The organism is Streptomyces sp. NPDC059861 (assembly GCF_042731435.1).
Lineage (GTDB): Bacteria > Actinomycetota > Actinomycetes > Streptomycetales > Streptomycetaceae > Streptomyces.
In genome coordinates this window covers 112,951-169,247 of record NZ_JBHWJQ010000002.1, presented here as the reverse complement: position 1 = coordinate 169,247, position 56,297 = coordinate 112,951, and the positions used below count along the sequence as shown (strand labels likewise).

Genomic DNA, 56,297 nt, shown 5'->3' with positions numbered 1-56,297 from the left:
CGGCTCCTCCGGCGGAAGGCCGAATCCGAATGGGGTGTCACTCACGGGATTCCTCGGCTGGTAAGGCCGCCGGTCTCCGCCGGCGGCGCGACTGCCCGACAACACCACCCAGCCTAGACACCCCGGGCGGATCGGGCCTCGGTGCTTCGCCGACTCACGGGCTGCGGCAGGATGGATGCCACCTGGTACGTACGCGTCACTCGCGCTCGTATGTGAAGACAACCGCTGGAGACACCCGGTGAGTTCCCCAGATCCGCAGGTTCGCGCAGCGCGAAACCACTCAACCCCCTCCGCCCTGCGCGGACCCGTCGTCGCGGTCACCGGCGCCGCGTCCGGCGTGGGCGCGCTGCTCACCGCGCGGCTGGCCGCGTCGGAGGAGATCAAGCAGGTCATCGCCATCGACGAGCGGCGCGGGGAGTGCGCGGAGGCGCAGTGGCACATCCTCGACGTGCGGGATCCCGCGATCGCCGAGAAGCTGCGGGGCGCGGACGTCGTGGTGCATCTGGCCCTCGACCTGGACCTGGAGACGGACGCGGCCGCCCGGACGGCGTACAACGTCCGCGGTACGCAGACCGTGCTGACCGCCGCCGCGGCGGTCGGGGTGCACCGGGTGGTGCTGTGCACGTCGGCGATGGTCTACGGGGCGCTGCCGGACAACGAGCTGCCGCTGTCGGAGGACGCCGAGCTGCGGGCGACGGCGGAGGCCACCGGGGTCGGGGACCTGCTGGAGATCGAGCGCCTGGCGCGGCGGGCGCCCCGGGCGCATCCGGGACTGAACGTCACGGTGGTGCGTCCCGCCGTCCTGGTGGGCGGCACGGACACCGCGCTGACCAGGTACTTCGAGTCACCTCGGCTGCTCGTCGTCGCCGGGTCGCGGCCAGCTTGGCAGTTCTGCCACGTCGAGGACCTGTGCAGCGCCCTGGAGTACGCCGTCCTGGAGAAGGTCGACGGGGAGCTCGCCGTGGGGTGCGACGGGTGGCTGGAGCAGGAGGAGGTCGAGGAGCTGAGCGGGATCCGGCGGATGGAGCTGCCGTCGGCGGTGGCGCTCGGGGCGGCCGCCCGGCTGCACCGGATCGGGCTGACGCCCTCTCCGGCGGGGGATCTGGCGTACACGATGCATCCCTGGGTGATCAGTGGCAGCCGGCTGCACGACGCCGGGTGGCGGGCGCAGTGGACCAACGAGGAGGTCCTCGCCGAGCTGCTGGAGGAGGTCTCCGGGCGGCACACCGTCGCCGGACGGCGGCTGGGGCGCAAGGACGCGACTGCGGCGGGCGCCGCGGGAGCGACGGTCGCGCTGCTCGGTGCGGCGGCGGTGGTGCGCCGGGCCAGGAAGGCGCGACGCCGGATCTGAGGCGGGCACGGCCCGCGACGCGCGGGCAGACGCGGGCGCAGGTGCACCGGCTGCGTGCCCCGGCGTTCCTGTAGGAGGCTCCAAGCTCCCGCACGTGCGTACAGGGCGAAAGCGCTATTCCGTGCTCCGCGCGCGTGGGGCACGATGGACGCATGGCAGACAGTGACGATCACCCAGGGGAGCAGGGCGCCCAGGAGCCCATCAAGCTGATCGGCGTCCGGGAGACGCCGCTCTCCCTCGACGAGGTCTTCAGGGCCGTCGGGGACGACGCCGCCGGGGGGACCGCCCTGTTCGTGGGGACCGTGCGGAACCACGACGGGGGTGCCGACGTCGACGACCTCGGGTACTCCTGTCACCCCAGTGCCGAGGACGAGATGCGGCGCGTCGCCGAGAAGGTCGTCGCCGAGTTCCCGGTACGGGCGCTGGCCGCCGTCCACCGTGTGGGGGACCTGAAGGTCGGTGACATCGCCGTCGTGGTCGGCGTGTCCTGCCCACACCGAGGTGAGGCCTTCGAGGCCTGCCGGAAGCTGATCGACGACCTCAAGCACGAAGTGCCCATCTGGAAGCACCAGAAGTTCTCCGACGGCACCGAGGAGTGGGTCGGCGCCTGCTGAGCCTCCAGCCGGGCGACTCCGGTTGCGTAACCACACCCCTGGTATGAGCGTTGTCAGTGCGAACGGTTAATCTGCTGATCAGTCAGTTGCGCTCATGGGGTTGGAGGTCGGCATGGCGGCGCTCGCCTGGTTGCTGATTCCGCTTGTGGCTGCTGTCGGCGCGGGTCTGTGGGGCACATGGGCCAACAGGACCCGCAGGGCCCGAAGCGACGGCCCCGAGCTGGACGGTTACGCGCGCTTCCGCGCGGCCATGGAGAAGTCCCACACCGGTCCTTGACCCGTGAGGCGGCCCTGACGGTGCGCCGACACGCCCGTCCCGTACTGTCGTGACATGCCACGCCGCACCGCGACGATGCTCGCCTCCACCCTGATGCTGATCGCGCTTCTGTGCGCGGGAGTGCTCATCCCCGTGCCGTACGCGGAGATGTCGCCGGGGCCGACGGTGAACACGCTGGGGGACCACGACGGCGAGCCGGTGCTGCGGATCGCCGGGCGCAAGACGTACCCGACGGACGGCCACCTCAACATGACTACCGTCCGCGTGACCAGCGCCGACTACCGGATGAACCTCGTCGAGGCCGTCTACGGCTGGCTGGCGCACGACAACAAGGTCGTCTCGCACGACACCCTCTACCCGGACGGCAAGACGGAGGAGGAGTCCACGCAGGAGAACGCTGAGGAGTTCAGCCAGTCCCAGGAGAGCGCGAAGGTCGCGGCCCTGAAGGAACTCGGCGTCAAGGTGTCCTCCTGGGTGATCGTCTCCACCGTGGTGAAGGATTCCCCGGCCGAGGGCAGGCTGCACGCCGGCGATGTGATCAAGGCTGTCGACGGGACGGCGGTGAAGGCCCCCGGCGACGTGGCCGAACTCGTGACCAAGCACAAGCCCGGCGAGGACGTCGTCTTCACGATCGTGCCCGCCAAGGAGCAGGCCGCCGCCGAGAAGGAGAGGCGCGACCCGGTGCGGACGGAGAAGGTCACGATCACCACCGCGACCTCCGATGATGCCGGCGAGAAGCGCGCCATCGTAGGGATCTCGGCCGGTACGGACCACACCTTCCCGTTCAGCATCGACATCAAGCTCGCCGACGTCGGCGGCCCGAGCGCCGGCCTGATGTTCGCGCTCGGCATCTACGACAAGCTCACCCCGGGTTCCCTCACCGGTGGCTCGTTCGTCGCCGGTACCGGAACGATCGACGACGACGGCACGGTGGGCCCGATCGGCGGCATCGAGATGAAGACGGTGGGCGCGCGCAGCAAGGGCGCCGAGTACTTCCTGACGCCCGCCGACAACTGCGCGGCCGCCGCGACGGACACCCCCGACGGCCTCACCCTGGTCAAGGTCGACACCATCGACGACGCCCTCGCCGCCCTGAAGGACATCCGTGCCGGCGACACCGCCGACCTGCCGAAGTGCTCGGCCAAGGGCTGACCGGCGGGTCCGGCCGGTACGGCGCCGGGGGCGCCCTCGATCATGAGGGCGCCCCAGGCGCCGTACATCGGGCACGCGGGCGCGTGCCCGGCGTCGTACCGAAACCCCTCAGTCCGCGAACGTGGCCGCCAGTGCCTCCGCGAGGCCCGGAACCAGCTCGGACCCGGTGAGGACCTCCGTCGGGGAGTCCTTCTCACGCAGCCGCAGGGCCGAGTCACGGGTGCCGTCGCGCAGGACGGCGACCGTCATGCGGACCTCCTGGCGCTCGGGATGCCGGGCGACCCACTTGGTGAGCGCGGCCTCGTCCAGATCGTCCGGGACCTGGGCCTCGGCGGTCGGCGGCAGCATCAGTCGCTCCACCGTGAGCGCGCAGCCGGCCACCGCCTCGGGCCAGGCGATGGTGCCGAGGAACTCGTCGAGCGGCTTGTCCGTTGGAATTTCGTCCTGCTCGATCGGGGTGAGACCGGCCGCCTCCGGCTCGTCACCCAGGCCGAGCTGCCTCGCCAGCGCGGGTTCCTGGGCCCGCAGCTGTGCGGTGTCTACGAGGGCGAAAAGGCGTGCGGGCTGGTCCCAGCCGAGGCCGGAGGCGTACTCGTCGATCTCGAGAACGGCCCGGGTGAGCGGGTTCGCCGCCATGGGTGTGTTGGACATGGTCACAATCCTGCCTCGTTCCCACCCCGAACCGGGAACCGAGTAAAGCGTGAGTAAGTTGCATAGGTGAGGCCCTACGATCACGGGGCCCCAGCACGGCCCACGAAAACGGGGGCCTGACAGACCAACAGCGATTTTCGAGGTGCCACCTTGGCTTTCCAGATGCCGGACCGCGGCGGAGGCCCGACGGGGCCACGGATCAGAGTGGGCCGCCCGTCCCGGCGTGTCCGGACCCTGCTCATGACACTGGGTGTCCTTGCCGTGCTCGGCATGGCGTTCACCATGTTCGCGGGCTTCTGGACGGACTGGCTCTGGTACCGGTCGGTGAATTACTCGTCCGTCTTCACCACCACTCTGCTGACCAAGATCGGGCTCTTCTTCGTCTTCGGCCTGCTGATGGCCGTCGCCGTCGGGTTCAACATCTGGCTGGCCCACCGGCTGCGCCCGCCGCTGAGCGCGATGTCGATGGAGCAGCAGAGCCTCGACCGCTACCGGATGGGCATCGCGCCGTACAAGAAGTGGCTGCTGTTCGCGATCACCGCCCTGGTGGGCCTGATCGCGGGCGCCTCCGCCTCCGGCCAGTGGCGCACCTGGCTGATGTGGGTCAACGGCGTGCCGTTCGGGCAGAAGGACCCGCAGTTCCATCTGGACGTCGCGTTCTACGCGTTCGACCTGCCCTGGTACCGGTTCATGCTCGGCTTCGGATTTGCCGCCGCGATCCTTTCCCTGATCGCCGCCGCGCTCACGCACTACCTGTACGGCGGGCTGCGCGTCACGAGCCCGGGCGCGCGCGCCACGGCCGCCGCGACCGGACATCTGTCGGTGCTCATCGGGATCTTCGTCGCGCTGAAGGCGGTCGCCTACTGGCTCGACCGTTACGGCCTGGCGGTGAAGTCCAGCGACTTCAAGGCGACGGACAACTGGACGGGCCTGCGGTACGTCGACGCCAACGCCTACCTGCCGGCCAAGACGATCCTGTTCTGCATCGCCGTCATCTGCGCCCTGCTGTTCTTCGCCACGATCTGGCGGCGCACCTGGCAGCTGCCGCTGATCGGCTTCGGCCTGATGGTGCTGTCGGCGATCCTGATCGGCGGGCTGTACCCGGCGATCGTGCAGAAGTTCCAGGTCCAGCCGAACGAGCAGGCCAAGGAAGCCCCGTACGTCGAGAAGAATCTCGCGGCCACGCGTGAGGCGTACGGCATCGACGGCACGCAGGTCACCGAGTACTCGGGCACGGCCAACACCAAGGACACCACCAAGCTGCGGGACGACGTCGACTCCACGGCGAGCATCCGCATCATGGACCCGAACATCATCTCGCCGACCTTCCAGCAGCTCCAGCAGATGCGGAAGTACTACGCCTTCCCGACAAACCTGGACGTCGACCGCTACGGCGCGGACGGCAAGGAGCAGGACACGGTCATCGGTCTGCGCGAGCTGAACTACGCGGGCATCGACAAGAAGAACTGGATCAACAACCACTTCCGCTACACCCACGGCTACGGCGCGGTCGCCGCGAAGGGCACCTCCGTGGACTCCGAGGGCCGCCCGGTCTTCACCGAGTCCGACCTGCCGTCCAAGGGCCAGCTCGGCTCGTACGAGCAGCGGATCTACTACGGCGAGAAGACCAACACCTACTCGATCGTCGGCGGTCCCCAGAAGGAGATCGACTACTCCGACGACAGCGGTGAGAAGACCTACAGCTACGAGGGCAAGAGCGGCGTCAACCTCGAGAACCCGATAAACCGGGCCGCCTACGCCGTCGCCCTCAACGAGCCGCAGATCCTCTACTCGGGCGCGATCGGCGACGGTTCGCGGATCCTGTACAACCGCACGCCGAAGCAGCGCGTCGAGGCGGTCGCCCCGTGGCTGACCATCGACGGCGACGCCTACCCGGCGGTCGTCAACAACCAGATCCAGTGGATCGTCGACGCGTACACGACCACGAACGGATACCCGTACGCCTCGCGTACGACCCTCGGTGACACCACCGCCGACTCGCTGACCGCGACCAACGACCAGCGCGCGGTGGTGGCTCAGCAGAACCAGGTCAACTACATCCGCAACTCGGTGAAGGCGACCGTCGACGCGTACACCGGTGAGGTCAAGCTCTACCAGTGGGACACGCAGGACCCGGTCCTGAAGACCTGGATGAAGGCGTTCCCCGGCACGGTCGAGCCCAAGAGCGAGATCTCGGGCGACCTGATGGACCATCTCCGGTACCCGCAGGACCTGTTCAAGGTCCAGCGTGAGCTGCTGACCCGATACCACGTGAAGGACGCCGACACCTTCCTCAGCGGCAGCGAGGTGTGGCAGGTGCCGGACGAGCCGACCAACAAGTCGGGCGACGCGGTGCCGCCGTACTACCTCAGCATGCGGATGCCCGACCAGACGGATCAGGCGTTCTCGCTGACGACGACGTTCACGCCCAACGGCCGGGACAACCTCAGCGCGTTCATGGCGGTCGACGCCGAGGCGGGCAAGAGCGACTACGGCAAGATCAGGATCCTGAAACTGCCGACGAGTACGACGGTCAACGGACCCAAGCAGGTCCAGAGCCAGTTCAACTCCGAACAGGACATCGCCGAATCCATCCGGCTGCTGAGAGGCGGCGACTCGGAGGTGGAGTACGGCAACCTGCTGACGGTGCCGCTGGACGGCGGACTGCTGTACGTGGAGCCGGTGTACGTCCGTGGTGGCGGACTCCAGTACCCGCTGCTGCGCAAGGTGCTGGTCAGCTACGGCGGCAACACCGCGTTCGAGGACACCCTCGACGAGGCCCTCAACAAGGTGTTCGGGGCGCAGGGTTCGACCCCGCCGCCGGATGAGGGCACCGGCGACGGCCCCACCACGCCACCGCCGCCGACGAGCGACAACCCGACGGTCCAGGAGGCGCTCAACGACGCCCAGAAGGCCTTCGAGACCGGCCAGGAGGCGCTCAAGAACGGCGACTGGGAGGCGTACGGCCGGGCCCAGGAGGACCTGGAGGCGGCGCTGCGGCGGGCCGAGGAGGCCCAGTCGCGGGCCGGCGGCACCGGCGGAGGCTCCGGCGGTGGCGGCGGTGGCGGCGGCGCCACCAGCAGTCCGAGTCCGAGTCCGAGCGGCAGTCCACAGAGCGGTTGATCGAAAAGCTCCTCCCGCGTCGTGATACGGTTGCAGAACAACGGCGCGGGGTGGAGCAGCTCGGTAGCTCGCTGGGCTCATAACCCAGAGGTCGCAGGTTCAAATCCTGTCCCCGCTACTGAAGTCGACGTGACGTCGGCCAAGGCGAAGGCCCGGATCCTCTAAGGATCCGGGCCTTCGTGGTGTGCGAACGCATGTGCCGACATGCGATATCGCCGTGCCGCCGTGGGGAGTTGAGGGATCTGTGTTTGACTTGTCTCTCTGTGGGCATGTCGACAAAACGCTGAAGTGACCTCACTGGCTGCGGTATACGAGGTGTACCCAGGTTGCAGGTGGTGCGACGATGGACGTTATGGGGGACAAGGCAACTCTGTTCGAGACAGGGCGATTTGTGCAGCCTGCCGGCCAGGAGGAAACCCGGGACGAAACGGGCGAGGCGGTCGAGGAGGCGCGTCAGCGGCTCGCCGCCGAGGCCGGTGACGTCGAGGCGATGAGCGTCCTCGGGGCCATGCTGCTGCGCCGTGGCGATCTCGACGGAGCCGAACCCCACCTGCGCGCCGCGACAGCCGAGGGCGACCGCGCCGCCGCGAACAATCTGGGCGTTCTGCTGCATCAGCGGGGGTACGCCGACGAGGCCGCCGGATGGTGGCGGATCGCCGCCGTAGCGGGCAGCGCGGCCGCCGCGCACGCGCTCGGGCGGCATCACCGGGAGCGGGGCGACGAGCCGGCCGCCGAGTACTGGCTGCGGCAGTCCGCCGAGCAGGGGCACGTCCTCGGGGCGTACGCCCTGGCCGATCTGCTGGAGCACCGGGGGGACGGGGGCGCCGAGCAGTGGATGCGGGTCGCGGCCGAGCGAGGGCACCGGGAGGCGGCGTACCGGCTGGCTCGCACGCTTGATCGCCGAGGAGTGCGCGAGGGCGGGGCCCGGGCTGACAACGGTGTCGTGATCACGGGCGGGTCCGGCGGCAAGGGCGGCGGCGCGGCCGCCACCGGGGCTGCTCCGGTCGCTTCGGGTGCCGCTTCGCACGCTTCTGCGGCTCCGTCCTCGGGGGCTCCCAGGGATGCCTCCACGGGTGTTTCTCCGGAGGCGGAGGCCGAGCAGTGGTACCGGCAGGCCGCCGCGCGCGGCCATCGGCGGGCCGCGCTCCATCTCGGGGCGATCCTCGAGAAGCGCGGGGAGCTGAAGGAGGCCGGGCGCTGGTATCTGACGTCCGCCAAGGACGGGGAGCCGCGGGCCGCCTGCGCGCTCGGGTTCCTGCTGCGGGACGCCGGGGACGAGGAGAGCGCCGCCGTGTGGTGGCTGCGGGCCGCACAGGACGGCGACGGCAACGCGGCCAACGCGCTGGGCGCGCTGCACGCCGAGCGGGGCGAGACCCAGACCGCCGAGCGGTGGTACCGGGCCGCCCTGGACGCCGGCGACGTCAACGGGGCCTACAACCTCGGGCTGCTCTGCGCCGAGCAGCGGCGGATCGCGCAGGCCGAGCAGTGGTACCGACGTGCGGCGTACGCCGGGCACCGGGAGGCGGCGAACGCGCTGGCGATCCTGCTGCTCCAGGGGGGCGACGAGAGCGGGGCGGAGCCCTGGTTCTCCAAGGCCGCCGAGGTGGGGAGTGTCGACGCCGCCTTCAACCTGGGGATCCTGCACGCCAAGCGGGGCGAGGACGCGGCCGCGCTGCGGTGGTACGAGCGGGCGGCGGCCGCCGGGCACGTCGAGGCGGCCTTGCAGGTCGGGATGGCACGGCTGCGGGACGGGGACGAGCGCGAGGCGGAGCGGCACCTGCGGTGCGCGGCGGGGGGTGGCAGCGCGGAGGCGGCGTATCGGCTGGCGGCCGTGCTCGACGCCCGGCGGCCACCGGTGTCGCCGCACGAGCTGGGCGAGCCGTCGCACGAGAAGTCCGAGTGCGAGGAGTGGTACGAGCGGGCGGCGACCCAGGGGCATCGGCGGGCGCAGGTGCGGGTCGGGATGCTCGCGGCCGCAAGGGGGGACGTCGTCGAGGCGGCCCGTTGGTACCGGGAGGCGGCCGAGGCGGGATCGCGGAACGGGGCGTTCAATCTGGGGCTACTGCTGGCTCGGGAGGGGAGCGAGCCGGAGGCGGCGGTGTGGTGGACGCGGGCGGCCGACGCGGGGCATGGGCGGGCGGCGTTGCGGCTGGCCCTCGTCTACGCGCGTCGTGGGGAGCTGGCGGAGGGGCAGCGCTGGGCCGACCGTGCGGTGTCGCTCGGGCCGGGTGAGGTTGCCGAGCGGGCGGCGCGGTTGCGGGATGCGCTGCGGGAGGAGCTGTCGGCTTGATGCCGGGCTCGTCGACGGTCCCTTCGCGGGCCGCCGCTAAGTGATTTGCTTCTGCCTGCGTCCTTGACGTAACGTTGCATTCATCGACGCGGGGTGGAGCAGCTCGGTAGCTCGCTGGGCTCATAACCCAGAGGTCGCAGGTTCAAATCCTGTCCCCGCTACTGAAGGCCAAGGGCCGGAGTCCAGTCACTGGACTCCGGCCCTTGGTGTTTGTGCCGCCGCACGGTCCCAGACAGAGGAAAAGCCCCCGGCGACCGATCGGCGCCGGGGGCTGCTCAGCAGGCAGAGAAACAGCTGCGGGCTTACGCCGCCGCACAGTTCGGGCACACTCCGCGGTACGTGACCTCGACGTCCGAGACCGTGAAGCCGAAGCGCTCCGAGTCGGGGAGGTCGGCCAGCGGGTTGCCCGTGGGGTGGACGTCGCGGATCGCGCCGCACTGGGCGCAGACCAGGTGGTGGTGCGGCTGGCGTGCGTTCGGGTCGTAGCGCTTGGCGCGCTTGTCCGTGCTGACCTCGAGCACCTCACCGAGGGAGACCAGCTCGCCCAGCGTGTTGTAGACGGTCGCCCGGGAGATCTCGGGCAGCTTGGTGACAGCCCTGGCGTGCACCTCGTCGGCCGTCATATGGACGTGTTCGCCGTCGAGGACCTCGGCCACGACGCGCCGCTGCGCGGTCATCCGCCATCCGCGTCCGCGCAGCCGTTCCAGAAGGTCACTCATGACAACCACCCTAGCAGCAAGGGGAATAAATTCCGAACAGGTGTGACTTTGGAGCGGTACTTGACTTAGACAAAGTCCATTGTAGGATCGAGTTCGGCTCTGGCTGAAGGACAGGGAATCGGCCACGGGCAGGAAGACGCAAGGATGACGCAGGAGGCGCACGTGACCCAGGGACCGCTCACGACGGAGGCCGGTGCTCCGGTGGCCGACAACCAGAACAGCGAGACCGCGGGCGCGGGCGGCCCGGTCCTCGTCCAGGACCAGCTGCTGCTGGAGAAGCTGGCCCACTTCAACCGTGAGCGCATCCCGGAGCGTGTCGTGCACGCCCGTGGCGCCGGTGCCTACGGCACGTTCACGGTGACCGCCGACGTGACCCCGTACACGCGGGCCAAGTTCCTCTCGCAGGCCGGCAAGCAGACCGAGGTCTTCCTGCGCTTCTCGACGGTGGCCGGGAACCTGGGCGCTGCGGACGCCGTCCGGGACCCGCGTGGCTTCTCGCTGAAGTTCTACACCGAGGAGGGCAACTACGACCTCGTCGGCAACAACACCCCGGTCTTCTTCGTCCGGGACGCCATCAAGTTCCCGGACTTCATCCACACCCAGAAGCGCGACCCGTACACCGGCTCGCAGGAGGCGGACAACGTCTGGGACTTCTGGAGCCTGTCTCCCGAGTCCACGCACCAGGTGACCTGGCTGTTCGGCGACCGCGGCATCCCCGCCTCGTACCGTCACATGGACGGCTTCGGCTCGCACACGTTCCAGTGGAACAACGAGGCCGGCGAGATCTTCTGGGTCAAGTACCACTTCAAGACCGACCAGGGGATCAAGAACCTCACCGCCGAGGAGGCCGAGGTCCTCGCGGGCAAGGACCCCGACTCGCACCAGCGCGACCTGCGCGAGTCCATCGAGCGGGGCGAGTACCCGTCCTGGACCGTGGGCGTGCAGATCATGCCGGCGGCCGACGCGGCGACGTACCGCTTCAACCCGTTCGACCTGACCAAGGTGTGGCCGCACGCCGACTACCCGGTCGTCGAGATCGGCAAGCTGGAGCTCAACCGCAACCCGCAGAACGTCTTCGCCGAGGTCGAGCAGTCGATCTTCAGCCCCGCCCACTTCGTGCCGGGCATCGGCCCCTCCCCGGACAAGATGCTCCAGGGCCGCCTCTTCGCGTACGGCGACGCCCACCGCTACCGCGTCGGCATCAACGCCGACCACCTGCCGGTGAACCGCCCGCACGCCAGCGAGGCGCGCACCAACTCCCGGGACGGCTTCCTGTACGACGGCCGCCACGGCGGTGCGAAGAACTACGAGCCGAACAGCTTCGGGGGTCCGGCCCAGACCGGGCGTGCGCTGTGGCAGCCGTTCGACGGCTTCACCGGCGGCACCGGCAACCACCCGACGCCGGTGCACACCGAGGACGACGACTTCGTCCAGGCGGGCAACCTCTACCGGCTGATGTCGGCGGACGAGCAGGAGCGTCTGATCGGCAACCTGGCCCGCGCCGTCTCGGGCGTCTCGCGCGACGACATCGCCGCCCGCGCGATCGACAACTTCCGCCAGGCGGACGCCGACTTCGGCAAGCGGCTGGAGGCCGCGGTCCAGGCCCTGCGCGGCTGACACAACCAGCACTGGACCGCTTGCCGAGAAGAACGGGCCGGATCTCCCGTGGGGGGAGATCCGGCCCGTTCGTGCGCCCTAGGTCTGCGCTTCTGTGCTCAGGCGGGCACCTGCTGCCTTACCGGTGCCCAGCAGCGGATGATGTCGCGGACCGAGACGATGCCGGTGGGTTCGCCGCCGTCCAGGACGATGAGGTGCCGGAAGCCGCCGTGCGCCATGGCGCGGGCCGCCTCCTCCAAGGTCCACGAGGGGGCCGCGAACACCACGTCGGTGGTCGTGTGGTCGTGGGCCTGTTCGGTGTCGGGGTTCTGGCCGAGGCCTACGGAGTTCAGGATGTCGCGCTCGGTGAGGATGCCGATGCCGCCGGCGTCGGGGTCGTGGACGACGGCCGCACCGACTCTGCGGGCGGACATCAGCGCGGCGGCCTGGCGCAAGGTGTGGGTGGGGCCGATGGTGAGGACGACTGTGCTCATGGCGTCACGTACGAGCATGGATGGAGCCACCTCCTGGAGTGTCCCCGCCCCTTTGTTCATCGTTTCACAAATTCACAAGTGGGGGGGCCTTCAGAGTGGCAGGTGAAGCACCGGTCAACAAGTAGGCGTTCAGTACCGCTGGTTGAGGTAGCCCAGCAGTTCGTCGTGCAGCACGCCGTTCGACGCGGCGGCGTTGCCGCTGTGCGGGCCGGGGCGGCCGTCCAGGCCGGTGAAGGTGCCGCCCGCCTCGGTGACGATGATCGCGTTGGCCGCCATGTCCCACAGTGACAGTTCCGGCTCCGCGCACATGTCGACGGACCCCTCCGCGACCATCATGTACGGCCAGAAGTCGCCGTACGCGCGCGTGCGCCACACCTCGCGGCCGAGGTCAAGGAAGCCGCCCAGGCGACCCTGCTCCTCCCACCCGGAGAGGGAGGAGTACGCGAAGGAGGCGTCCGAGAGCTTGGAGACGCGGGAGACCTGGAGCCGGCTCGCGGAGGTGAGGCTGCGGCCGCTGAAGGCGCCGTTGCCCTTCGCGGCCCACCACCGGCGGCCCAGGGCGGGGGCGGAGACAAGACCGACGACGGGCTGGTAGCCGCCCTCCGCGGCCTCCATCAGGGAGATCAGGGTCGCCCAGACGGGGACCCCGCGCACGTAGTTCTTGGTGCCGTCGATGGGATCGATGACCCAGCGGCGGGGGCCCGTGCCCTCGACGCCGTACTCCTCGCCGAGGATCGCGTCCCGTGGGCGGGCGCGGTGGAGGTGGCCCCGGATGAGCTCCTCGGCGGCCCGGTCGGCCTCGGAGACCGGCGTCATGTCGGGCTTGGTTTCGACCTTGAGGTCGAGGGCCTTGAAGCGGTCCATCGTCGCGGCGTCGGCGGCGTCCGCGAGGACGTGGGTCAGACGCAGGTCGTCGAGATAGTCGGGCATGTGAGGAACCGTATCTGTCATGGTCCGTACGGAGCTACAGGGGGCCACGGTGGCGAGTTGCGGCATTCGGCGGGGCGCTCGGCGGGGGCGCGCACTCCGGCGCGAGGTCTCCACCAGGGCATGTCCGCGCGCCGCGTACGCCGGCGGACGTGGCCCGTTCGGCTCCCCACCCCGACGACCTGCGCGAACCCTTGACAGTGCTCGCGTACGCGTCAAATCTGGGCGCAGAGTCCGTCCCCCAGGGAGGCGCCGATGCCTGCTGCCCGGGAATCTCTGCTGGACGCCGCCTACACGGCGCTCGCGCGGCGGCCGTGGGCCGCGGTGCGGATGGTGGACGTGGCAGCGGCGGCCGGGGTGTCCCGGCAGACGTTGTACAACGAGTTCGGCAGCAAGGAGGGACTGGCCAGAGCCCTGGTGCGCCGGGAGGCCGACGGCTATCTCGCCGGCGTCGAACGGGCCCTTGTCACGCACGGCGACGCCCGCGACCGTTTGACGGCGACCGCCGAGTGGACCACCTCGGCCGCGCGCGACAACACGCTCGTCCGCGCCCTGCTCACCGGCTGCTGGAGCGAGCAGCTGCCCTCGCCCACGCTGTCGGCGGTGCCGTCCTCCTCCGCGGTCCCGGCGCAACGGCGGGCGGACGGGCCCCTGCCCTCGCCCGGCGACTTCGTGGCGCTGGTCCGCGACCGTGCCGTGACGGTGCTCGGCGGACCCGGCGTGCCCCAGGCGGACGGCGCCGACCTGGCCCGCTCCTGCGAGCTGGTCGTCCGACTCGCGCTGTCCTGCGTGGCCGCGCCGCCCGGCGAGGGCGGCGTCGTGGACCTGGTGCGCGGCGCACTCCACCGCCAGCCGGTGTGAGCCCCCGCTCCCGGCCACGCCTCGCCCCAGGGCCTCAGTGCACCTCGATGCACGTCACCGCACGTCACCGCACCTCAGTGCGCCGAGCCGGACAGCTGGAGACCGATGACGCCGATGATGACCAGGCTGATCGAGACGATCTTCAGCGTGGAGACGAGATCGCCCAGGAAGATCATGCCGTAGATGGCCGTCCCCGCCGCGCCGATGCCGGTCCACACCGCGTAGGCGGGACCCACGTCGAGTTTGCGCAGCGCGAGCGTCAGCAGACCGAAGCTGCCGAGCGCGAAGACGGCGAACGCGATGGTCGGCCAGAGTCTGGTGAAGCCGTGCGACAGCTTCAGGCAGACCGCGAAGCCGGTCTCGAGCAACCCGGCCACGATGACCAGCAGCCACGCCATGTGCTGTCCTCCCCGTTTCTCCACGTGCTGTGACCGCTTGCAGGCGTTTTTCTGGGTTGGCATCCGGCTTTTGCGATTATGCCCTTACCGGAGCCGCGCGCCGACAAACCCCACGTGAAGAGAAACAACGGGAACGGTCAGTCTGCTTCCGGCTGCTCCCGCGTCGCCAGCAACCGCCGCAGCGAGTAGAGCCGGGCGGGGTCGGCGTGCCCGTCGGCCACCCACTGGTCCAGCGCGCAGTCCGGCTCGTCGTGGCTGCACGCGCGCGGGCAGCCCTCCGTGCCCGGCTCCAGGTCGGGGAAGGCGTGGATGACCCGGGACGGGTCGACGTGCGCGAGTCCGAACGACCGTACGCCCGGAGTGTCGATCACCCAGCCGTCCGTGCCGTTCAGTGGCAGGGCGAGCGCCGACGTGGTGGTGTGCCGGCCGCGGCCGGTCACCGCGTTCACATGCCCGGTAGACCGCCGCCGTTTCTCCGGCACCAGTGCGTTGACCAGGGTCGTCTTGCCGACGCCGGAGTGCCCGACGAACGCCGTGACCCTGCCGTCCAGCTGCGCGAACACCCGCTCCGCCGCGTCGCCGCTCTCCAGCTCCTCGCGGCTGGTGACGACGTACGGGATGTCGAGGTCGCCGTACAGCTCCAGGAGCTTGTCGGGCGGGGCCAGGTCCGACTTGGTCAGCACCAGGAGCGGTTCCAGGCCGCCGTCGTACGCCGCCACCAGGCAGCGGTCGATCAGACGCGGGCGGGGCTCCGGGTCGGCGAGGGCGGTGACGATGGCGAGCTGGTCGGCGTTGGCGACGACCACGCGCTCGTACGGGTCGTCGTCGTCCGCGGTGCGGCGCAGCACCGACGTGCGCTCGGCGATGCGCACGATCCGTGCCAGCGTGTCCTTCTTGCCGGAAAGATCGCCGACGAGCGCGACCCGGTCGCCGACCACCGCCGCCTTGCGGCCCAGCTCTCGGGCCTTCATGGCCATGACCACGGTGTCCTCGACCAGACAGGTCAGGCGTCCCCGGTCGACGGTGAGGACCATGCCCTCCGCCGCGTCCTCGTGCTTCGGGCGGATGTGCGTACGCGGTCGGTTGCCCTTGCGGTTGGGGCGGGAGCGGATGTCGTCCTCGTCGGTGTGCTTGCCGTAGCGGCGCATGGCGTGACCCCTATGCCCCGAGCATCCCGGTCCACAGGTCGGGGAAGTCCGGGAGGGTCTTCGCCGTCGTCGCCACGTTCTCGATCTGCACGCCCTCCACCGCCAGCCCGATGATCGCGCCGGCGGTGGCCATGCGGTGGTCCTCGTAGGTGTGGAAGATCCCGCCGTGCAGGCGGCGCGGGCGGATGTGCAGGCCGTCGGCGGTCTCGGTGACGTCACCGCCGAGCTCGTTGATCTCCTTGGTGAGCGCGGCCAGGCGGTCCGTCTCGTGCAGCCGCAGGTGCGCGACGCCGCGCAGCGTGGAGGGGGAGTCCGCGAGGGCGGCGACCGCCGCGACACCGGGGGTCAGTTCACCGACGTCGCCGAGGTCCACGTCGATGCCGTGGATCCCGCCCGATCCGGCGAGGACCAGGCCGAACTCGGTCAGTTCGCAGGAACCGCCCATCTCGGTGAAGATCTCCCGCAGCCGGTCGCCGGGCTGGGTGGTACGGGCGGGCCAGTCCGGGATCAGCACCTTGCCGCCGGTGACCAGGGCCGCCGCGAGGAACGGCTGGGCGTTGGACAGGTCCGGCTCGACCGTCAGGTCCCGGCCGAGCAGGGCACCCGGCGTGACCCGCCAGACGTTCGGCTCGCCGCCCGCCTCCGGGGTGTCGACCTGCGCGCCGACCGCGCGGAGCATGTCGACGGTCATCCGGATGTGCGGCACGGACGGCAGCCTGGAGCCGATGTGGCGGACCTCGACGCCCTGGTTGTAGCGCGGGCCGGAGAGCAGCAGGGCGCTCACGAACTGGGAGGACGAGGAGGCGTCGATCTCGACCGGGCCGCCGTCCAGCGCGCCCCCGCCGTGCACGGTCAGCGGCAGCGCGCCGCGGCCGTCGTCGTCGATCCGGGCGCCGAGCACACGCAGCGCGTCGATGACGCCGTTCAGGGGACGCTCGTACGACCTCGGGTCGCCGTCGAAGCGGATCGGGCCGTCGGCGAGCGCGGCGACCGGCGGCAGGAAGCGCATCACCGTGCCGGCGTTGCCGACGTCGACCGTCGCCGGGCCGCGCAGACCCGCGGGGAGCACCCGCCACGCCTCACCGGTGCCGTCGGGGCCGACGCCCTCCTCGATGCCGACGCCCATCGCCCGCAGGGCACCGGCCATCAGCAGCGTGTCGCGGGAGCGCAGCGGGCGGCGCAGCCAGCCGGGCTCGGAGGCGAGGGCCGCGAGCACCAGGGCGCGGTTGGTGACCGACTTGGATCCGGGCACATGAACCGTCGCGTCGACGGCTCCGCTCGCGTGCGGGGCGGGCCAGAGAGAGGTGTCTGCGGGGTTCTGCGCCATGGGCCCCACTCTAGTGGGCCGCGGTGGATCGGGTGCGGGTGCGTTGTGGCTGGTCGGGCAGTTCCCGGCGCGCCCTCGCGAGCCGCTCACACCTCCAGGAGCCAGCGCCCGCCACCGATCAGCGAGCTCAGCGACACCGCGTGGAAGAAGAACAGCCACAGCCCCGCCGGTACGTGCGTCAGCCGCGACAGCTGGTCCACGTCCGAGTCGCCCGCGCCGCCCCGGCGCCGCTTCGCCTGGAGCTCGAAGGCCGGGCGCACCCCGCCGAGCAGCAGGAACCACACCACCGCGTACGCGAACGCCGCCTGCACCTGGGGCCCGGCCAGCCACGAGACCAGGAGGAACGAGCCGCCGGCCAGGACGACCGTCAGCACGCCGTAGGCGTTGCGGATCATCACCAGCATCGCCACCAGCAGGGCCGTCGCCACCCACAGCAGCAGCGTGATGTGCCCGGAGGCGAGCAGCGCGGCGCCGCCGAGGCCGAGCAACGGGGGAGCGGTGTAGCCGGCGGCGGCCGTGAGGATCATGCCGATGCCGTACGGCTTGCCCCGGCTGACCGTGAGGCCGCTGGTGTCGGAGTGCAGGCGTATGCCGGTCAGGGTGCGGCCGGTGCACAGCGCGATCAGGCCGTGGCCGCCCTCGTGCGCGATCGTGACGGCGTTGCGGGCGAGCCGCCACAGCCCGTGCGGGACGACCACGGCGAGGGCGGCGGCCAGGGTGGCGAGGACGACCCACAGGTCGGGGTCCGGCTGGGAGCCGATGAGTTCGTCCCAGAGAGACGTGGCTGTCGTGCTGTCCATGTTTCCGGGGCGCTCCCTCTGTGCGTCTGACGGGTCGGCGCGCAGCGCCGTCGTTGCGGGGGTGGTGGTCGGGCGACGGGTGGGCCTGGCAGTGTGGCACGTATGTGCGGACGGTATGCAGCCAGTCGTGGGCCCGAGGATCTCGCGGGAATCTTCGAGATCGAGAAGTGGGAGCCGGAGGAGACCCTGGAGCCCGATTTCAACGTGGCGCCGACCAAAGAGGTCTACGCCGTCCTCGACCGCCCTCTGAAAGACGTGGCCGACCCGCGCCCGGTTCGGCAGCTGCGCAAGCTCAAGTGGGGGCTCGTCCCGTCCTGGGCCAGGACGCCCGAGGGCGGCGCCCGCATGATCAACGCGCGCGCCGAGACGGTGCACGAGAAGCCGGCGTACCGCCGTGCCTTCGCCACCCGGCGCTGCATCCTGCCCGCCGACGGCTACTACGAGTGGGTCACCGGTCAGCAGGAGCGGGATCTGGAGGTCGAGGGCAGGAGGAAGCGGCCGCGCAAGCAGCCGTACTTCGTGCTGCCGGCCGACGGCTCGGTGTTCGCGATGGCCGGTCTGTACGAGTTCTGGCGGGACCGGACGCTGCCCGACGACCACCCGCGGGCCTGGTGGGCCACCTGCTCGGTGATCACCACCGAGGCCGAGAGCGACGAGCTGGCGGTGGCCCCCGCCGAGGGTCCGTACGCGCTGGCCGACATCCACCCGCGGATGCCGCTGATGCTCACCGCCGACCGCTGGGACGCCTGGCTCGACCCGTCCCGCACCGACCCCGACGACCTGCGCGACCTGCTCGCCCCGCCCCCGCCCGGCCTGATGCGCGCCTACCCGGTGACCACGGCCGTCTCCAACGTCCGCAACAACGGGCCGGAGCTGCTGAAGGAGCTGGAGGGGCCGGTGGAGGGCACACTCTTCTGATGTGAGTCCAGATGTGACCGACGAGACGGTCGAGACCGAGGCCGGCACCGCCCGCATCACCTGGCACCTGGCGAAGAAGGCCGGGCTAGTCCTGGCCGTCAGCCACGGCGCCGGCGGCGGCATCGAGGCCCGTGACCTCAAAGCCCTGGCGCAGGTCCTGCCCCGGCACGGCGTGACCGTCGCCCGTGTGGAGCAGCCCTGGCGGGTCGCCGGGAAGAAGCTGGCCCCGGCGCCGAAGACGCTGGACACCGGCTGGCGCGGCATCTGGCCCGCACTGGCGGCGCAGGGACGCCCGGTGGTCGCGGGCGGGCGCAGCGCGGGCGCCCGGGTCGCCTGCCGTACGGCGACGGAACTGGGCGCGGCGGCCGTCCTCGCCCTCAGCTTCCCGCTGCACCCGCCGGGCAGGCCGGAGAAGTCCCGCGCCGCGGAACTGCTCCGCGCGGGCGTGCCCACCCTCGTCGTACAGGGCGGGAACGACCCGTTCGGCAGGCCCGAGGAGTTCCCGGACGGTGACTACGCGCTGGTCGAGGTGCCCTACGGCGATCATGGCTTCGCCGTGCCGAAACGGGCGGAGATCGGCCAGGAAGAGGCTGTCGCGATCATCACGGACGCGGTGCTCGGGTGGACCGGGTCATTGGGTTGACCCTCCGGGAATGCCGGGAGCCCGATCACTGTTGAGGCGGATTGAAGTGCTGATGACCAGCACCGACGTCGTAGGAGAGGAAGTCCGCCGCATGGGTTCGACCTTCTGCCCGAGCCGTAGCAGCCGTGCTGACCTGGACTGGACGGTGCTGCATGCGGCCAAGAACGCCCCTGTTCGAGCGGCGGCGGGTGCGGATCGTCGTCTATCCTCCGATTCTGGTGGGACCGGGTTCGGGCCTGCCCAGATTCCCGAGGAGGTGGGTCCGGTCACCGGTAACGACGCAGGGACCGACAACGGCCAGGCGGAGCTGCCCGAGGGCCAGGGCAACAGCGCGGAGACGACCGCGGAGCGCAGTGCGCGCTTCGAGCGGGACGCGCTTGAATACCTCGACCAGATGTACTCGGCGGCGCTGCGCATGACGCGCAACCCCGCCGATGCCGAGGACCTGGTGCAGGAGACGTACGCCAAGGCGTACGCGTCCTTCCACCAGTTCCGCGAGGGCACCAATCTCAAGGCCTGGCTGTATCGGATTCTCACGAACACCTTCATCAACTCGTACCGCAAGAAGCAGCGCGAACCCCAGCGCAGCGCGGCCGAGGAGATCGAGGACTGGCAGCTCGCCCGCGCCGAGTCGCACATGTCGACGGGTCTGCGCTCCGCCGAGTCGCAGGCGCTCGACCACCTGCCCGACTCGGACGTGAAGGCAGCGCTGCAGGCCATCCCCGAGGAATTCCGCATCGCCGTGTATCTCGCGGACGTAGAGGGCTTTGCGTACAAGGAGATCGCGGACATCATGGGGACACCCATCGGTACGGTGATGTCCCGGCTGCACCGGGGCCGCCGTCAGTTGCGCGGCATGCTCGAGGACTACGCCCGTGAGCGTGGGCTGGTCCCGGCCGGCGCCGGAGAGTCGAACGAAGCGAAAGGCTCGGGCTCATGAGCTGCGGAGAGCCGCACGAGACGGACTGCAGTGAGGTCCTCGACCACCTGTACGAGTTCCTCGACAGTGAGATGCCGGACCTCGATCGCGAGAAGTTCCAGCAGCACTTCGAGGAATGCTCGCCGTGCCTGGAGAAGTACGGACTGGAGCAGGCCGTGAAGAAGCTGGTCAAGCGGTGCTGCGGTCATGACGACGTACCGGCCGACCTGCGCGCCAAGGTGATGGGGCGGCTCGACCTGATCCGCTCCGGGCAGGCCGTGCCCGAGCACGACGTGACGGCCGCTCCGCAGGAGTCCTAATCCCGACTGCGTGGCTCCGCAGAGGGTACGAGGCTCTCGTCACCCGAATGCGTTAATTCGCCGGCCTTCGGCCCGCGCCCCCTCCCGACCGCCCTAGGCTCCGAAGCCGGGGACAGGCACGGGACTGGGGAGGGCGTCGTTCATGGAGTCGGTTCCGGCACAGGCACGCGCGTACGTGGCCTGTGCCGTCCTCGGCGCGCTGCTGTGCCTGCTGCCGCTGCCCATGCTGCGCACGCCCTGGTGGGCGATGACACTGCTCGCCGTCCTGTACGCCGGCGGGGAGTGGCTCGCCCGCAGGCGCTTCCCCGGCACCTTCTACCCGGTCCTGCTCGCCGCGGTGTTCCTGCTGCCCCCGCCCGCCGCCGCGCTGGTCGCGCTGCCGGGCGCGCTGCTGGCGCCCGTCGAGCGGCGCCCCGCCGGGCTGCGGCGGATCTGGCGGGCGGCCGAGCTGGTCGTGACCGTGTGGGCGGCCGGGCGGGTGTTCTGGACGCTGGGCGGGCGGGACGCCGTGGTGACGCCGGACGTTGCCCACGCGCTCGGGCCGGCCGCGGCCGCGGTGCTGACCTTCTGCGCGGTGCAGACCCTGCTCGACGGCGGCATCCTCGTCGTCGCGGAGCGCGTACCCGTACGGCGGGCCTGGCGCGGACTGTTCCTGCGGTCACTGGCACCGGTCCTCGTGCACGGGCTCGCCGGGCTGATGATGGCCGTGCTGTGGCGCAGCCCCTACGGACCCGTGGCCGCGTTGCTCGTGCTGCTGCCGATGGGCGTGTCCTGGTGGGCGTTCGTCCAGTACCATCGGGAGCGCGGGGCCCACCAGGCGACCATCCGGGCGCTGGTGCAGGCCGTCGACATCAAGGACGAGTACACGCGCGGGCACAGCGAGCGGGTCGGGCAGGCCTCGATGCTCATCGCGCGTGAGCTGGGCATGGACGACGGGCGCGTCGAGGTGCTCCGCTTCGCCGGGATCCTGCACGACGTGGGGAAGCTGGGGGTGCCCACACGGCTGCTGCGCAAGGACGGGCCGCTCACGCCCGAGGAGCGGCGCGTGATCGAGCTCCATCCGGAGTACGGGCACGAGATGGTGCGGGGGATCGCCTTCCTCGGCGATGCCCGGGCCGCCGTACTGCACCATCACGAACGGCTGGACGGGAGCGGGTATCCCTACGGACTCGTGGGGGCGCAGATCCCCGAGTCCGCGCGGGTGGTCGCGGTGGCCGACGCGTTCGACGCCATGACGTCCACCCGGTCCTACAGCAGGGCCCGGCCGGTCTCCGCGGCCCTGGAGGAGCTGGAGCGGTGCGCGGGGCGGCAGTTCGACCCGATGATGGTCGACGCGCTGGTGCGGGTCGTACGGCGGTCCGGGTGGGACCCGGTCGTCACCGCCCAGGGCGTGCGCTCCCGCCGCGTTCCCCCACCGCACCCGCCGGTCTCCCGGGCAGGGGCGAACCGTTGACCCGCGGCCGGGCCCTCCCCCTGATCCGCGGCTCCGTCGCGCTCCTCGCCTCCGGCTGCCTCGGCGTCACCCTCTGGACCGGCCTCGAACAGCGCGGCATCGCCCTGGCCTTCGGCGCGCTCGTCGCCCTCGGGGAGCTCACCCGCTGGACGGGACCGCGGGCCAGGGAGGCCGCGCCCCTCGGAGCGGCCGGGGCCCTGTCGTACGCGCTGCTGGGGGAGGTCGCCGGGCGGCCCAGCGCGCACGGGGTCGCCCAGGTGGTCAGTGTCGTGCTCGCCGCCTCGCTGGCCGGGTGTGTGCCGAACATCGCGCGGGGCCGCGGGCCCGTGATGGACCATCTGGCCCGGCGGGTGCTCACCGTCGGGTTCGCCGCCGTGTGCTTCCAACCGCTCTACAACCGCGGCACCTTCACGGACTGGAGCGGACCCGCCTACGCGCTGCTGCTCGTCGCGCTGCTCGCCCTCACCGCGCTGTGCGACGCCCTGCTGGCCGCCACGCTGGCGTACTCCCGTACCGGCTGGCCCTTCGGGCCGCTGCTCCGTGACGAGTTGCACCGCATGCTCGGCATCGGGTCGGCCGTCTGCGCGACGGGGGCCGTGATGGCGCTCGCGGTCGCGGTCGTCGGCCTCTGGGCGCTGCCCGTGTTCTGTCTGCCGCTGTTGCTCACGCAGGTGTCCCTGCGCCGCTACGCCGCCGTCCGCAAGACGTACCGGCAGACCATCGCCTCCCTCGCCCGCGCCACCGAGATCGCGGGGTACACCCCGGCCGGGCACGCCCGGCGGGTCGCCGCGCTCAGCCGGGCCGTCGGACGGGACATGGGCTTGACCGGGCCGGAGCTCACCGTGCTGGAGTACGCGGCGCTGATGCACGACATCGGGCAGCTGAGCCTGGTCGACCCGGTGCCGGCCGGCGCCACGGCCGGGCTGCCCGGCGCCGAGCAGCGCCGGATCGCGCTGCTGGGCGGCGCGGTCGTACGGCAGACCGGGGTGGACGCCGAGGTCGCCGTGGTGGTCGAGCGGCAGGCGGATCCGTACCCTGAGCAGCCGCCGGCCGCCCGGATCGTGCGGGCGGTGAACGCGTACGAGGAGAAGGTGCGGGACGCGGGCCCCGGCGGGCCGCTCACCGCGCTGGAGGAGCTTCGGCTCGGGACCGCGGGGGACTACGCTCCCGAGGTCGTCGAGGCGCTGGCCAGGGTGCTGTCGAGGGAGGGTCTGACCCTGCCCTCGGCTGGGTAACCCATGGGTAATGAGCGCCCCTCCAGCCGCACGTGGTTGGATGCGAAGGAGAGGGTGTCCGGGGGCACAGGCCAGCCCACTCCACGGAACTGGCAGGCGGGAATCGTGAGGATCTTCGGCAAGGGACGGCACCGGCCCTCCGCCTCCTGGCGGCAGGCCACCGACCGGGCGTTCACGCTCATCGGGGACGGTCGTTACGAGGACGCGGGCGCGCTGTTGACGCGGGCCGCCGACCTGGAACCCTGGCTGTCGGAGTCCTGGTTCAACCTGGCCCTGCTGCACAAGTTCCGGCACGACTGGGAGCAGGCCCGGGCGGCCGGTCTGCGGGCCGTCGCCCTGCTGGACCGGGAGAGCGGCGCACCCGACTGGTGGAACGTCGGCATCGCCGCGACCGCCCTGCAGGACTGGCCCCTGGCCCGCCGCGCCTGGCAGGCCTACGGGCTGCACGTGCCCGGCGGCGCCACGGACTCCGGCGAGCCCCTCGGCATGGACCTGGGCAGCGCGGCCGTACGCCTGTCGCCCGAGGGCGAGGCCGAGGTGGTGTGGGGGCGGCGGCTGGATCCGGCGCGGATCGAGGTGCTGTCCATTCCGCTGCCGTCGTCGGGGCGGCGCTGGGGCGAGGTCGTCCTGCACGACGGGGTGCCGCACGGCGAGCGGACCACCGCCGCCGGGCACTCGTATCCGGTGTTCGACGAGATCGAGCTGTGGGCGCCCTCGCCCGTGCCCACCTGGGTGGTCCTCCTGGAGGCCGCCACCGAGGCCGACCGGGACGCCCTGGAACAGCTCGCCGCCGACGCCGGGTTCGCCGCGGAGGACTGGTCGTCCTCCGTGCGGCTGCTGTGCCGGCTGTGCTCCGAGTCACGGATGCCGTCGGACGAGGGCGACGGGGAGCATCTCGACCCGCACGACCACAGCGAGCCGGGGCATCCTGGGCCGCTCGGTCATCGCACGGACGGGCAGCTGTGGGTTCCGGAGCGTGAGTGCGGGGTGGCCGCGCCGGCTTCGCTGGTCCGGGGGCTGCTGGACGGGTGGGTCGCGGATTCGCCCGATTCACGGGACTGGCGGGATCTGGAAGAGGTGTGCTGAGGCGGTCGGCCGGTCGCGGACCCCGTCGTGGCTGGTCGCGTACTTCTCCGCGCTCCTGGAGGGCGGGTTCCCCGTACCCTGTATCAGCATCACACCCCTGTTTTTCTAGGAAGGCGTACGTCGGTCATGGCGCAGCAGGACACCGATCAGCAGCACGCGGGAGTGCTCCCCGTCGACGACGAGGGCTTCGTCGTCGACTCGGAGAACTGTGAGGAGCGCGAGCAGGCGTACCGCGACCGCGGCACCTCGCGGCCGATCACCGTGGTCGGCAACCCGGTGCTGCACAAGGAGTGCAAGGACGTCACCGACTTCGGTGAGGAGTTCCAGCAGCTGGTCGCCGACATGTTCGCCAGCCAGCACACCGCCGAGGGCGTGGGCCTGGCGGCCAACCAGATCGGCGTCGACCTGAAGGTGTTCGTCTACGACTGCCCGGACGACGAGGGCGTCCGGCACACCGGCGTGGTCTGCAACCCCAAGCTCGTCGAACTGCCCGCCGAGATGCGCCGGCTGGACGACAGCAACGAGGGCTGCCTGTCGGTGCCGACGGCGTACATGCCGCTGGCCCGCCCGGACTACGCCGAGGTGACCGGCCAGGACGAGCGGGGCAACCCGGTCAAGGTCCGCGGCACCGGGTACTTCGCTCGGTGTTTGCAGCACGAGACCGACCACCTCTACGGCTACCTCTACATCGACCGGCTCTCCAAGCGGGAACGCAAGGACGCGCTGCGGCAGATGGCCGAGAACGAGCCTCGCTACCCCGTGGTCGCGAACGACTGAGACCTCCCCCTTCCTCCACGTACGGCGTCCGATCAGGTTCCCCCGCCTGACCGGACGCCGTTCGTCTGTCCGTCGCACGTTCGATCGACTGTACGTCCTGAGTGATCCAGAACCAGTCAGGCGCCAGGAGAATCTCGGCACTGTCGGGTAGTGAATGAAGCAAATCCGTTCCCAGAACGGTCAGTTGTGGTGCTGAATGGGAAGAGCGGGGTTACGCAACGGCGCACGCCCGGCACAGCGGGAGGGGTGTGCCCAACTGGCGGCTGAGAGGGGTTTGTTCGTGCCTGCTTTCCCACACAGCACCACTGCGACCGCGACCGCGATCGCAGTCCCACCCTCGCTGTCTCTTCCGGTGATCGAGGCGGCGTTTCCCAGGCAATTGCACCCGTATTGGCCCAGGCTCCAGGAGAAGACCCGTACCTGGCTCCTGGAAAAGCGGCTCATGCCGGCGGACAAGATAGAGGAATATGCCGACGGCCTGTGCTACACCGATCTCATGGCGGGGTACTACCTGGGTGCCTCCGAGGACGTCCTCCAGGCGATAGCGGACTACAGCGCGTGGTTCTTCGTCTGGGACGACCGGCACGACCGTGACATCGTCCACCACCGCCCCGTGGCCTGGAGCTGGCTCCGGGTCCGGCTGCACGAGGCGCTCGACTCCCCCGAGGACCACCTGCACCACGAGGATGCGCTGGTGGCGGGGTTCGCGGACAGTGTGCTGCGGTTGTTCTCGTTCCTGCCCCGGACCTGGAACGAGCGGTTCTCCCGGCACTTCCACACGGTGATCGAGGCGTACGACAAGGAATTCCACAACCGAACCGAAGGAATCGTCCCGACGGTCGAGGAATACCTGGCGCTGCGCCGGCTCACCTTCGCTCACTGGATATGGACCGATCTGCTGGAGCCGAGCGCCGGGCAGGAACTTCCGGACGCCGTGCGGAAACACCCGGCCTATCGGCGGGCGGCGCTGCTGAGTCAGGAATTCGCCGCCTGGTACAACGACCTCTGTTCACTGCCCAAGGAACTCGCGGGCGACGAGGTGCACAATCTCGGAATCAGTCTCATCACACATGAGGGACTGAATCTCGAAGAGGCGGTCGTCGAAGTGCGGCGGCGCGTCGAGGAATGCATTGCAGAATTCCTGGTCGTCGAACGGGAAGCCTTACGCTTTGCGGACGCTCTCGCCGACGGCACGGTACGCGGAAAGGAACTGAGCGCTGCCGTGCGCGCCTGCCTCGGGAATATGCGGAACTGGTTCAGTTCCGTCTACTGGTTCCACCACGAGTCCGGCCGCTACATGGTCGACAGCTGGGACGACCGGTCCACGCCCCCGTACGTCAACAACGAAACGGCAGGTGAGAAATGACCGTCGAGTCCGTGCGGCCCGCCACCCCGAACCGGGAGCAGGCGTCGGAGCTGCGTGAGCCGCCCGTCGCGGGCGGCGGTGTCCCCCTTCTGGGCCACGGCTGGAAGCTGGCGCGAGATCCCCTGGCCTTCATGTCCCAGCTGCGTGACCACGGTGACGTGGTCCGGCTGCGGCTCGGCCCCAAGACGGTCTACGCCGTCACCACCCCGGAGCTCACCGGAGCCCTGGCGCTGAGCCCCGACTACAAGATCGACGGGCCCCTGTGGGAGTCCCTGGAGGGCCTGCTCGGCAAGGAGGGCGTGGCCACCGCCAACGGGCCCCGTCACCGGCGGCAACGCCGCACCATCCAGCCCGCGTTCCGGCTCGGCGCGATCCCCGCCTACGGGGCGGTCATGGAGGAGGAGGCGCACGGGCTCACCACCCGCTGGCGGCCCGGTGAGACCGTCGACTGCACCTCCGAGTCCTTCCGGGTCGCGGTGCGCATCGCGGCCCGCTGCCTGCTGCGCGGCGAATACATGGACGAACGCGCGGAGCGGCTGTGCCTCGCGCTCGCCACCGTGTTCCGCGGCATGTACCAGCGGATGGTGATCCCGCTCGGACCGCTGTACCGGCTGCCGCTGCCCGCCAACCGTGAATTCAACCGGGCACTGGCCGATTTGCATCTCCTGGTCGACGAGATCGTGGCCGAACGCCGTGCATCCGGTCAAAAGCCGGACGATTTGCTGACGGCATTGCTGGAGGCGAAGGACGAGAATGGCGAGCCCATCGGGGAACAGGAGATCCACGACCAGGTGGTCGCGATACTCACCCCGGGAAGCGAAACCGTGGCTTCCACGATCATGTGGCTGCTCCAGGTGCTCGCCGAGCATCCGGAACACGCCGACCGGATCCGGGACGAAGTCGAATCCGTGACCGGTGGCCGGCCCGTCGCATTCGAGGACGTCCGGAAGCTCGCGCACACGAACAATGTCGTCGTGGAGGCGATGCGTTTGCGTCCCGCCGTGTGGATACTCACCCGGCGGGCGGTCACCGACACGGAACTCGGCGGCTATCGCATTCCGGCCGGTGCGGACATCATCTACAGTCCGTACGCGGTACAACGCGATGCGCGATCGTACCCGGACAACCTGGAGTTCGACCCCGACCGCTGGCTTCCGGAACGCGTCAAGGACGTGCCGAAATATGCCATGAGTCCGTTCAGTGTGGGCAATCGCAAGTGTCCGAGCGACCACTTCTCGATGGCCCAGCTGACGCTGATCACGGCGGCGGTCGCGACGAAGTACCGCTTCGAGCAGGTGCCGGGGTCCAACGACGCGACCCGGGTCGGCATCACGCTCCGCCCGCAGAAGCTCCTGCTCACGCCCGTGCCGAGGTGAGGGACGCGAGTGCGCTCAGGCGGCCTCCGGGCCCCTGAACGTGCGCCGGTAGGCCTGGGGGGTGGTCCCCAGTGCCCGTACGAACTGGTGGCGCAGCGCGGCCGCGTTGCCGAACCCGGTCCGGCCGGCGATCGCGTCCACCGTCTCGTCCGTCGCTTCCAGCAACCGCTGGGCCAGCAGTACCCGTTGGCGCAGGATCCAGCGGTACGGAGTGGTCCCCGTCTCCTGCTGGAAGCGGCGGGCGAAGGTGCGCGGTGACATCAGGGCGCGGGCGGCGAGCTGCTCGACCGTGACCTCCTGGTCGAGGTTGCGCTCCATCCACACCAGCACCTCGGCGACCGCGTCGCCCTCGGAGCGGGGCAGCGGGCGCTCGATGTACTGGGCCTGCCCGCCGTCCCGGTGCGGCGGCACCACCATCCGCCGGGCGATCTTGTTGGCCACCTCCGGCCCCTGCTCCTTGCGCACGATGTGCAGGCACGCGTCGATGCCCGCGGCCGTACCGGCGGAGGTGATCACCGGGTCCTCGTCGACGTACAGCACGTCCGGCTCGACGACCGCCCGCGGATACTGCCGCTCCAGCTCGTCGGCGTGCCGCCAGTGCACGGCACAGCGGCGTCCGTCAAGCAGCCCGGCGGCGCCGAGCACGAAGACGCCGGAGCACACGCTGAGCACCCGCGCGCCCCGCCCGACCGCCCGGCACAGGGCGTCGAGCAGGTCGGGCGGGAAGGTCCGCGTCTCGTAGCACGAGCCGGCCGGCACGGCGATCAGGTCGGCCGTCTCCAGGCGGTCCAGCCCGTGCTCGACCTGCAGGGAGAAGCCGGCGCTCGACCGAAGCGCCGGTCCCTCGGCGGAGGTGACGGCGAAGTCGTACACCGGCAGGCCGTCGTCGCTCCGGTCGATGCCGAAGACCTCGCAGACCACGCCCAGTTCGAAGGGGTTCACGCCGTCGACGAGGACGGCGGCAACGTTCTGCAGCATGTCCCCAGTCTGCCTCAGCGTTGGCAGTAAATCGAGGGTCTACGGCAGTCCTGCCACTGTTGGTAAGGAGCGTCCGGCGCGAGAGTGGTGTTCATGAACACGAACCAGATCGAAGCACTCATCGGAATGCTGGCCGTCGCGGGGCTCTTCGTGATCATGGTCCTCCCCGCGCTCATCGGCCTCGCGCACGAGCGGCGCGTGGACCGGGAGATCAGGGAGGCCCAGGACCGCCTCAGGGACAAGGAGGATCAGAAGTCCTCGTCCAGGTCGACCGTGCCCTCCACGGCCACCTGGTACGCCGAGGGGCGCCGCTCGAAGAAGTTGGTCAACTCCTGAACCCCTTGCAGCTCCATGAAGGAGAAGGGGTTCTCGGAGCCGTATACCGGAGCGAAGCCGAGGCGCGTCAGGCGTTGGTCGGCGACGCACTCCAGGTACTGCCGCATCGAGTCGGTGTTCATGCCCGGGAGGCCGTCACCGCACAGGTCGCGCGCGAACTGCAGCTCGGCCTCGACGGCCTCCCGCAGCATGTCGGTGACCTGCTGCCGGAGCTCGTCGTCGAAGAGGTCCGGCTCCTCCTTGCGGACGGTGTCGACCACGTCGAACGCGAAGCTCATGTGCATGGTCTCGTCGCGGAACACCCAGTTGGTGCCGGTCGCCAGGCCGTGCAGCAGACCCCGGCTGCGGAACCAGTAGACGTACGCGAAGGCGCCGTAGAAGAACAGGCCCTCGATGCACGCGGCGAAGCAGATCAGGTTGAGCAGGAAGCGGCGGCGGTCGGCCTTCGACTCCAGGCGGTCCAACTTCTCGACCTCGTTGATCCACCTGAAGCAGAACTCCGCCTTCTCGCGGATGGACGGGATGCTCTCGACGGCGTCGAACGCCGCCGCCCGGTCCTCCGGGTCGGGGAGGTAGGTGTCCAGCAGGGTCAGATAGAACTGGACGTGCACGGCCTCCTCGAAAAGCTGGCGGCTCAAGTAGAGCCGGGCCTCGGGGGAGTTGATGTGCTTGTACAGCGTCAGCACCAGGTTGTTCGCCACGATCGAGTCGCCCGTCGCGAAGAACGCCACCAGGCGGCCGATCAGGTGCTGCTCCATCGGGGACAGCTTCGCGAGGTCGGCGACGTCCGAGTGGAGGTCGACCTCCTCCACGGTCCAGGTGTTCTTGATGGCGTCCCGATAGCGCTCGTAGAAGTCCGGGTAGCGCATCGGACGCAGAGTCAGCTCGAAGCCGGGGTCGAGAAGGTTCTGGGAACGGGTGGACATCACTGGCAGGCCTCGCAGGACTCGGGGTTTTCCAGGGAGCAGGCGACCGCTTCGGGGTCCGGGGTCGCCTGGACGGGGATGGTGGCTTGCGCCTGGGCCGCGCGGGCGATGCGGGTCGCGGGGCGCGAGCGCAGGTAGTAGGTCGTCTTCAGGCCCGACTTCCAGGCGTACGCGTACATCGAGGAGAGCTTGCCGATGGTCGGCGTCTCCAGGAACAGGTTCAGCGACTGGGCCTGGTCGAGGTACGGGGTGCGCGCGGCAGCCATGTCGATCAGCCCGCGCTGCGGGAGCTCCCACGCCGTGCGGTACAGCTGTCGTACGTCCTCGGGGATCCAGGCGAAGTCCTGCACCGAGCCGTTCGCCTCGCGCAGCGCCTCACGGGTGCGGGCGTCCCAGACGCCGAGGTCCTTCAGCTCCTGCACCAGGTAGGAGTTGACCTGGAGGAACTCGCCGGACAGCGTCTCGCGCTTGAAGAGGTTCGACACCTGTGGCTCGATGCACTCGTAGACACCGGCGATCGAGGCGATCGTCGCGGTGGGCGCGATGGCCAGCAGCAGGGAGTTGCGCATGCCTACCGCCGCGATTCGCTCGCGCAGCGCCGCCCAGCGCTCCGGCCAGGTCGGCTCGACGCCGTAGTGGTCGGGGTGCAGCACGCCCCGGGCGGTACGGGTCTTGTCCCAGGCGGGCAGCGGCCCGTTGCGCTCGGCGAGGTCGGCGGACGCCTCGTACGCGGCGAGCATGATCCGCTCGGCGATCCGGGTGGACAGCGCCTTCGCCTCGGGCGAGTCGAAGGGCACCCGCAGCTTGAAGAAGACGTCCTGCAGGCCCATCGCGCCGAGGCCGACGGGGCGCCACCGGGCGTTGGAGCGGCCCGCCTGCTCGGTCGGGTAGAAGTTGATGTCGACCACGCGGTCGAGGAAGGTCACGGCGGTGCGGACGGTGGCGTCCAGCCGCTCCCAGTCGATGCCGTCGCCCACGACGAACGCGCCCAGGTTGACCGAGCCCAGGTTGCAGACGGCCGTCTCGCCGTCGTCCGTGACCTCCAGGATCTCCGTGCAGAGGTTCGAGGAGTGGACGACGTGGCCCGGCTCGGCGGTCTGGTTGGCGGTGCGGTTGGCGGCGTCCTTGAAGGTCATCCAGCCGTTGCCGGTCTGCGCGAGGGTGCGCATCATCCGGCCGTACAGCTCACGGGCGGGAAGCGACTTCTTCGCCAGGCCCTTCCTCTCGGCCTCGCGGTAAGCGGCGTCGAACTCCTCGCCCCACAGGTCGACCAGTTCGGGCACGTCCGACGGGGAGAAGAGCGACCACGGGGCGTCCGCGTTCACCCGGCGCATGAACTCGTCCGGGATCCAGTGGGCGAGGTTGAGGTTGTGCGTCCGGCGGGCGTCCTCACCGGTGTTGTCCCGCAGCTCCAGGAACTCCTCGATGTCGGAGTGCCAGGTCTCCAGGTAGACGGCGGCCGCACCCTTGCGCCGGCCACCCTGGTTCACGGCGGCGACCGAGGCGTCCAGCGTCTTCAGGAACGGGACGATGCCGTTGGAGTGACCGTTGGTGCCGCGGATCAGGGAGCCACGGGAGCGGATCCGGGAGTACGAGAGGCCGATGCCGCCGGCGTGCTTGGAGAGCCGGGCGACCTGGTGGTAGCGCTCGTAGAGGGAGTCCAGCTCGTCCTTGGGGGAGTCCAGCAGGTAGCAGGACGACATCTGGGGGTGCCGGGTGCCGGAGTTGAAGAGGGTGGGGGAGGAGGGGAGGTAGTCGAGGCGGCTCATGAGCCCGTAGAGCGCGGCGACTTCGTCCACCGACCGGGTGGTGTCGTCCTCGGCGAGACCCGCGGCGACGCGCAGCATGAAGTGCTGGGGCATCTCGACGACCTTGCGGGTGATCGGGTGCCGGAGCAGGTAGCGGCTGTGCAGGGTACGCAGGCCGAAGTAGCCGAAGCGGTCGTCGGCGTTCCGGTCGATCAGGGTGTCCAGGCGGTCGGCGTGCAGGCGCACGAACGCGGCCGTACGGTCGGCGATCAGCCCTTCCCGGTGCCCCACGGCGACGGACTCCGTGAAGGACGTGACGCCCTGGGAGGCGGCCTCGGCGGCGATGGAGCCGGTCAGCAGCCGCGCGGCGAGACGGGAGTAGGCGGGGTCCTCGGAGATCAGGCCGGCGGCGGCCTCCGTGGCCAGCTCACGCAGTTCGCTCTCGTCCGCCCGGGCGGAACGGCCGCGCAGCGCGGCGGCGGCGACCCGGCCGGGGTCGGCGTCGGGGAGGTCGGCGGTCAGCTCGGTCAGGGTCCGCAGCAACGCGGTTCCGGGACCGTCGGTTTCCACTTCCACCGTTGTCGCTGCGGCCGGTTCGGCTGGCGCGATGGTCACGTGGGGCTCTCCCTCGCTCGGCACAGGGGCCTTGCGGAGGGCAGGGGGCAGCACACGAGCGCACAGGGCGTCGCGTCCACCGGCCCATTCCACGAGACCCGGACGTCAGGGCGCCCGAGCCGGACGGCCGGGCGCGCTGTCGGCAGGTCCTCGGACTGACCAGGCGTGCATCCCCTTTTCAGGGCGGACACACGCAAGTACACCGTTGCGGGACAGTTCCGGATTCGCACCGGATTCCCCTGCGGCGACAGCGAGCATGAGCATACATCTAGTGCCGGGTGCCGAAGGCACCCCCATATGTTGTGTCGCCGATGACTTCAGAGCGTCAACTGGTAGGTGAGAAGCGTGATGTCGTCGAGGTCCGGGAGGGGGTTCCAGTCGCGCTCGGGGGTGCGGGTGAAGCCCAGTCGTTCGTAGATGCGGTGGGCGCTGCGCATGGTCCGCTGGGTCGACAGGACGATCCCGGTGCAGCCCTCGACGGCGCGGGCACGGTCGAGACAGGCGCGCACGAGGGCCTCGCCGACGCCTCGGCCGCGGGCCTCCCGGGCGACGGCGAGCATACGGATCTCGGCCTCCTCGGGGGCGGCTATGTCGGCCATGGGGCCGCCGGACGGGACGAAGGTGACGCCCCCCAGGACACGTTGGCGCTCGACGGCCACGAGTACCTCCGCGGCGGCGGCGCGCTTGGCGACGTCTCGCAGTTCGCCGAGGTACTCGTCGTTCTCGCCGAAGTCCAGAAGGCCGTCCTGGAGGTAGGCCTGCGCGGTGATCTCGCCGAGACCGGCGAACTCGGCGGGGTGCGCGGGGCGGATTTCGATGTCCATGGGGGGAGTGTGTACGACAGCGGGCCGCCGTGTCGCTCAGTGCCGGCGGCCCGCTGCGGGTTGTTCGGGGCTTGTCGCGCAGTTCCCCGCGCTCTTACGGGGCGCGTCTCAGTGGGCCGCTCCCGCCGTCGCCGGCGGCAGCTCCACCTGGACTCCCGGGTCGCCGGCGTCCGCCGTGTAGTCGCCGGGCTTCGTCTCGTCGACGCCCTCGGGGGCCTTCACGGCCTTCAGGACGAAGGTGAGGACCACCGTGACCACCAGGTTCAGGACGAACGCCGTGAGGCCGATGTAGCCGATCTCGCCGATGCCGGGGATCTCCGCCGAGGAGCCGCCGAAGTGCTTCTGTGTCGGGGAGGCGACGCCGTACGCCGCGACCGTGCCGTAGGTCATGCCGACCGCCCAGCCGGCCAGCAGCGCCCAGCGGTGGAACCAGCGGGTGAACAGGCCGCCGACCAGGGCGGGCATGGTCTGCAGGATCCAGATGCCGCCCAGCAGCTGGAAGTTGATCGCGACCGTCTTGTCCATCCCGAGGACGAAGACGAGGGCGCCGACCTTCACCAGCAGCGACACCAGCTTGGAGACCTTGGTCTCCTGCGCGGGCGTGGCGTCCGGCTTGAGGAAGTCCTTGTAGATGTTGCGGGTGAAGAGGTTGGCCGCCGCGATCGACATGATGGCCGCCGGGACCAGCGCGCCGATGCCGATCGCCGCGAACGCGATGCCGGTGAACCAGTCCGGGAACATGTTCTCGAACAGCTGGGGGATCGCCAGCTGGCCGTTCTCGACCTTGATGCCGGCCGCGATCGCCATGAAGCCGAGCAGGCCCAGCAGGCCCAGCATCAGCGAGTACAGCGGCAGGATCGTGGAGTTGCGGCGGATCACGTCCCGGCTGCGGCTGGACAGCACGGCCGTGACGCTGTGCGGGTACATGAACAGGGCGAGCGCCGAGCCCAGTGCCAGCGTGGCGTACGTCCACTGCGAGGCGGCGGTCGGCACCAGTCCGCCCGCACCGGCCTCCGTGTACTTGTCGTTCGCCGCGGCGAAGATGTCGTCGAAGCCGCCCAGCTTGATCGGGATGTAGATGATGGCGACGGCGATCACGATGTAGATCAGCGCGTCCTTGACGAACGCGATCAGGGCCGGCGCCCGCAGACCCGACGAATACGTGTACGCGGCCAGCACACCGAAGGCGATCAGCAGCGGCAGGTCCTTGATGAACCAGTTGGTGTCCTCGCCGCCGCCGATGCCCATCACGTCCAGCACGGCCTGGATGCCGACCAGCTGGAGGGCGATGTACGGCATGGTCGCGAGGATGCCGGTGACCGCGACGGCGAGGGAGAGCCCCTTGGAGCCGAAGCGGCCGCGGACGAAGTCCGAGGTGGTGACGTAACCGTGCTTGTGGGAGACCGACCACAGCCGCGGCAGGAAGACGAACATCATCGGGTAGATGAGGATCGTGTACGGCACCGCGAAGAAGCCGGCCGCGCCCGCCGCGTAGATCGCCGCCGGGACGGCGACGAAGGTGTACGCCGTGTAGAGGTCGCCGCCGAGCAGGAACCAGGTGATCCAGGTACCGAAGGACCGGCCGCCCAGGCCCCACTCGTCGAGGCTGTGCTCGTTCTCGGCCTTGCGCCAGCGCGCGGCCAGGAAGCCCATCACCGTGACGGCGAGGAAGAAGAGGATGAATACGGCGAGTGCGACGCCGTTCACACCGTCCTTCATGCTCCGGCACCCCCCTGCGTCTTGCGGGCGCGCTGGTCACGCTGCCACAGCCAGTAGGCGGTCATGGTGAGGGCGGTGGAGATCACGACCCAGGCCATCTGGTACCAGTAGAAGAACGGGATGCCGATGAAGGTCGGGTCCGTCTTCGCGTACGAGCCCACCCAGAGCATGGTCACGAACGGTGCTATCAGGCAGAGGGCGATGACGACGCGCACAGGCGTCACCACCGGCCCTCTGTTCACTTCTGAGGCTTCTGACATCGGGCGGCTCCGTCCCCTCGCTGATCACCTGGTGCAACGCGCAGGCAATCTAGGTCACGGTGTCCCGCTACCGGAAGCCCCTGTTCAGATACCGGTTACTTCAGCAACAACGGAAGCCCTGCCGCGGGTCCTTTTCCTGTCGGTCCGTCCGCATCCGCTCGAACTCCTGCCGGGTGGGCACCTCGGCCTCGGAGTGGTCCTTTCGGATATGCGTGACATAGCGGTCGTAGGCCGACTCGTCGGTCAGCTCACGGACGTACCAGCGCACCCCGCTAGTCACCCGGCGCAGCAGTGCCGACGGTCGCACGGCGGATCTCCTCCTTCTCCTCCCGCGTGGCGATCAGGCCGTCCGGTGCCACGATCTTCGACTCGACGTACGGGGCCTCGGTGAGCGTGGTGAGCTCGGGCCGCCGGATGTGCCGGACGCAGATCCGTGTCGAGTCCACCAGCACGACGACGATCAGCAGGGCGAGTACGGCGGTCAGGGCACCGTCCACCGTGGAGTTGGTGACGACGGTGTGCATGTCGTCCATGGACTTGGCCGGCGGCAGGATCTCGCCCCGGTCGATGGCGTCCTGGAACACCTGCCGCTGCTTGAAGAAGCCGACCTTGGGGTCGCTGGAGAAGACCTTCTGCCAGCTGGCGGTCAGGGTGACGACGGCGTCCCAGGCGAGCGGGACGCCGGTGATCCAGGCCCACTTGAGGCGGCCGGACTTGATCAGGAGCGTCGTGCAGACCGCCAGTGCCACGGCCGCCAGCAGCTGGTTGGAGATGCCGAAGACCGGGAACAACTGGTTGATGCCGCCGAGGGGCTCGTGGACGCCCACCCAGAGGAAGTAGCCCCACATCCCGCAGACGATCGCACTGGTGATGATCAGGCCCGGCTTCCAGCTGACGTTGCGGAAGGGCTTGTAGACGTTGCCGAGGGTGTCCTGGAGCATGAACCGGCCCACGCGCGTGCCGGCGTCCAGTGCGGTCAGGATGAACAGCGCCTCGAACATGATCGCGAAGTGGTACCAGAACGCCTTGAGCCCGCCGCCGGTCACCTCCGAGAAGATCTGCGAGACACCGACGGCGAGCGTGGGGGCCCCGCCCGTGCGGGACAGCAGCGTCGACTCCTCGACGCTCTTCGCCGCCGCGGCGAGTTGCTCGGGGGAGATCTGGTAGCCCCAGCCGCTCACCACCTGGGAGGCCTGCTCCACGCTCGTGCCGATGACGCCGGCGGGCGCGTTCATCGCGAAGTACAGCCCCGGGTCGATGACGCTCGCCGCGATCAGCGCCATCACGGCGACGGACGACTCCATCAGCATGGAGCCGTAACCGATCATCCGGATCTGCGTCTCCTTCTGGATCATCTTCGGGGTGGTGCCGGACGAGATCAGCGCGTGGAAGCCCGACAGCGCTCCGCAGGCGATGGTGATGAAGACGAACGGGAAGAGGGAGCCCGCGAAGACCGGGCCGTCGCCGCGGGAGGCGAAGTCGGTGACCGGGTCCATCTTCAGCGTCGGAAGCGCGATGACGACGCCGAGGGCGAGCAGCAGTATCGTGCCGATCTTCATGAAGGTGGAGAGGTAGTCGCGGGGCGCGAGCAGCATCCACACCGGCAGGATCGATGCGATGAAGCCGTAGGCCACCAGCCAGATGACCAGCGTCGAGGGGGCGAGCGTGAAGGCCTCGGCCCAGGACGACTCGGCGACCCAGCGGCCGGCGATCAGCGCGACCAGCAGCAGGCTCACGCCGATGAGTGACACCTCGGCGACCCGGCCGGGCCGCAGGACACGCAGGTAGAAGCCCATCACCAGGGCGATCGGGACGGTCATCGCGATGGAGAAGGTGCCCCAGGGGGACTCGGCGAGGGCGTTGACGATGACCAGGGCCAGCACGCCGAGCAGAATGATCATGATCGCGAACGCGGCGAGCAACGCGGCCGCGCCGCCGAACGGGCCGATCTCCTCCCGGGCCATCTGGCCGAGCGAGCGGCCGTCACGGCGGGTCGAGAAGAACAGCACGACCATGTCCTGCACCGCGCCCGCGAGGATGACGCCGGCGATGATCCAGATCGTGCCGGGCAGATATCCCATCTGCGCCGCGAGCACGGGGCCGACGAGGGGTCCGGCGCCGGCGATCGCGGCGAAGTGGTGGCCGAGCAGGACACGGCGGTCGGTGGGGTGGAAGTCGATGCCGTTGTCGAGCCGTTCCGCCGGGGTGGCGCGGGTCCTGTCGACCTTGAGGACCTTGTACGCGATGAACTTCGCGTAGAAGCGGTAGGCGATCGCGTAGGAGCCGAGGGCCGCCGCGACCATCCAGGCGGCCGAGACCTCCTCGCCCCGCGACAGCGCGAGCACGGTCCAGCCGGTGGCGCCGACGAGGGCGACGAGGCTCCAGATGACGATGGTTCGGGCGTTCGCTGTGCGCACGGGTCGTCCTCCCGTCGTATGCGTTACGGAAGGACCGTAGGACAGGTGGTGTGACCTGCGCTACACCGCGGACCGGCTCATGCCTCGGGGCCCGCCCTTCACGCGCGGGCCCCGCTGTTCACGCCGCGAGGCCTCGCCTCGCCTTTTACTCCTCGGGCCGCTTGAGCCGGGCCACGAACTTGTAGCGGTCGCCGCGGTACACCGAGCGCACCCACTCCACCGGCTTGCCCTCCCGGTCCAGCGAGTGCCGGGACAGCATCAGCATCGGCAGGCCGACGTCGGTGCCGAGGAGACCGGCCTCCCTCGGGGTGGCCAGCGAGGTCTCGATGGTCTCCTCGGCCTCCGCGAGATGGACGTCGTAGACCTCGGCGAGCGCGGTGTAGAGGGACGTGTACTTGACCAGGCTGCGACGGAGTGCCGGGAAGCGCTTGGCGCTCAGGTGGGTGGTCTCTATGGCCATCGGCTCGCCGTTGGCCATGCGCAGCCGCTCGATGCGCAGGACCCGGCCGCCGGGGGTGATGTCGAGCAGCTCGGCGAGCCGGTCGTCCGCGGTGATGTAGCCGATGTCCAGCAGCTGCGAGGTGGGTTCGAGGCCCTGGGCGCGCATGTCCTCGGTGTACGAGGTGAGTTGCAGCGCCTGCGACACCTTCGGCTTGGCGACGAACGTGCCCTTGCCCTGGATCCGCTCCAGCCGGCCCTCGACCACCAGCTCCTGAAGGGCCTGGCGCACCGTCGTGCGGGAGGTGTCGAACTCCGCGGCCAGCGTGCGCTCGGGCGGGACCGGTGTGCCGGGCGGCAGGGTCTCCGTCATGTCGAGCAGATGCTTCTTCAGGCGGTAGTACTTGGGCACGCGTGCGGTACGGACGGGTGTCCCGCTCTCGTTCTCCGCACTGCTGACCTCAGTGCTCATGCTCCGCCTTCCCGGCTCACGTACCGACACGACCGACGTCCGCCGGTCACGGCTCACATCGTGGCACGACCGCGCGCGAGAGGTTTCCCGCACGCTCCGTGATCCCCCCTGTATACCCTCGGCGCCCCCGATGGTCTAGTCCATGAAGGTCATGTGGTCTACCTCGGAGTGGGTGATGGAGCCACTGTTTTCGAGGGGTTCTTACTTAAAGGTTCCTGCATATGTAGGTCCCATAACGGCTGGTCGGGCCGTACACGAGACCCTTGACACGTCCTATGGTCTGGGCCAAGCTCCCCGGTACTGGTCTACACCATTGGTCCAGGTCCCGGCCCCAGGGCGGTACGTCAGTCACCGCGGGGACGAGGGGGGTTTGTGGCATCCCTGAGGAGGGTGGCGTGAAGCGCAAGCTGATATCCGCGATCGGTGTCGCGGCGATGATGGTCTCCATTGCGGCGTGCGGGGGCGACAAGGGCGACGAGGGCAAGTCCGGCGCGGACGGCTTCGCGGGCCAGACGCTCACGGTCTGGGTGATGGACGGCTCCTCGCCGGACCAGTGGCAGAAGGACGTCACCGCCGCATTCGAGGCGAAGACCAAGGCGAAGGTCAAGTTCGAGATCCAGCAGTGGAACGGTATCCAGCAGAAGCTGACCACCGCCCTGTCCGAGGAGAACCCGCCCGACGTCTTCGAGATCGGCAACACCCAGACCCCGGCCTACGCCAAGACCGGCGGCCTCGCCGACCTGGCCGACCTCAAGTCCGAGATCGGCGGCGAGTGGACCGAGTCGCTGAACAACTCCTCGGTCTTCGAGGGCAAGCAGTACGCGGCGCCGTGGTACTTCGCCAACCGCGTCGTCCTCTACAACAAGAAGGTCTGGGCCGACGCCGGCATCAAGGACACGCCCAAGACCCGCGACGAGTTCTACGACGCCCTGAAGACGATCGGCGAGAAGACCGACGCCGAGCCCATCTACCTGCCCGGCCAGAACTGGTACCACTTCGTCGGCCTGGTGGTCGGTGAGGGCGCCGAACTGGTCAAGAAGGACGGCGACAAGTACGTCTCCAACCTCGACGACCCGAAGGTCGCCGCCGCCGCGGAGACCTACAAGAAGTTCCAGGCCCTCTCCAAGGCGCCCAAGGACAAGGACGAGGCCACCCCGCAGCAGGGTGAGGTCTTCGGCAAGGGCAACGTCGGCGCGTTCATCGGCATGGGCTGGGAAGCCGGCATCGCGATCGAGGCCAACCCGAAGATCGAGAAGGAGATCGGCTACTTCACCGTCCCCGGTGCCACGGCCGAGAAGCCCGAGGGTGTCTTCCTCGGCGGCTCCAACCTCGCGGTCGCCGCGGGCAGCCAGAAGCAGGAGCTCGCCAAGGAGTTCCTGAAGATCGCCCTGAGCGACAAGTACGAGGGCCAGCTGGCCAAGCTCAACGGCGTCATCCCCAACAAGGAGTCGCTGCAGACCAACCTGAAGGGCAACGCCGCCGCCGAGGCCGCCGCGCCGGCCGCAGCGGGCGGTGGCACCACGCCCCTGATCCCGGAGTGGGCCGCGGTCGAGAACGCGCCCAACCCGATCAAGACCTACCTGACCGCCGTGCTGAACGGTAAGTCCCCGGCCGAGGCCGCCAAGCAGGTCGAGGGCGAGTTCAACAAGCGTCTGGCGCAGCAGCAGTAACGAGCGCCCCAGCCGGGGCGGCGGCCGGCCCGAGTGGCAGGCCCCGCCCCGGCGATCGTACGTAGGTCGAGAAGAGAGATCGCGAGCATGACCGTGCAGACCGAACGGCCGCCCTCCGGTCCGGTGGGGATCCGCAAGCCGGACGGCGGGTCACCTCCCAGGCCCACGCGGCGCGGCGACACCCTCGCCCCGTATCTGTTGCTGCTGCCGGCCTGCGTGGCCACCGTGCTGCTGCTCGGCTGGCCGCTGCTGAAGGACGTCCTGCTGTCCTTCCAGAACCTGAACATGGCGCAGCTGATCCAGCACGTCACCGAGTGGAACGGCATCGACAACTACAAGGAGACCCTCACCGGAGGGGACTTCTGGCGGGTCACCCTGCGCTCGATCCTGTTCACGGCGGTCAACGTCGTCCTGATCATGATCTTCGGCGCCCTGATCGGCCTGTTGCTCGCCCGTCTCGGCAAGCGGATGCGGGTCCTGCTGATGATCGGGCTAGTGCTGGCCTGGGCGATGCCCGTGGTCGCCGCGACCACGGTCTACCAGTGGCTGTTCGCCCAGCGCTTCGGCGTCGTCAACTGGGTGCTCGACAAGCTCGGCTGGCACTCCATGGCGGACTACAGCTGGACCAGCAGCCAGATGTCGACGTTCTTCGTCGTCACCCTGCTGATCGTGTGGATGTCGATCCCCTTCGTCGCACTCAACCTCTACGCCGCGACCACCACCATCCCGGGCGAGCTCTACGAGGCCGCCGCCCTCGACGGGGCCGGTGCCTGGCGGATCTTCAGCACCGTCACGTTCCCGTTCCTGCGGCCGTTCCTCTACGCCACCACGTTCCTGGAGATCATCTGGGTCTTCAAGGCGTTCGTGCAGGTCTTCGCCTTCAACGGCGGCGGCCCCGACCGGCTCACCGAGATCCTGCCCGTCTACGCCTACGTCGAGGGCGTCGGCAACCAGCACTACGGCATGGGTGCGGCGATCGCCGTCCTGACCATCCTGATCCTGCTCGCTCTGACCGCGTACTACCTGCGGATCGTGCTCAAGCAAGAGGAGGACGAGCTGTGAAGCGCTCGCTCTTCGGCCGCGTGTGGCCCAACGTCACGGCCGTCGTCCTGTTCATCGGCTTCGTCTTCCCCGTGTACTGGATGTTCGTCACGGCGTTCAAGCCGACCGGCGACATCATCTCGGAGACCCCGGTCTGGTTCCCGACCGACATCACCTTCGAGCACTTCAGGACTGCGACGGACGCCGACAACTTCTGGACGTTCGTCACCAACTCGCTGGTCGTCACGGTGCTCGCGGTCGTCTTCTCGCTGCTCATCGCGCTCGCCGGGGCCTTCGCGCTGGCCCGGATGCGGTTCAGGGGACGGCGTGGCTTCATCGTCGGCTTCATGATGGCGCAGATGGCGCCGTGGGAAGTCATGATCATCGCCATCTACATGATCGTGCGGGATGCGTCGATGCTGAACAGCCTGGTTCCGCTGACGCTCTTCTACACGATGATGATCCTGCCCTTCACCATCCTGACGCTGCGCGGCTTCGTCGCCGCCGTACCCCGGGAGCTGGAGGAGTCGGCGATGGTCGACGGCTGCACCCGCGGCCAGGCCTTCCGCAAGGTCATCTTCCCGCTGCTCGCGCCGGGCCTGATGGCCACCTCGATGTTCGGCTTCATCACCGCCTGGAACGAGCTCCCGCTCGTCCTGGTCGTCAACAAGGAGGCCGGGGCCCAGACGCTGCCGCTGTGGCTCACCAGCTTCCAGACCGTCTTCGGGAACGACTGGGGGGCGACCATGGCGGCGTCCTCGCTGTTCGCGATCCCGATTCTGATCCTCTTCGTCTTCCTGCAGCGCAAGGCGGTCAGTGGTCTGACCGCCGGCGCCGTGAAGGGATAACGCCCTCGATGACCACCTTCGCCAGCGACACCGACACACTGACACGTGACGCGCTGACGGTCCTCCAGCCCGGCTTCACCGGCACGGCGGCCCCCGACTGGCTGCTGCGCCGCCTCGGCGAGGGCCTCGCCTCCGTCGGACTGTTCGGCCGCAACATCTCCTCGCCCGACCAGCTCGCCGCCCTGACCGCCCAGTTGCGCGCGGAACGCGACGACGTCCTGGTCGCCATCGACGAGGAGGGCGGTGACGTCACGCGCCTGGAGGTGCGGACGGGTTCCTCCTTCCCAGGCAACCACGCGCTCGGCGCGGTGGACGACGTGGAGCTGACGCGGGAGGTGGCCGCCGAACTGGGGCGGCGCCTCGCCGCCTGCGGGGTGAACTTCAACTGGGCCCCGTCGGCGGACGTGAACTCCAACCCCGACAACCCCGTCATCGGCGTCCGCTCGTTCGGCGCCGACCCGGCGCTGGTCGCCCGGCACACCGCGGCGTACGTCACCGGCCTCCAGTCGGCGGGCGTCGCGGCATGCACGAAGCACTTCCCCGGCCACGGCGACACCAACGTCGACTCCCACCACGCCGTGCCCCGCATCGACGCGGACCCGGCCGTGCTCGGCGACCGGGAACTGGCCCCGTTCCGCGCCGCGATCGACGCGGGCACGCGGGCGGTGATGAGCGCCCACATCCTCGTCCCCGCGCTGGACCCGGACCGCCCGGCGACGCTCTCGGGCAAGGTGCTCACCGAACTGCTGCGCGGTGACCTCGGCTACGACGGCCTGATCGTCACCGACGGCATGGAGATGCAGGCCATCTCCGCCACCTACGGCATCGAGCGCGGCAGCGTCCTCGCCGTCGCGGCCGGCGCCGACGCCATCTGCGTGGGCGGCGGCCTGGCCGACGACGAGACGGTACGGCGGCTGCGCGACGCCCTCGTGGCGGCGGTGCGCGCCGGTGAACTCCCCGAGGAACGGCTGGCGGACGCGGCGGAACGGGTCCGCAAGCTGGCGGCATGGTCGGCATCGGCATCGGCATCGGCGTCGGCGTCGGCATCGACGATGGCGGGCGCGCGGTCGGGAGTGGCCGCGGGAGTGCCCGGGGCGGCCGGCCAGGTGGGCCTGCGTGCGGCCCGGCGGGCGGTGAAGGTCACCGTCACCGGGACCGACGCCTTCACGCCGCTCACCGCGCCCCCTTACGTCGCCGCCCTGACCCCCGTCGCCAACATCGCCGTCGGCGACGAGACCCCGTGGGGCGTGACGGCGGAGCTCACCGCCCTGCTCCCCGGCACGGAAGCGGGCACGTTCGGCGGGCAGGACGCGGGCAGCGCCGCCCTCGCCGCGGCGGGGGAGCGGCGCATCGTGGCGGTCGTCCGCGACGAGCACCGGCACCCTTGGATGGCCGAGGCGCTCGACACACTCATGCGGGCCCGGCCGGACACGATCGTGGTCGAGATGGGCGTTCCCCAGGCGGATCCCCGGGGCGCGCTGCACATCGCGACGTACGGCGCGGCCCGGGTGTGCGGCCGGGCGGCGGCGGAGGTCATCGCCGGGGTGTGAGTCGGGCGTGAGGCGTGCGGCGTGAGCGGCGCGGCGAGCCGGGTCGGCGAGCCGGGCCGCTCCTCCTTTGGACGTCCTGCCCGCAAGAGAGGAGGATCGAAGGAGGGGAGTCCGCACCTGGGCCATGCCCGGAGGTGATGACGCGATGACATCCCCCACTCAACGCCCACGTCGTCCGACCGACTCCTTCGGCGCGAGACCGGCGCCGCGGGCGATGGGCGCCGCAGACGTGGGAATCCTTCTGCTGCGGCTCGCGGTGGGCCTGATCCTGGCGGGCAGCGGCTCGCAGAAGCTGTTCGGCCTGTTCGGCGGAGCGGGCCTGGACGCCACGGCGAAGGGCTTCGCCGCGCAGGGGTACGAGCCGGGCACTTTCTTCGCCGCCCTGGCGGGAGCCTCCGAGCTGCTCGGCGGCCTGGGACTGGCGGTCGGGCTGCTCACCCCGCTGGCCGCGGCGGCCGCGATCGGGGTGATGTTCAACGCCATGACGGTGGCGCCCCAGTACAGCCTGTGGCCTGCCGGGCCCCCGTCGTTCGCCTACCCCATGCTCATCTGCGTCGCCGCCGTCACCATCGCCGCGGTGGGCCCCGGCCGCATCTCCCTCGACACCTTCTTCCCCTGGCGCGACGGCGGCTGGGTCCCGTTCTGCGTGGCGCTCGGGCTGGGCGTGCTCGGGGGCGCACTCGTACTGGCGCTGTGAGGCGTGCGGGGGCCGGGTGTGTGGTGCGGCGTGTGTGAGGTGAGGCGTGCGGGGCGTGGGACGGCCCCCTCCGGGCATGAGGCCCCGGGCCGGTCACCACGCCACGTGGTCGGCTAGATCCCCTGCCACTCCGGCTTGTCGGCATAGGTGTGCCGGAAGTAGTCCGCCAACTTCAGCTTGGACGCCGCGGCCTCGTCGACCACCACGGTGGCATGCGGATGCAACTGCAACGCCGAGGCCGGGCACACCGCCGCGACCGGCCCCTCCACCGTCGCCGCGACCGCGTCCGCCTTGCCCTCGCCTGTCGCCAGCAGCACCAGGTGCCGCGCCTCCAGGATCGTCCCGATACCCTGCGTGATGACGTGGTGCGGCACCTGGTCGATGTCGCCGTCGAAGAACCGCGCGTTGTCGATCCGGGTCTGCTCGGTCAGCGTCTTGATCCGGGTCCGCGAGGCGAGCGAGGAGCACGGCTCGTTGAACCCGATGTGCCCGTCGGTCCCGATCCCCAGCAGCTGCAGATCCACACCGCCGGCCTCGGTCAGCGCCGCGTCGTACGCCGCGCACGCGCCCGGGATGTCCTCGGCGGTCCCGTCCGGGCCCATGAACGCGTACATCCCGATCCCGAGCGGCTCCAGCACCTCACGGCGCAGCACCGACCGGTACGACTCCGGGTGTTCCGCCGGCAGCCCCACGTACTCGTCGAGCTGGGCTATCCGCGCCCGTGAGATGTCCACCGCACCCGACCGCACCTTCGCCGCCAGCGCCTGGTAGACGGGCAGCGGCGTCGAGCCGGTGGCCACGCCGAGCAGGGCGCCCGGCTTGCGGCCGAGCAGCTGCGCCATGGCCTCGGCGATCAGCTCGCCGCCCGCCTCGGCGTCGGGAACGATGACAACTTCCACGCTGGGCCTGCCGATCTGAAGAGGGGACTCGAAGGGCACCCGGAAGGGGCCATGTGGTTTAGACCAATCTAACAGAGAGGCGTGCCCCCTCCCAGGCGAAGACCAGCCTCCGCAGGGGCGCCTGGACGCAGTGGGAACGGCCGATGAAGGCAGGCCGGGATCCAGGTGAAGACGCGCCCCCGGAAGCGTCCTTGAGGAGGCGTGAGCTGCCGTGGGGGAGTGGAATGGTGCCAGCCCGGTGCCACAGCCGACGCAGCCGACGCCGACGCGGAGGAGCCGCCATGACCGCCCCCGTCCCGTACCCCCACGACCCCCATGCTCCCCACGCCCCCCACAGCGAGGTCCCCGGCCGGATCATGGCGCGGGAGATGGGCGAGCAGCCCGCGGTGCTGCGCCGGATCCTGGAAAAGGGCGCTCCTGTGATCCGCCAGGTGGCCCAGGACATCGCCGCCCGCGCGCCCCGCTTCGTCCTGCTGACCGCCCGTGGCACCTCCGACCACGCCGCCCTCTACGCCAAGTACCTCCTGGAGGTCCGCCTCGGCCTGCCCTGCGGCCTCACCTCCATGTCCACCTTCACGGCCTACGGCGCCCGCCCCGACCTCACCGACGTGCTCGTCGTCACCGTCAGCCAGTCGGGCGGCTCGCCGGACCTGGTCGCCTCCACCCGGGCCGCCCGCGAGGCGGGCGCGATCACCCTCGCCGTGACCAACAACCCGGACTCGGCGCTGGCCGGCGTCGCCGAGTACCACCTCGACATCCTGGCCGGACCGGAGAAGGCGCTCCCCGCCACCAAGACCTACACGGCCTCCCTCCTCGCGCTCTACCTCTTCGTCGAGGGCCTGCGCGGCGGCGACGGTGCCCCGGCCCAGGTGCTGCCCGACCTCGCCGGGCAACTGCTCGCCCGGCACGACGAGGTCCGCACCCTGGCCGCCCGCTACCGCTTCGCCGAGCGCATGGTGATCACCTCCCGCGGCTTCGGCTATCCCACGGCCAAGGAGGCCGCCCTGAAGCTGATGGAGACCAGCTACATCCCGGCCCTCGCCTACTCGGGCGCCGACCTGCTGCACGGTCCGCTCGCGATGGTCGACAACGTCTCGCCGGTCATCGCGGTCGTCACCGACGGCAGGGGAGGGGAGGCGCTCCAGCCTGTCCTCGACCGGCTGCGCGGGCGGGGCGCCGACCTGGTCGTGGTCGGGCCCAGGAGCCAGGTCGAGCGTGCCTCCGCCGGTTTCGTCCTGCCCACCGAGGGCGTCGCCGAGGAGGTCCAGCCCGTCCTGGAGATCATCCCGCTCCAGCTCCTGGCCTACGAGGTCACGATCGCCCGCGGCCAGGACCCGGACGCACCCCGGGCGCTGGCGAAGGTGACGGAGACGCGCTGAGCGGCGGCCAGGGCCCCGCGCCCCCGGCCCGCCGCACCGGCGCGCTGATCTAGGGCATGTCCCCCACGGGCGCGCGACGGCGCGAGCCGTGCGCAACCGGAGGCTCTCGCGGAAATTGCCATGGCCATCTGGCCCCGCACGTGAGCCGGGCGGGTTAGGCTGCGAAGCGCCAACTCCACACAGTCTTCAACAACAAAACCGCTCCCGACGCATGGACACGAGTAGTGGTCTAGTCCACAATGCGGGGGAGGCGCGTAGAAGTGATGAGCCTCCGTCTTCCCCGCACAGGAAGACGGACCGAGGAACCGGTGCTCTCTGCCCTGACTGCCCCGGCTCCTCATCCTTCGGCCGACCGGGACCGCACACCCCGTGGCCGATGCTGCTCCGGGCTGCGGTGCCGGGAGGGTTGAGGGTCCCTCCCAGGCGCCGCGGCCCGCGGGTGTTCTCGGCCCCGTACAGACACTTTTAGGACCTGGACAAACCGCCGGGTACGCTCGCAGACGTGCCCTCCATGAACGAACTGGTCCGCCAGCACACCTCCCTCGACGACTCCGATCTCGAGTGGCTCCATCTGCTGGTCTCGGAGTGGCAGCTGCTCTCCGACCTCTCCTTCGCCGACCTGGTCCTGTGGGTCCCCACTCGCGACGGCACGCGCTACGTCTCCGTCGCCCAGATGCGGCCGAACACCGGCCCCACCTCCTACCAGGACGACATGGTCGGCCACCTCGTCCCGCGCGGCCGCCGCCCCATGCTGGACGCGGCGCTGGACGAGGGCCGGATCGTGCGCGAGGGCGACCCGGAGTGGCGCGAGGAGGTCCCGGTCCGCGTCGAGTCCATTCCGGTACGACGGGACGGGCGCGTCCTCGGTGTCATCGCCCGCAACACCAACCTCCTGACCGTGCGCACCCCGAGCCGCCTCGAACTGACGTACCTCCAGAGCGCCTCGGACCTGGCGCAGATGATCGCGGCCGGTGCCTTCCCCTTCGCGAACCAGCAGGTCGACATGGATGCCTCGCCCCGTGTCGGCGACGGCCTGATCCGGCTCGACGCGGACGGCCTCGTCCAGTACGCCTCCCCCAACGCGCTCTCCGCCTACCACCGCATGGGCCTCGCCGCCGACCTCGTCGGCCACCATCTCGGCCGTACGACGGCCGAACTCGCCCCGAGCCGGGGCCCGGTCGACGAGGCGCTGGCCAAGGTGGCCAGCGGCTGGGCGCCGCGCGAGTTCGAGATCGAGGCCCACGACGGGGTCATCCAGTTCCGCGCCATTCCGCTCAAGCCCAAGGGCACCCGCATCGGTTCCCTCGTCCTGCTCCGGGACGTCACCGAACTGCGCCGCCGCGAGCGGGAGTTGATCACCAAGGACGCCACCATCCGGGAGATCCACCACCGGGTGAAGAACAACCTTCAGACGGTGGCCGCGCTGCTGCGCCTCCAGGCCCGGCGCATCGAGTCCGAGCGCGGCCGCGCGGCCCTCGAAGAGGCGGTACGCCGGGTCGGCTCGATCGCGATCGTTCATGAGACGCTGTCTCAGAACCTGGACGAGCGGGTGGAGTTCGACGAGATCGCCGACCGCGTGCTGGCGATGGTCGCCGAGATCTCACCCGGCAAGGTCGCCGGCCGGCGAACGGGCCGCTTCGGCATCCTCGACGCCGAGGTCGCCACCCCGCTGTCCATGGTGCTCACCGAGGTGCTGCAGAACGCGCTGGAGCACGGCTTCCGCGAAGGCGACACCGGCACGGTGGAGGTGTCGGCGGTGCGCGGCGGTACGACGAAGGAGACCCGCCTGCTGGTCACGGTGCAGGACGACGGGGTCGGCCTGCCCGAGGGCTTCGACCCGCACACCTCCGGCAATCTCGGCCTCCAGATCGTACGGACGCTGGTGGAGGGCGAGTTGGGCGGTGCGTTCGACATGGTCCCGGCGCCGGAGCGCGGCACGCAGGTCATCCTGGACATCCCGGTACGCACACAGAAGTGACCGACTTCCGCGGTGAACAGGCGGGACGGCGGAGCCGGTGCACGGGGTGCGGGCTTCACCGGGCACAGCAAAAAGTCCCGGACCAGAAGGTCCGGGACCAGTCGCTCGCTGCGATGGGGTTCCCCATGCCCTTGGGGCTGTGGGGGAGCTTCGGGGGTACTGCGCGCTGCGGCTCGGGGGCGGGAGATGCGTACTCGCTGTACGCGCCGCCAAGCTCAGGCTGTCAGCGGGGTGGGTATGTCAGGCGGAGGCCTGACGAGCCCGGTTGCGGGCGGCGCGGCGCTTCATGGCGCGGCGCTCGTCCTCGCTGAGACCACCCCAGACGCCGGAGTCCTGGCCGGACTCGAGCGCCCACTGCAGACACTGCTCCATCACAGGGCAGCGACGGCAGACGGCCTTGGCTTCCTCGATCTGCAGCAGCGCAGGACCGGTGTTGCCGATGGGGAAGAAGAGCTCGGGGTCTTCCTCGCGGCAAACGGCGTTGTGACGCCAGTCCATGGCTGCTACCTCTCCTTGGTATTACGTGAAGATTGCTTGTGAATGTGAACGCTTTCACGAATCCCTCAACAAGTGAAGGGCCGACCACCGAGTCTTCCTCGGCGTGGTCCTTGGTTGGTGAGGGGTTCCGGTGATCTGTGGAGGCCGGTGTTGCGGGCCGTCCTGATCGCCATGTAGAGACTCGCAAACCTCGGCGACGGATACAACCCCTTCCAGAAAGTTTTTTTTGATTCCTCGGTGTCGACTAGGTCACAGCCGTACTTCCATGGGGTGGATCCTGGCCTAAACGTTCGAGTGAAAGGACTTTGGCCCCTTCTGCTCACACAATCACACGCAGTGCACGGCGTACGCCTGTGAACGTCACGCTGGTGCGCAGCCCCAGGTGGTCACCGTCCATCTGAAGGGGTAGCGGCGCCTTCGAATGCAAGGTGAACTCATCCAGATCGTGCAAGGACACGGCATGCCTGCCCTGAGGTCCACGCTCGGGGGACGAAGTGAGCAACTGGGTGCCATAACGGGCGACCGAGGCCGTGGACATCCGGCTGAGACCGAACACATCGAGTCCGGTGTCGAACGAGGCTTTGGGTGAGGCGTACATCGGGCGGTTGCCGAGGAACGTCCACGGGGCGGTGTTCGACGCTATGCACAGCAGCAGATCCGTCACGGCGTCCTCGCCCGGCCGCTCCATGGTGATCGTGCCCTGCCGGCGGCTCGGCTCGCCCAGCAACTGGCGCAGCACCTGGCGCACGTAGAGCGCGTGCGTCGACTTTCTGCCGCGCTCGCGCTGCTGCTCGACCCGGCCGACGACGCCGGCGTCGAAGCCGAGTCCGGCGTTGAAGGTGAACCAGCGGGACGGCACAGCCTCGTCCTCGGTGCCCGGCGTGCCCGAGGTCAGACCGAGTCCGACGGTGCGCTCGCCGCCGTCACGCAGGGCGTCCAGCAGCGCGCCGGTCGCCTCGACGGCGTCGTTGGGCAGACCCAGGGCACGGGCGAAGACATTGGTGGAACCGCCGGGGACCACGGCGAGGCCGGGGACGTGGCCGGGGGCGGGTCCGTTGTGCAGCAGGCCGTTGACGACCTCGTTGACCGTGCCGTCGCCGCCGAGGGCGACCACCAGGTCGATGTCGTCGCTCTCCGCCGCCTGCCGGCCCAGGTCCCGCGCGTGTCCGCGGTACTCGGTGGTGACCGCCTCCAGCTTCATCTCGCTCGCCAGCGCATGAATCAGGACATCGCGCGTACGTGCGCTTGTGGTGGTTGCCGCCGGATTGACCACGAGAAGTGCACGCATGACTCGCAGGGTACCTACTGGGTGGTACCGGGCACAGGCCGGACCGGTGATCCAGCGGAGATCGACGCGTGAGCCTGGACACGGGTGCCGGATCCGTGCGCACGGGTGGGCCCCGGGGTCTTCCGGGGCGGGGGAGGGGCGAGGGCTACCCTTCTGGCGTGAGCGCTGAGCAGAACCCCACCCCCGATTCCGAGGCCGCCGCAGAGGCCGGTCCCCGTCCTGTCCGGCTGACCGTGGCCGCGGCGCTGGCCGCGCTGGAGGGGCTCGCCTTGGTGGTCGGCGGGGTCTGGATCCTCGTCCTCGGACTGACCGGGCACCCGGACGACCGGCAGCAGGCCGTCACCGGGGGCGTCACGCTGATGGTGCTCGCGCTGCTGCCGCTGCTCGCCGCGCGCGGACTGCTCGCGCTGCGCAGCTGGAGCCGTGGCCCGGCCGTCATCACGCAGATCATCTCGCTGCCCGTGGCCTACAACCTCCTGCAGGCCGACAGCATGGCCATCCCGGGCGGCATCGCCCTTGCGGCGGCCGCGATCGCGTCCCTGATCCTGCTCCTCAACCCGGAGACGACCCAGGCCCTCGGAATCCGGGGGCCTGGCAACGCCGGGAAGTAGCAGCCGGGGGCGGGCCGGGCGGCCATCGCAGCGCCGCGCCTTGGCGGCTGGGGGATTTCGCGCGCTGTTCCCGCGTCGGTGATTTCCCTGCGGGCGGGCCATGCCGTTCAAGCGGGCGGGGTATCCGCACGGCCGGGAGGCAGGCGTCGATCGGACAGGTGTCGATCGGACAGGTGTCGGCTCCCGCGCAGGCAGCCGAGTCATATGGCGGCGGTGACCGCCCAGGCAGCCGTGATGCGCTGTTCACGCCGGCGCCATTTCTCCGCGCGGTCGCCGGCCACGCTGTTCACGTGGGCGGCGAATTCCCGCGCGGCCGGACCGGGAGGCGTACGGGATCGCGCGGACAGCGTTTTCCGTGCCGCCGGCGATTCCCGCGCCGGGTGCCTCGCCTACTCCTCCACCAGCAGCTTCTCCCGCAGCTGGGCCAGGGTGCGGGCCAGCAGGCGGGAGACGTGCATCTGAGAGATGCCGACCTCCTGCGCGATCTGCGACTGGGTCATGTTGCCGAAGAAGCGCAGCAGCAGGATCCGCTTCTCCCGGGGCGGCAGATCCTCCAGGAGTGGCTTGAGCGACTCTCGGTACTCCACGCCCTCCAGCGCCTCGTCCTCCGCGCCGAGCGTGTCGGCGACGGCCGGGGACTCGTCGTCGGTGTCGGGGACGTCCAGCGACAGCGTGGAGTACGCGTTGGCGGACTCCAGACCCTCCAGGACCTCCTCCTCCGAGATCGCCAGCTTCTCGGCGAGCTCGTGGACCGTGGGGGAGCGGCCGTGCAACTGCGAGAGCTCCGCGGTCGCTGTGGTCAGCGACAGGCGCAGCTCCTGGAGACGGCGCGGCACGCGCACCGCCCAGCCCTTGTCGCGGAAGTGCCGCTTGATCTCGCCGACGACCGTCGGGGTCGCGTACGTCGAGAACTCGACGCCGCGGTCCGGGTCGAAACGGTCGACCGACTTGATCAGGCCGATGGTGGCGACCTGGGTCAGGTCGTCCAGCGGCTCGCCGCGGTTGCGGAAGCGGCGCGCGAGGTGCTCGACGAGCGGCAGATGCATCCGGACCAGCTGGTTGCGCAGCTCGGCGTACTCCGGGCTGCCCTCCTTCAGCCCGCGCAGCTCCACGAACAGGGCACGTGCGCCACTGCGGTCCTGCGGGTGGTGGTGCGTGGACTGCGCGCTGCGCGTGGCCGCCGGGGCGGGAGTGGCATGCGCGTCGTGCTGCGCGTCGGGCACGTTCTGCACGTCCTGCTCCGCGTATCGCTCGTGCTCGCTCATCGTCCCGCCCGTCGCCCTTCCCCGAGCCCTCGTCTCCGCTCGGACAGGGGACACTCCGATCCGCTGTTGCGGAGGTGTGCTCTGCACGGCACCCTCCTGATCCCGCTGCCCGTCGTCCAGGAAGCCGGCCTCCGTCGTGTCGGAGTCGTCCTCCGGATGCGGCCGGGCCTGCTCGGGGATGCCGTCGATGCCGTCCGCCATGTGACGGGCACCGATCGGACCGTCTCCCGAGCTCTCGGCGCCGCTCGAGCCGGGGACGCCTCCGGGCACCCCCGTCGGCAGCTCCCGTGTGCCGCGCTCTTCGTCCCGCACCGGCCCGTCCCCGTTCCTCACGCCGGCCCGGGTCCCGCGCCGCGCTGTTTGTAGAGGCTGATCGAAACGGTTTTGTCGTCGTCCACGGCGGAGGAGACCTTGCCTGCCAGGGCGGACAGCACGGTCCAGGCGAAGGTGTCCCGCGAAGGGGCGTGACCGTCGGTCGTGGGCGCCGAGACGGTCACCTCCAGCGAGTCGTCGACGAGCCGGAAGACACAGCTGAGCACCGAGCCGGGCACGGCCTGCTGGAGCAGGATCGCGCAGGCCTCGTCCACCGCGATGCGCAGGTCCTCGATCTCGTCGAGGGTGAAGTCCAAACGGGCTGCGAGGCCGGCCGTGGCCGTCCGCAGCACCGACAGGTAGGCACCCGCGGCCGGCAGCCGGACTTCCACGAAGTCCTGGGTCGCGGGCTCGCCTGCGATCTGGGACACCCTCACCTCCAAGGTGGTACAAGCTCTACGGGGCCGAGGGTCGCCCCTCGGGGTAACGCGAAGTGTGTTCAGCGGTGACGCTACCGCGCTCGGAACCTACCTGTCCCGGGACCCCAACCCCTTGCTGTCACTCATAGTAAACACATGAATACACACAGTGGCTAGAGGGTGGGCGCCCCCAATTGGGAAGAGCGCGCGCCGGGTTGACGTACCCAGACGTCAGACGCTCGAACCGTCGGTCCGGACGTCACGAATCGGTCACGCCAGGACGTGGTCCACGAAGCACCATCGCCAATTCTCCCCCGGTTCGAACGTCCGCATCACCGGATGACCGGACTCCTTGAAATGCTCGGTCGCGTGCCGCCCCTCGGAGGAGTCGCAACAGCCGACGTGGCCGCAGGTGAGGCACAACCGCAGTTGCACCGGATGCGAGCCGTCCGCCAGGCACTCGGGGCAGGTCTCCGTCCGGGCCTCGGGTTCCGGGTGCGGCAGCTCGTCGGCGTGCGTGCACTGTTTCATGATTGCCAGGTTACGACGGGCGCGCGGAACGCCGCGCGGAAAACGAGGGTGGGTTGGATCCATGGACGTGATGCCACTGCTGCTGCTGGTGGCGGGCAGCGCCGCGATCGCCGCGGCAGGCCGGCGTACCCCGGTACCGGCGCCGCTGCTGCTGGTCGCGGCCGGACTCGTGCTGTCGTACGTGCCCGGAGTCCCGGACTACCACCTCGACCCGCACGTCGTGCTGCCGCTGATCCTGCCGCCGTTGCTGCACACCGCGGCCACCGACAGCTCCTACCTCGACCTGCGGGCGCAACTGCGGCCGGTCGCGCTGCTGTCGGTCGGGTACGTGCTCTTCGCGACCTGCGTGGTCGGCTGGGCCGCCTATGTCATCGTCCCGGGCCTGCCGCTGACCGCGGCGCTGGTGCTGGGCGCGGTGGTGGCGCCGCCGGACGCGGTCGCGGCCACGGCGATCGCCCGTCGTGTCGGGCTGCCGTCCCGGATCACCACGATCCTCCAGGGGGAGTCCCTGGTGAACGACGCCACCGCGATCACCGCCTACCGCGTCGCCCTGGCGGCCGCCGTCGGCGAGGGCGCGACCTGGGTGGGTGGCATCGCCGAGTTCCTGGTCGCGGCGATCGGCGGCATCGTCGTCGGCCTCGTCCTCATGGTCCCGATCCACTGGCTGCGCACCCACCTCAAGGAGCCGCTCCTCCAGAACACCCTCTCCCTGCTGATCCCGTTCGTCGCGTACGCCGTCGCCGAGGCGGTGCACGCCTCCGGTGTCCTCGCCGTCGTCGTGGTCGCCCTCTACCTCGGGCATCGCGCGTGGGAGGTCGATTTCGCCACCCGGCTCCAGGAGAGCGCGGTCTGGAAGATGGTCGCCTTCGTCCTGGAGTCAGCGGTGTTCGCCCTCATCGGACTCCAACTGCCGGTGGTCCTGGAGGGACTGGGGGAGTACGAGGGCCTGGAGGCCGCCTGGTATGCGGTCGCCGTCTTCCTGGTGGTCGTCGCGACCCGGTTCGTGTGGGTGTATCCGTCGGTCTGCCTGCCCCGGATGCTGTCGGTGCGGATCCGGGATCGGGAGGCGGGCGCCGCCAGGGAGACGGGCGTCACCTGGAAGGGCGCGTTCATCATCTCCTGGGCCGGGATGCGGGGCGTGGTCTCGCTCGCCATCGCGTTCTCGATCCCGCAGGTCATGGAGGGCGGGGAGCCCTTCCCCGGCCGCAACCTGATCCTCTTCCTGACCTTCACGACGGTCATCGGCACCCTCGTCCTCCAGGGTCTGAGCCTGCCCCCGCTGATCCGGCTGCTCAAGCTGCCCGGCCGGGACGTCCAGGCCGAGACGCTCGCCGAGGCCAACGCCCAGGCGCAGGCCTCCCGGGCCGCCGAGCGGCGCCTCGACGAACTCCTCGCCGACGAGCGCAACGCCCTGCCCGACCCGCTCGCCGCCCGGCTGCGCGCGGTCCTGGAACGCCGCCGCAACGCCGTCTGGGAGCGTCTCGGCCAGTCCAACCCCATCACCGGCGAGACCGCCGACGACACGTATCGCCGCCTGGCCAGGGACATGATCAGCGCCGAGCGCGAGGTGTTCGTCAGGCTCCGCGACGGTCGCTTCATCGACGACGAGATGCTGCGGACGCTGTTGCGCCGCCTGGACCTGGAGGAGGCGGCGGCGTACCGCGAGACGACCTAGCGGGAGATCTGGTCGGAGTGAGGGGAGACGGCATGGTCAGGGGAAGGGGCGGCCGGTGATGACGGCCGCCACCGTGCTCCCGCGCGCGAAGGTGCCCTCCTTGGCGAGCGTGACAAGTCCGTACAGCATTTTGGCGACATACAGACGCTCCACGGGCAGCCCGTGCCGGTCCTCGAAGTCCGCGGCGAAGGCGTCGAGTTCCGGGGTGGTGCGCCCATAGCCGCCGAAGTGGAAGCGGTCGTCGAGGTACCAGTCGCCGCGCGGGCCGCCGAAGGCCGCCTCCTGCAAGGTCCGTATCTCCGCGCCGAGGAAGCCGCCCTTGAGCACCGGTATGCCGAGCGCGCGCCGGCCGGGGCCCAGCCCCGCCGCCAGTCCCGCCAGGGTGCCGCCGGTGCCGCAGGCGATCGCCACGACGTCGGCCCGCCCGCCCAGTTCCTCGCCCAGCGCCCGGCAGCCGCGCACGGCCCGGGAATTGCTGCCGCCTTCGGGGACCACTTGGGCGTCCTCGGCGCCGACCGCGCGCAGCAGGGCGGCGAGGGCGACGGGGTCGGTCTTGCGGCGATACGTCGATCTGTCGACGAAGTGCAGCTGCATGCCGTCGGCCGCGCACCGGGCGAGGGACGGGTTGAGGGGCCGGTCGGCCAGCTCCTGGCCGCGGACCACACCGACGGTGGCAAGGCCGAGGAGGCGGCCCGCGGCGGCGGTGGCGCGCAGATGGTTGGAGTACGCGCCGCCGAAGGTGAGGATCGGGCGGCCGTGCGCCGTCGTGAGGTTGGGGGCGAGCTTGCGCCACTTGTTGCCGACGAGGTCGGGATGGATCAGGTCGTCGCGCTTCAGCAGCAGCCGTACGCCGTGCCGCTCGAAGCGGTCGTCGCGCACCTCCCGCACCGGGGAGGGGAGCCTCGGGTGCAGGATGGCGAGGGCGTCTGGGCTGGTCACCCGGCCATTGTCGCCCGTGGGCTACTTCAGTCGCTCGGCGATGCGCCCCCGCATCGCGGCCATCGTGAACCCGCGCGGGTCCACCTTTCCCGGCTGCCACTCCAGGTGGCCGATGACCGACCGGTGCGTCCAGCCGTGCTGCC

General features: G+C 70.2%; 54 protein-coding genes, 2 tRNA genes and 1 riboswitch (2 of these 57 only partly in view). Of the genes, 30 read left to right on the top strand and 26 right to left on the bottom strand.

Going from position 1 to position 56,297, the window contains the following annotated elements; genetic code table 11:
• Positions 1-45 carry the 5' end (the start) of a zinc-dependent metalloprotease gene (locus ACFV6X_RS02875; RefSeq protein WP_385376653.1) on the bottom strand. Its footprint begins 1,443 nt before the window's first position, so the window shows 45 of its 1,488 coding nt (coding positions 1-45); its start codon is at positions 43-45; its stop codon lies off the left edge, out of view.
• A 193-nt stretch (positions 46-238) separates the two neighbouring features.
• Here ACFV6X_RS02875 and ACFV6X_RS02870 point away from each other — a divergent pair, with 193 nt between their 5' ends.
• The 4 genes from ACFV6X_RS02870 to ACFV6X_RS02855 all read left to right on the top strand — a co-directional run bounded on the left by ACFV6X_RS02870 (position 239) and on the right by ACFV6X_RS02855 (position 3,394).
• Positions 239-1,351 carry an SDR family oxidoreductase gene (locus tag ACFV6X_RS02870; RefSeq protein ID WP_385376650.1) on the top strand — a complete coding sequence of 371 codons (1,113 nt, stop codon included), beginning with the start codon at positions 239-241 and terminating at the stop codon, positions 1,349-1,351.
• Positions 1,352-1,503: 152 nt separating this feature from the next.
• Entirely contained in the window at positions 1,504-1,965 is a 462-nt protein-coding gene (locus ACFV6X_RS02865) for a molybdenum cofactor biosynthesis protein MoaE (RefSeq protein WP_385376647.1), read from the top strand.
• 94 nt (positions 1,966-2,059) lie between these two features.
• Positions 2,060-2,242, top strand: a complete 183-nt coding sequence (locus ACFV6X_RS02860) for a hypothetical protein (protein ID WP_385376916.1) — start codon at positions 2,060-2,062, stop codon at positions 2,240-2,242.
• A gap of 54 nt (positions 2,243-2,296) precedes the next feature.
• Positions 2,297-3,394: a PDZ domain-containing protein gene (locus ACFV6X_RS02855; protein WP_385376644.1), complete on the top strand. Its 1,098-nt coding sequence runs from the start codon at positions 2,297-2,299 to the stop codon at positions 3,392-3,394.
• 108 nt (positions 3,395-3,502) lie between these two features.
• Here ACFV6X_RS02855 and ACFV6X_RS02850 read toward each other — a convergent pair whose 3' ends face one another.
• Positions 3,503-4,045, bottom strand: coding sequence for a PPA1309 family protein (locus ACFV6X_RS02850; RefSeq protein ID WP_385376641.1), 543 nt, complete (start codon positions 4,043-4,045; stop codon positions 3,503-3,505).
• Between the two features lie 162 nt (positions 4,046-4,207).
• On the opposite strand from ACFV6X_RS02850, the gene ACFV6X_RS02845 reads away from it, so the two are divergent.
• The 4 genes from ACFV6X_RS02845 to ACFV6X_RS02830 all read left to right on the top strand — a co-directional run bounded on the left by ACFV6X_RS02845 (position 4,208) and on the right by ACFV6X_RS02830 (position 9,619).
• Positions 4,208-7,168 carry a UPF0182 family protein gene (locus ACFV6X_RS02845; protein ID WP_385376893.1) on the top strand — a complete coding sequence of 987 codons (2,961 nt, stop codon included), beginning with the start codon at positions 4,208-4,210 and terminating at the stop codon, positions 7,166-7,168.
• 44 nt (positions 7,169-7,212) lie between these two features.
• Positions 7,213-7,286: transfer RNA gene (locus ACFV6X_RS02840), tRNA-Met, on the top strand.
• A 225-nt stretch (positions 7,287-7,511) separates the two neighbouring features.
• Positions 7,512-9,458 (top strand): tetratricopeptide repeat protein, encoded by a 1,947-nt coding sequence (locus ACFV6X_RS02835; protein WP_385376638.1) that lies wholly within the window; start codon positions 7,512-7,514, stop codon positions 9,456-9,458.
• A gap of 87 nt (positions 9,459-9,545) precedes the next feature.
• A tRNA-Met gene (locus ACFV6X_RS02830) sits at positions 9,546-9,619 on the top strand.
• A 141-nt stretch (positions 9,620-9,760) separates the two neighbouring features.
• On the opposite strand, the gene ACFV6X_RS02825 is transcribed toward ACFV6X_RS02830, so the two are convergent.
• Positions 9,761-10,177: a Fur family transcriptional regulator gene (locus ACFV6X_RS02825; RefSeq protein ID WP_385376635.1), complete on the bottom strand. Its 417-nt coding sequence runs from the start codon at positions 10,175-10,177 to the stop codon at positions 9,761-9,763.
• A 162-nt stretch (positions 10,178-10,339) separates the two neighbouring features.
• Here ACFV6X_RS02825 and ACFV6X_RS02820 point away from each other — a divergent pair, with 162 nt between their 5' ends.
• Entirely contained in the window at positions 10,340-11,794 is a 1,455-nt protein-coding gene (locus ACFV6X_RS02820) for a catalase (RefSeq protein ID WP_385376632.1), read from the top strand.
• A gap of 98 nt (positions 11,795-11,892) precedes the next feature.
• Here the strand turns inward: ACFV6X_RS02820 and ACFV6X_RS02815 are convergent, their stop codons facing one another.
• On the bottom strand, positions 11,893-12,285 hold the full coding sequence (locus ACFV6X_RS02815; RefSeq protein WP_385376629.1) for a cyclic nucleotide-binding/CBS domain-containing protein: 393 nt from the start codon (positions 12,283-12,285) through the stop codon (positions 11,893-11,895).
• A gap of 111 nt (positions 12,286-12,396) precedes the next feature.
• Positions 12,397-13,197, bottom strand: a complete 801-nt coding sequence (gene hisN / locus ACFV6X_RS02810) for a histidinol-phosphatase (RefSeq protein WP_365456543.1) — start codon at positions 13,195-13,197, stop codon at positions 12,397-12,399.
• A gap of 252 nt (positions 13,198-13,449) precedes the next feature.
• On the opposite strand from hisN, the gene ACFV6X_RS02805 reads away from it, so the two are divergent.
• Positions 13,450-14,055: a TetR/AcrR family transcriptional regulator gene (locus ACFV6X_RS02805; protein ID WP_385376625.1), complete on the top strand. Its 606-nt coding sequence runs from the start codon at positions 13,450-13,452 to the stop codon at positions 14,053-14,055.
• 74 nt (positions 14,056-14,129) lie between these two features.
• Here the strand turns inward: ACFV6X_RS02805 and ACFV6X_RS02800 are convergent, their stop codons facing one another.
• The 4 genes from ACFV6X_RS02800 to ACFV6X_RS02785 form a co-directional block, all read right to left on the bottom strand.
• Positions 14,130-14,453: a multidrug efflux SMR transporter gene (locus ACFV6X_RS02800; RefSeq protein ID WP_365456537.1), complete on the bottom strand. Its 324-nt coding sequence runs from the start codon at positions 14,451-14,453 to the stop codon at positions 14,130-14,132.
• 137 nt (positions 14,454-14,590) lie between these two features.
• Entirely contained in the window at positions 14,591-15,601 is a 1,011-nt protein-coding gene (gene rsgA / locus ACFV6X_RS02795) for a ribosome small subunit-dependent GTPase A (RefSeq protein WP_385376621.1), read from the bottom strand.
• Between the two features lie 10 nt (positions 15,602-15,611).
• Positions 15,612-16,928, bottom strand: coding sequence for a 3-phosphoshikimate 1-carboxyvinyltransferase (gene aroA, locus ACFV6X_RS02790; protein WP_385376618.1), 1,317 nt, complete (start codon positions 16,926-16,928; stop codon positions 15,612-15,614).
• Positions 16,929-17,014: 86 nt separating this feature from the next.
• A complete protein-coding gene (locus ACFV6X_RS02785) occupies positions 17,015-17,728 on the bottom strand; it encodes a M50 family metallopeptidase (RefSeq protein ID WP_385376615.1) in 714 nt (237 codons plus the stop codon).
• Positions 17,729-17,830: 102 nt separating this feature from the next.
• On the opposite strand from ACFV6X_RS02785, the gene ACFV6X_RS02780 reads away from it, so the two are divergent.
• The 10 genes from ACFV6X_RS02780 (at position 17,831) to ACFV6X_RS02735 (ending at position 27,821) form a co-directional block, all read left to right on the top strand.
• Positions 17,831-18,646 (top strand): SOS response-associated peptidase, encoded by an 816-nt coding sequence (locus ACFV6X_RS02780; protein ID WP_385376613.1) that lies wholly within the window; start codon positions 17,831-17,833, stop codon positions 18,644-18,646.
• Position 18,647: 1 nt separating this feature from the next.
• Entirely contained in the window at positions 18,648-19,289 is a 642-nt protein-coding gene (locus tag ACFV6X_RS02775; RefSeq protein WP_385376610.1) for an alpha/beta family hydrolase, read from the top strand.
• 256 nt (positions 19,290-19,545) lie between these two features.
• Entirely contained in the window at positions 19,546-20,229 is a 684-nt protein-coding gene (sigR, locus tag ACFV6X_RS02770) for an RNA polymerase sigma factor SigR (protein ID WP_365458151.1), read from the top strand.
• Positions 20,226-20,528, top strand: coding sequence for a mycothiol system anti-sigma-R factor (gene rsrA, locus ACFV6X_RS02765; RefSeq protein ID WP_365458154.1), 303 nt, complete (start codon positions 20,226-20,228; stop codon positions 20,526-20,528). Before sigR ends, rsrA begins: the two co-directional genes overlap by 4 nt.
• A gap of 142 nt (positions 20,529-20,670) precedes the next feature.
• The gene (locus ACFV6X_RS02760) at positions 20,671-21,981 is read left to right on the top strand and encodes an HD-GYP domain-containing protein (RefSeq protein WP_385376606.1); all 1,311 of its coding nucleotides are present in this window, start codon (positions 20,671-20,673) and stop codon (positions 21,979-21,981) included.
• Positions 21,978-23,216: an HD-GYP domain-containing protein gene (locus ACFV6X_RS02755; RefSeq protein ID WP_385376603.1), complete on the top strand. Its 1,239-nt coding sequence runs from the start codon at positions 21,978-21,980 to the stop codon at positions 23,214-23,216. Before ACFV6X_RS02760 ends, ACFV6X_RS02755 begins: the two co-directional genes overlap by 4 nt.
• Positions 23,217-23,321: 105 nt before the next feature.
• Entirely contained in the window at positions 23,322-24,302 is a 981-nt protein-coding gene (locus ACFV6X_RS02750) for a hypothetical protein (protein WP_365458163.1), read from the top strand.
• A 126-nt stretch (positions 24,303-24,428) separates the two neighbouring features.
• On the top strand, positions 24,429-25,079 hold the full coding sequence (def, locus tag ACFV6X_RS02745; protein WP_385376599.1) for a peptide deformylase: 651 nt from the start codon (positions 24,429-24,431) through the stop codon (positions 25,077-25,079).
• Positions 25,080-25,359: 280 nt separating this feature from the next.
• Positions 25,360-26,445, top strand: coding sequence for an epi-isozizaene synthase (gene cyc1 / locus ACFV6X_RS02740; RefSeq protein WP_385376596.1), 1,086 nt, complete (start codon positions 25,360-25,362; stop codon positions 26,443-26,445).
• Positions 26,442-27,821 (top strand): cytochrome P450, encoded by a 1,380-nt coding sequence (locus ACFV6X_RS02735; RefSeq protein WP_385376593.1) that lies wholly within the window; start codon positions 26,442-26,444, stop codon positions 27,819-27,821. The genes cyc1 and ACFV6X_RS02735 overlap by 4 nt, the downstream gene beginning before the upstream one ends.
• Before the next feature lie 15 nt (positions 27,822-27,836).
• Here ACFV6X_RS02735 and ACFV6X_RS02730 read toward each other — a convergent pair whose 3' ends face one another.
• Positions 27,837-28,799: a GlxA family transcriptional regulator gene (locus tag ACFV6X_RS02730; protein ID WP_385376590.1), complete on the bottom strand. Its 963-nt coding sequence runs from the start codon at positions 28,797-28,799 to the stop codon at positions 27,837-27,839.
• A 93-nt stretch (positions 28,800-28,892) separates the two neighbouring features.
• On the opposite strand from ACFV6X_RS02730, the gene ACFV6X_RS02725 reads away from it, so the two are divergent.
• Positions 28,893-29,135, top strand: coding sequence for a hypothetical protein (locus tag ACFV6X_RS02725; RefSeq protein ID WP_385376587.1), 243 nt, complete (start codon positions 28,893-28,895; stop codon positions 29,133-29,135).
• On the opposite strand, the gene ACFV6X_RS02720 is transcribed toward ACFV6X_RS02725, so the two are convergent.
• The 8 genes from ACFV6X_RS02720 to ACFV6X_RS02685 form a co-directional block, all read right to left on the bottom strand.
• Positions 29,048-30,061: a ribonucleotide-diphosphate reductase subunit beta gene (locus ACFV6X_RS02720; RefSeq protein WP_385376584.1), complete on the bottom strand. Its 1,014-nt coding sequence runs from the start codon at positions 30,059-30,061 to the stop codon at positions 29,048-29,050. The two genes, ACFV6X_RS02725 and ACFV6X_RS02720, sit on opposite strands and share 88 nt — an antisense overlap.
• Positions 30,061-32,424 (bottom strand): ribonucleoside-diphosphate reductase subunit alpha, encoded by a 2,364-nt coding sequence (locus tag ACFV6X_RS02715; protein ID WP_385376581.1) that lies wholly within the window; start codon positions 32,422-32,424, stop codon positions 30,061-30,063. Before ACFV6X_RS02715 ends, ACFV6X_RS02720 begins: the two co-directional genes overlap by 1 nt.
• A 123-nt stretch (positions 32,425-32,547) precedes the next feature.
• Positions 32,548-32,725: riboswitch (cobalamin riboswitch) on the bottom strand.
• A 16-nt stretch (positions 32,726-32,741) separates the two neighbouring features.
• A complete protein-coding gene (locus tag ACFV6X_RS02710) occupies positions 32,742-33,248 on the bottom strand; it encodes a GNAT family N-acetyltransferase (protein WP_385376578.1) in 507 nt (168 codons plus the stop codon).
• 108 nt (positions 33,249-33,356) lie between these two features.
• Entirely contained in the window at positions 33,357-34,967 is a 1,611-nt protein-coding gene (gene mctP / locus ACFV6X_RS02705; protein ID WP_385376575.1) for a monocarboxylate uptake permease MctP, read from the bottom strand.
• Positions 34,964-35,227 carry a DUF3311 domain-containing protein gene (locus ACFV6X_RS02700; RefSeq protein ID WP_385376572.1) on the bottom strand — a complete coding sequence of 88 codons (264 nt, stop codon included), beginning with the start codon at positions 35,225-35,227 and terminating at the stop codon, positions 34,964-34,966. The genes mctP and ACFV6X_RS02700 overlap by 4 nt, the downstream gene beginning before the upstream one ends.
• Positions 35,228-35,327: 100 nt before the next feature.
• On the bottom strand, positions 35,328-35,534 hold the full coding sequence (locus tag ACFV6X_RS02695) for a YbdD/YjiX family protein (protein ID WP_385376569.1): 207 nt from the start codon (positions 35,532-35,534) through the stop codon (positions 35,328-35,330).
• Positions 35,500-37,644 (bottom strand): carbon starvation CstA family protein, encoded by a 2,145-nt coding sequence (locus ACFV6X_RS02690; RefSeq protein ID WP_385376566.1) that lies wholly within the window; start codon positions 37,642-37,644, stop codon positions 35,500-35,502. Before ACFV6X_RS02690 ends, ACFV6X_RS02695 begins: the two co-directional genes overlap by 35 nt.
• Before the next feature lie 145 nt (positions 37,645-37,789).
• Positions 37,790-38,554, bottom strand: a complete 765-nt coding sequence (locus tag ACFV6X_RS02685) for a GntR family transcriptional regulator (protein ID WP_365456165.1) — start codon at positions 38,552-38,554, stop codon at positions 37,790-37,792.
• Between the two features lie 395 nt (positions 38,555-38,949).
• Here ACFV6X_RS02685 and ACFV6X_RS02680 point away from each other — a divergent pair, with 395 nt between their 5' ends.
• From ACFV6X_RS02680 to ACFV6X_RS02660, 5 genes are all read left to right on the top strand, one after another.
• A complete protein-coding gene (locus ACFV6X_RS02680) occupies positions 38,950-40,224 on the top strand; it encodes an extracellular solute-binding protein (RefSeq protein ID WP_385376563.1) in 1,275 nt (424 codons plus the stop codon).
• A gap of 87 nt (positions 40,225-40,311) precedes the next feature.
• Entirely contained in the window at positions 40,312-41,286 is a 975-nt protein-coding gene (locus ACFV6X_RS02675; protein ID WP_385376560.1) for a carbohydrate ABC transporter permease, read from the top strand.
• Positions 41,283-42,113: a carbohydrate ABC transporter permease gene (locus tag ACFV6X_RS02670; RefSeq protein WP_365456174.1), complete on the top strand. Its 831-nt coding sequence runs from the start codon at positions 41,283-41,285 to the stop codon at positions 42,111-42,113. The genes ACFV6X_RS02675 and ACFV6X_RS02670 overlap by 4 nt, the downstream gene beginning before the upstream one ends.
• 8 nt (positions 42,114-42,121) lie before the next feature.
• A complete protein-coding gene (locus ACFV6X_RS02665) occupies positions 42,122-43,663 on the top strand; it encodes a glycoside hydrolase family 3 protein (protein WP_385376557.1) in 1,542 nt (513 codons plus the stop codon).
• Between the two features lie 145 nt (positions 43,664-43,808).
• The gene (locus ACFV6X_RS02660; RefSeq protein WP_385376554.1) at positions 43,809-44,360 is read left to right on the top strand and encodes a DoxX family protein; all 552 of its coding nucleotides are present in this window, start codon (positions 43,809-43,811) and stop codon (positions 44,358-44,360) included.
• 113 nt (positions 44,361-44,473) lie between these two features.
• On the opposite strand, the gene nagB is transcribed toward ACFV6X_RS02660, so the two are convergent.
• Complete coding sequence (gene nagB, locus ACFV6X_RS02655; protein WP_385376551.1) at positions 44,474-45,259, bottom strand: glucosamine-6-phosphate deaminase; 786 nt, start codon at positions 45,257-45,259, stop codon at positions 44,474-44,476.
• A 281-nt stretch (positions 45,260-45,540) separates the two neighbouring features.
• Between nagB and ACFV6X_RS02650 the strand changes: the two genes are divergently transcribed.
• The gene (locus tag ACFV6X_RS02650; protein WP_385376548.1) at positions 45,541-46,638 is read left to right on the top strand and encodes an SIS domain-containing protein; all 1,098 of its coding nucleotides are present in this window, start codon (positions 45,541-45,543) and stop codon (positions 46,636-46,638) included.
• A 511-nt stretch (positions 46,639-47,149) separates the two neighbouring features.
• Positions 47,150-48,616, top strand: a complete 1,467-nt coding sequence (locus ACFV6X_RS02645; protein ID WP_385376890.1) for a PAS domain-containing sensor histidine kinase — start codon at positions 47,150-47,152, stop codon at positions 48,614-48,616.
• Positions 48,617-48,856: 240 nt separating this feature from the next.
• Here ACFV6X_RS02645 and ACFV6X_RS02640 read toward each other — a convergent pair whose 3' ends face one another.
• Positions 48,857-49,114, bottom strand: coding sequence for a WhiB family transcriptional regulator (locus ACFV6X_RS02640; RefSeq protein WP_016639615.1), 258 nt, complete (start codon positions 49,112-49,114; stop codon positions 48,857-48,859).
• Between the two features lie 319 nt (positions 49,115-49,433).
• A complete protein-coding gene (locus ACFV6X_RS02635) occupies positions 49,434-50,402 on the bottom strand; it encodes a diacylglycerol/lipid kinase family protein (RefSeq protein ID WP_385376545.1) in 969 nt (322 codons plus the stop codon).
• Between the two features lie 158 nt (positions 50,403-50,560).
• On the opposite strand from ACFV6X_RS02635, the gene ACFV6X_RS02630 reads away from it, so the two are divergent.
• Positions 50,561-51,013, top strand: coding sequence for a hypothetical protein (locus ACFV6X_RS02630; protein ID WP_385376543.1), 453 nt, complete (start codon positions 50,561-50,563; stop codon positions 51,011-51,013).
• A 389-nt stretch (positions 51,014-51,402) separates the two neighbouring features.
• On the opposite strand, the gene ACFV6X_RS02625 is transcribed toward ACFV6X_RS02630, so the two are convergent.
• The 3 genes from ACFV6X_RS02625 to ACFV6X_RS02615 form a co-directional block, all read right to left on the bottom strand.
• Positions 51,403-52,611, bottom strand: coding sequence for an RNA polymerase sigma factor SigF (locus tag ACFV6X_RS02625; RefSeq protein WP_385376540.1), 1,209 nt, complete (start codon positions 52,609-52,611; stop codon positions 51,403-51,405).
• On the bottom strand, positions 52,608-53,021 hold the full coding sequence (locus ACFV6X_RS02620; protein WP_015657891.1) for an anti-sigma factor: 414 nt from the start codon (positions 53,019-53,021) through the stop codon (positions 52,608-52,610). Before ACFV6X_RS02620 ends, ACFV6X_RS02625 begins: the two co-directional genes overlap by 4 nt.
• Positions 53,022-53,279: 258 nt before the next feature.
• Entirely contained in the window at positions 53,280-53,540 is a 261-nt protein-coding gene (locus tag ACFV6X_RS02615) for a UBP-type zinc finger domain-containing protein (protein ID WP_385376537.1), read from the bottom strand.
• A 61-nt stretch (positions 53,541-53,601) separates the two neighbouring features.
• On the opposite strand from ACFV6X_RS02615, the gene ACFV6X_RS02610 reads away from it, so the two are divergent.
• Positions 53,602-55,215 (top strand): Na+/H+ antiporter, encoded by a 1,614-nt coding sequence (locus tag ACFV6X_RS02610; protein WP_385376534.1) that lies wholly within the window; start codon positions 53,602-53,604, stop codon positions 55,213-55,215.
• 36 nt (positions 55,216-55,251) lie between these two features.
• Here ACFV6X_RS02610 and ACFV6X_RS02605 read toward each other — a convergent pair whose 3' ends face one another.
• Entirely contained in the window at positions 55,252-56,154 is a 903-nt protein-coding gene (locus tag ACFV6X_RS02605; protein WP_385376531.1) for a 1-aminocyclopropane-1-carboxylate deaminase/D-cysteine desulfhydrase, read from the bottom strand.
• 21 nt (positions 56,155-56,175) lie between these two features.
• Positions 56,176-56,297, bottom strand: the end of a protein-coding gene (locus ACFV6X_RS02600; RefSeq protein WP_365456205.1) for an N-acetylmuramoyl-L-alanine amidase. It continues 469 nt past the right edge of the window; the window shows 122 of its 591 coding nt (coding positions 470-591); its start codon lies beyond the right edge, outside the window; it ends in the stop codon at positions 56,176-56,178.

Bases quoted from the DNA above. Each gene is read 5' to 3' on its own strand.
- ACFV6X_RS02865 (WP_385376647.1), top strand. From the start codon at position 1,504: ATGGCAGACAGTGACGATCACCCAGGGGAGCAGGGCGCCCAGGAGCCC.
- ACFV6X_RS02860 (WP_385376916.1), top strand. From the start codon at position 2,060: ATGGGGTTGGAGGTCGGCATGGCGGCGCTCGCCTGGTTGCTGATTCCG.
- ACFV6X_RS02855 (WP_385376644.1), top strand. From the start codon at position 2,297: ATGCCACGCCGCACCGCGACGATGCTCGCCTCCACCCTGATGCTGATC.
- ACFV6X_RS02850 (WP_385376641.1), bottom strand. From the start codon at position 4,045: ATGTCCAACACACCCATGGCGGCGAACCCGCTCACCCGGGCCGTTCTC.
- ACFV6X_RS02845 (WP_385376893.1), top strand. From the start codon at position 4,208: ATGCCGGACCGCGGCGGAGGCCCGACGGGGCCACGGATCAGAGTGGGC.
- ACFV6X_RS02835 (WP_385376638.1), top strand. From the start codon at position 7,512: ATGGACGTTATGGGGGACAAGGCAACTCTGTTCGAGACAGGGCGATTT.
- ACFV6X_RS02825 (WP_385376635.1), bottom strand. From the start codon at position 10,177: ATGAGTGACCTTCTGGAACGGCTGCGCGGACGCGGATGGCGGATGACC.
- ACFV6X_RS02815 (WP_385376629.1), bottom strand. From the start codon at position 12,285: ATGCTCGTACGTGACGCCATGAGCACAGTCGTCCTCACCATCGGCCCC.
- hisN (WP_365456543.1), bottom strand. From the start codon at position 13,197: ATGCCCGACTATCTCGACGACCTGCGTCTGACCCACGTCCTCGCGGAC.
- ACFV6X_RS02805 (WP_385376625.1), top strand. From the start codon at position 13,450: ATGCCTGCTGCCCGGGAATCTCTGCTGGACGCCGCCTACACGGCGCTC.
- ACFV6X_RS02800 (WP_365456537.1), bottom strand. From the start codon at position 14,453: ATGGCGTGGCTGCTGGTCATCGTGGCCGGGTTGCTCGAGACCGGCTTC.
- rsgA (WP_385376621.1), bottom strand. From the start codon at position 15,601: ATGCGCCGCTACGGCAAGCACACCGACGAGGACGACATCCGCTCCCGC.
- aroA (WP_385376618.1), bottom strand. From the start codon at position 16,928: ATGGCGCAGAACCCCGCAGACACCTCTCTCTGGCCCGCCCCGCACGCG.
- ACFV6X_RS02785 (WP_385376615.1), bottom strand. From the start codon at position 17,728: ATGGACAGCACGACAGCCACGTCTCTCTGGGACGAACTCATCGGCTCC.
- ACFV6X_RS02780 (WP_385376613.1), top strand. From the start codon at position 17,831: ATGTGCGGACGGTATGCAGCCAGTCGTGGGCCCGAGGATCTCGCGGGA.
- rsrA (WP_365458154.1), top strand. From the start codon at position 20,226: ATGAGCTGCGGAGAGCCGCACGAGACGGACTGCAGTGAGGTCCTCGAC.
- ACFV6X_RS02760 (WP_385376606.1), top strand. From the start codon at position 20,671: ATGGAGTCGGTTCCGGCACAGGCACGCGCGTACGTGGCCTGTGCCGTC.
- def (WP_385376599.1), top strand. From the start codon at position 24,429: ATGGCGCAGCAGGACACCGATCAGCAGCACGCGGGAGTGCTCCCCGTC.
- ACFV6X_RS02735 (WP_385376593.1), top strand. From the start codon at position 26,442: ATGACCGTCGAGTCCGTGCGGCCCGCCACCCCGAACCGGGAGCAGGCG.
- ACFV6X_RS02730 (WP_385376590.1), bottom strand. From the start codon at position 28,799: ATGCTGCAGAACGTTGCCGCCGTCCTCGTCGACGGCGTGAACCCCTTC.
- ACFV6X_RS02725 (WP_385376587.1), top strand. From the start codon at position 28,893: ATGAACACGAACCAGATCGAAGCACTCATCGGAATGCTGGCCGTCGCG.
- ACFV6X_RS02720 (WP_385376584.1), bottom strand. From the start codon at position 30,061: ATGTCCACCCGTTCCCAGAACCTTCTCGACCCCGGCTTCGAGCTGACT.
- ACFV6X_RS02710 (WP_385376578.1), bottom strand. From the start codon at position 33,248: ATGGACATCGAAATCCGCCCCGCGCACCCCGCCGAGTTCGCCGGTCTC.
- mctP (WP_385376575.1), bottom strand. From the start codon at position 34,967: ATGAAGGACGGTGTGAACGGCGTCGCACTCGCCGTATTCATCCTCTTC.
- ACFV6X_RS02700 (WP_385376572.1), bottom strand. From the start codon at position 35,227: ATGTCAGAAGCCTCAGAAGTGAACAGAGGGCCGGTGGTGACGCCTGTG.
- ACFV6X_RS02685 (WP_365456165.1), bottom strand. From the start codon at position 38,554: ATGAGCACTGAGGTCAGCAGTGCGGAGAACGAGAGCGGGACACCCGTC.
- ACFV6X_RS02675 (WP_385376560.1), top strand. From the start codon at position 40,312: ATGACCGTGCAGACCGAACGGCCGCCCTCCGGTCCGGTGGGGATCCGC.
- ACFV6X_RS02665 (WP_385376557.1), top strand. From the start codon at position 42,122: ATGACCACCTTCGCCAGCGACACCGACACACTGACACGTGACGCGCTG.
- ACFV6X_RS02660 (WP_385376554.1), top strand. From the start codon at position 43,809: ATGACATCCCCCACTCAACGCCCACGTCGTCCGACCGACTCCTTCGGC.
- ACFV6X_RS02650 (WP_385376548.1), top strand. From the start codon at position 45,541: ATGACCGCCCCCGTCCCGTACCCCCACGACCCCCATGCTCCCCACGCC.
- ACFV6X_RS02645 (WP_385376890.1), top strand. From the start codon at position 47,150: ATGAACGAACTGGTCCGCCAGCACACCTCCCTCGACGACTCCGATCTC.
- ACFV6X_RS02640 (WP_016639615.1), bottom strand. From the start codon at position 49,114: ATGGACTGGCGTCACAACGCCGTTTGCCGCGAGGAAGACCCCGAGCTC.
- ACFV6X_RS02635 (WP_385376545.1), bottom strand. From the start codon at position 50,402: ATGCGTGCACTTCTCGTGGTCAATCCGGCGGCAACCACCACAAGCGCA.
- ACFV6X_RS02615 (WP_385376537.1), bottom strand. From the start codon at position 53,540: ATGAAACAGTGCACGCACGCCGACGAGCTGCCGCACCCGGAACCCGAG.
- ACFV6X_RS02610 (WP_385376534.1), top strand. From the start codon at position 53,602: ATGGACGTGATGCCACTGCTGCTGCTGGTGGCGGGCAGCGCCGCGATC.